Raw genomic sequence first — 55609 nt, 5'->3', positions numbered from 1 at the left:
TGTCCTGGTGAGGTATCTATGAGCCGCCAACGTCTTTTGATCCTTCTGGCCGCGGGCGGGTCTGCGGCGCTGATCCTTGGGGCCTGGGGGTTCCAGTACATCGGCGGCATGGCGCCGTGCAAACTGTGCTACTGGCAGCGCTACGGGCATTACCTTGCAATCGTGCTGGGCGGGCTGGCGCTGTGGCGGCCCTATCCGCCGGTGCTGATGCTGGGCGCGCTGGGGGCCTTCAGCTCGGCGGTGATCGGCGCCTATCACAGCGGTGTCGAGCGCAAGTGGTGGGAAGGTCCGACAACCTGCACCTCAGGCTCGATCGAGGGGCTGTCGGCGGATGATCTGATGAAGCAGATCATGGAGGCGCCGCTGGTGCGCTGCGATGAAATCCCGTGGGAGATGTTTGGCGTGTCGATGGCCAACCTGAATGTGCTGGCCTCGCTGGCCGTCGCGCTGCTGTGGGTCGCGGCGCTGCGCCGCGCCTGAGGCGGGCGATTGCCGCCCCGCGCGCGGCGTCCTATACCAAGCCATGCATGTCACCGATGGCGCCCCGCGCCTTGTTCTGATCACGGCTGGTCTGCTTGTTCTGGGCGCCTTTGGCGGCTGGCTGGCGACGCATGGCGGGTTGCCGATGCCCTGGATGCTGGGCAGCCTGCTTGCCTCGGGGGTGATGGTGACGGGGCTGCGCCCGGCCGCGTTGGACGACTACCGCTTTCCCATGCGGTTTCGCACCTTTTTCGTCGGGCTGATCGGCGTGATGATCGGATCGCAGGTCAGCAGCGATTTCCTGGCCATGGCGGCGCAACTGCCGCTGACCATGGCGATGCTTGCGCTGTTCGTGGTGCTGGCCCATGGCGGGAACATGCTGATCTTTCGCCGCGTCGGAGGCTATGACCGCCCGACGGCGTTTTATTCCGGAACCCCTGGCGGCCTGATGGAAAGCATCCTGCTGGGCGAAGCCGCCGGCGCCGATGCCCGGATCCTGACCGCGCAGCAGTTCCTGCGCATCATCTTTGTCATCACGTTGCTGCCGCTGGGGCTGTCGCTGTGGCTGGGTCATCCGGTGGGCAGTGCGGCCGGGCTGGCCCCAGGCGGCGCAAGCGCCCCGGTGACGCCGGGCGCGCTGGTCGCGATCGTGCTGACGGCGCTGGCCGGGCTGGGCCTTGCACGGGTGATCCACCTGCCGGCGGGGCAGCTGACCGGGCCGCTGTTGCTGGCGGCGGCGCTGTCGGTGGCGGGGCACCTGGACCTGCACCTGCCGTTCTGGATGATCAGCGGCGCGCAGGTGGTGATCGGGGTCAGCCTGGGGCTGCGATTCCAGGGCATGGACGGGCGGCTTTTGCGCAAATCGGCCTGGCTATGCGCGATTTCGGTGGTCTTCATGCTGCTGCTGGGCGGCATCATGGCGGCGATCCTGCACCGGGTCACCGGCCTGGCCTTTCTGCACCTGCTGATCAGCTTTGCCCCCGGCGGCGTGACGGAAATGTCGGTGATCGCGCTAAGCCTTGCGGCCAACCCGGCGCTGGTCAGCCTGCATCACGTGGCGCGCATCCTGATGACCGTGGTCGAGCTGTCGCTGGCCTCGAAGTGGTTGGGGCTGCGCGGCTGAGCACGGGGGCGGGGCAGAACCCCGCCCTGCCCCGGGTCAGCCCTGTTCGGCGCGTTCCGCCAGATCCAGCCAATCCTCTTCGGCGCGGGCCAGGGCCTCTTGTCTTTGCGCCAGCGCCTCGGTCGCCTTGCGGAACTTGACCGGCTCGCGGCTGAACAGCTCGGGGTCGGCCATCAGTTGTTCCAGCTTGCCGATCTCGGCTGTCAGCCGGTCGATCTGCGCCGGAAGCGCCTCGAGCCGGTGCTTTTCGGTATAGCTGAGCCCGGATTTGGACGGGCTTTCCTTGGACTTGGGCGCAGTCCCCGGGGCCTTGGGCTTGTCCTTGTCGGCGGGCGCGGCGGCGCTGGCGGCGGGTTTCGCGGCCTCGGCCTTTTGCGACTGGTAGTCGCTCCAGCCACCGGCATAGACCGTGGCCTGGCCGTTGCCTTCCATGGCGATGGTCTGGGTCGCGACGCGGTCCAGGAAATCGCGGTCGTGCGACACCAGCAGCACCGTGCCGTCGTAGTCGTCCAGCAGTTCCTGCAACAGGTCCAGCGTTTCGACGTCCAGATCGTTGGTCGGTTCGTCCAGCACCAAAAGGTTCGATTCGCGCGCCATGATCCGCGCCAGCAACAGCCGCGCCTTTTCACCGCCCGACAGCGCCCGCACCGGGGCGCGCACCTGACGTTCGTCGAACAGGAATTCCTTGAGATAGCCCACGACATGCTTGGGCTGGCCGCGCACCATGACCTGATCGGACTGGCCCGACACCCGCATGTCGGGATCGCTGGTCAGGTTGTCCCAAAGCGAGCCGTCCAGATCCAGCTGCGCGCGGGTCTGGTCAAAGATCGCCGGCACAAGGTTGGTGCCCAGCTTGATCGTACCCGCGTCGGGCTGGATGTCGCCCATCAGGATGCGGATCAACGTCGTCTTGCCCACCCCATTCGGCCCGACAAAGGCGACCCGGTCACCGCGTTGCACCGTCAGGGAAAAGTTGCGGATGATCGGTTTGTCACCAAACCCGTGCGACACGCCGATCGCCTCGACCACCTTCTTGCCCGACTTGGGGCCGCTGGCGAAATCCATCGCCGCCTGCCCCTGCCTGCGGATCTGGCCTGCGCGGTCGGCGCGCATGTCCTGCAGCCGCCGCACCCGGCCCTGGTTGCGCTTGCGCCTTGCGCTGATGCCCTCGACGGCCCAGCGGGCCTCGGCCTTGATCTTGCGATCCAGCTTGTGGCGCTGTGTGTCCTCTTCGTCCCAGGTCTTGTCGCGCCAGGCCTCGAACCCGGCAAAGCCGGTTTCCTGCCGCCGCACCTGGCCGCGGTCGATCCACAGCGTCGCGCGTGTCAGTTCCGTCAGGAACCGCCGGTCGTGCGAGATCAGGACAAAGGCGCGGCGGGTGGATTTCAGCTCATCCTCCAGCCACTGGATCGCCTCGATGTCCAGGTGGTTGGTCGGCTCGTCCAGCAGCATCAGGTCGGGTTCCTCGGCCATCAGCTTGGCCAGTGCCGCGCGCCGCCGTTCCCCGCCCGAAGCGGTGGCCACCGGGCGCGCCGGATCGAACTTGAGCCCTTCGCTGGCGCGCTCGACCTTGTACATCTCGGCCTCGTCCAGGCCCGAGGTGGCGAAATCGCCCAGCGTCTCGAATCCCGACAGGTCGGGTTCCTGCTCCATATAGCCGACGGAAATGCCCGGCGGCACGATGCGTTCGCCCCGGTCGGCTTCGACAAGGCCGGCCATGACCTTCATCAAGGTGGATTTGCCCGACCCGTTGCGCCCGACCAGCGCGACGCGGTCGCCCTGCTGGACGGTCATGGACAGGTTGTCGAATACCGGCTCGCCCCCGAAAGTCAGGGAAATGTCGGTCAGCTGCAGAAGAGGAATGAGTGCCATGAGCGCCAGCTAGGCAAGCGCCGCGCCAAGGTCAATCCCTGCCCGCATCGCCAGGCGTCAAATGCCGGGTTTTCCCGTCCTGAGGGCGCTGCGCGGCCAGGGCCCGCAGCAGTTTCTGCCGGGCCGGCGGGATGGCGGCGATCTCGACCCCGGTAAAGACGTGCAGCGTGTTCATCTGGCCGTCGATCACCGCATGGTCCGAAACCCAGCCGCCCAACGTCAGGTAACTGCGCAGCAGCGGCGGCATCCGCATCAGCGCCTTGCGCGCATCGGGCTTGCGCCGCAGCCTTTGGGAATAGCGGAACACCTGCGGCGCCTTGACCTGCGGCGACCACTGCGGCGGCGCAAGATGGCGCGCCCGCAGCAGCGCAAAGGCGTCGTAGTAATCGCGCGCATCTGTCCCCGCAAAGGAACTGCACCCGAACAGCAGCCGCACCCCGGCGGCATCGACACAGGCGGTGATCACCCCCCAGGCCAGCCGCAGGATGTCGGGATCGCCCTGCCCGGGCCGCAGGCAAAAGCGCCCCAGTTCCAGCATCGGGGCCTTGTAGGCGTGCAGGCAGGACAGATCGTAGAACTGCGCCGAATAACTGCCGCCGATCGCGGCGCCGTTGTCGACCGGCAGCAGCCGGAAACAGCAGACCAGCTGCCCGCTGGCGGTTTCCTCGACGATGACGTGATCGCAGGCGGCGTCAAAGGCATCGCCGTCGGGCGCGGCCCCGCCGTGAAAGGCCAGCCCGCGCAGCGCCTGCGCCCGGGCCAGATCGCCCGCATCGCGCGTCAGGCGCGCACGATACCGGCCTTTGGTCAACTGGATCATCTTACACCGCATATCGGGCAACGGGCGGCCAAGGGTCGCCTGCCCCATATCAGATGCCAAGGGCCCCGGTCGTCAAGCGCCGGGAAATCAGCCGCCCAGCCCGCTGAGGTTCAGCGCGCCGATGTTGCCGAACAGCTTGCGCACGAAACTGATGTCGCCGTCACGGGTGCGGGTGATGCGCCGGGTCAGCGGCACGACGCGCCCATCCTCAAGCCCGTAGGTGGTGATGTTCTCGACCACGCCGGCATCGGTAAAGGAAATCTCGACCACGGTGCGGTCGACGACCTCGGGGCGCTGCCAGGCGAAATGTTTCACCTGGCTCGAGATATAATAGTAGCCGCCCTCGTTGCGCACGCCCGAGGTGGTCGGCACGCCGATCAACTCCTCGACCGAGGCGCGGGTATCCACGCCCGGCACGATCTGCTGCAATTCATCCTCGGGGGGGACGAATCCGTGGTTGCGATACTGTGTCGTGCAGGCGCCTAGCCCCACCAACACCAGCACCGCGACGCCTGTTCTTGCCTTTGCCCCAATCCCGTTGCGCATGCCGCACCTCTTGCCTTGGCCGTAGCAGCCTCTTATTTCGATTACAGAAGGTTGACGCCGCATTCAAGCCAAGGAAATCCCGACCTTATGTCCAAACCCTCCCCCAAGAGCCCCCGTTTGCGCGTTTCCGAGCTGCGTACCAGTGGCGAAACCGCCTTTTTGCTGGAACCCGACGCCGCGCAAAATCGCGCCCTTGCCGCCGAAATCGGCGCCGACAGCCTGCGCAAGACCCGCTTTGAAGGCAAGGTTTCGCCCAAGGGCCGCCGCGGCTGGCTGCTGCGCGGACAGCTGGGCGCCACCGCGGTGCAGCCCTGCAGCATCACGCTGGACCCGGTGACCACGCGCATCGACACGCCGGTGGTGCGCCATTTCGTGCCGGCCGACCAGCTGGAAACCTATGACGAGGCCGGCGCCGAGACCGAGATGCCCGAGGACGACACGCTGGAGCCGCTGGGCGATGTGATCGACCTCGAGGCGGTGCTGGCCGAGGCGCTGTCGCTGGCGCTGCCCAGCTATCCGCGCAAGGAAGGCGCCGACCTTGGCGAGGCCGTCTTTACCGAAGACGGCGCCGCGCCGTTGCGTGACGAAGACGTCAAACCCTTTGCCGGTCTGGCGGCGCTGCGCGACAAATTGCAGGGAGATGGCGAATAGACCACAGAATCGGCTTGCTCTTTTGCCCTTTCTGCGTATTTTCGCGCCTTCATACGAACGAACACTTGTGCTGGCCCACAGCTTCGCCTTATGAGGCCGGACACACGACAAATCACCGGGCAACTTCGCCCCGCTACGAGATAGAGGTTGAGACATGGCCGTCCAACAGAACAAGGTGTCGAAATCGCGCCGCAACAACCGCCGCGCCCATGACGCTCTGGTCGCAGCAAACCCGAACGAATGCGACAACTGCGGTGAGCTGAAGCGCCCGCACCACGTCTGCCCGTCCTGCGGTCACTACGCCGAGCGCGAAATCGTCGCCATGACCGACGAAATCGAGCTGGACGAAGACGCGGCATAACCCTTAGCAACTCAGGCCCTCCTCAATGACCTCTTTGAAGGATCACACGCAGGCGGGTCACGGACGAGTTGTGATTTCCGTCGACGCCATGGGCGGCGACAGCGGGCCGGCAACTATTGTTGCCGGCATTTCGCTGTCTGCCAAGAAAAACCCGAACATCGACTTTTTGCTGCACGGCCCCCGGGACGAGCTGGAAAAACTTGTGGCCAAGCGCCGCGTACTGGATGGCCGTTGCGAGATTCGCGATGCCGCCGGCGTGGTCAGCATGGAAGACAAGCCCAGCCAGGTGATGCGCCACGGCAAGGACACCTCGATGTGGTCCGCGCTTGATTCGGTGCGCGATGGCGACGCCAAGGTGGCCGTATCCTGCGGCAACACCGGCGCGCTGATGGCGCTGTCGATGATCCGCCTGCGCAAGCTGCCCGGCGTCAACCGCCCCGCCATCGCGATTCTCTGGCCGTCGCGCAATCCGCAGGGGTTCAACGTGATGCTGGACGTCGGCGCAGATATCCGCGCCGATGCCCAGGACCTTTTGCAATACGCTTTGATGGGCGCCTCTTATGCGCGCAACGGGCTGGACCTGCAGCGCCCGCGCGTCGGGCTGCTGAACGTCGGCACCGAGGAACACAAGGGCCGCGCCGAGCTGAAGGAAGCCTATGAGCTGATCGACAGCCACCGCGAAAAGGGCAAGTTCGACTTTGTCGGCTTTGTCGAAGGCGGCGACATCCCGGGCGACCGTTGTGACGTGATCGTCACCGACGGCTTTACCGGCAACGTGGCGCTGAAGACCGGCGAAGGCACCGCCAAGCTGATCGGCGACCTGCTGCGCGAGGCCTTTGCCTATTCGCCGCTGTCGCGTCTTGCCTCGCTTTTGGCGCTGACCTCGCTGCGCCGCCTGAAAAAACGCATCGACCCGCGCCGCGTCAACGGCGGTGTCTTTCTGGGGCTGAACGGCACCGTGGTGAAATCGCATGGCGGCGCGGACGCCATGGGGGTATCCTCGGCCGTCAAGCTGGCGTTCGAGCTGGCCGCCTCGGGCTTTGGGGATCGGCTTGCGGCGCGGGTTGCCTCTGCCGCGATGCTTGCGCAGGATGACGCCGAGGCAGAGACAGGGCAGAAGGAAAGCGACAAGCCATGACCACACGTTCCGTTGTCATCGGTGCAGGCCACTACCTGCCCGACCGCGTCGTCGAAAACGCCGAGTTCGAAAAGACACTTGATACGACGGACGACTGGATTCGCTCGCGCTCGGGGATCGAACGCCGCCATTTCGCCGCCGAAGGCCAGACCACGTCCGATCTGGCCACCCGCGCCGCACGCGCCGCGCTGGCCGATGCCGGGATCGAGGCCGACGACGTCGATGCGATCATCCTCGCCACCTCGACCGCCGACATGACTTTCCCTTCTGCCGCGACCATGGTGCAGGCCGAACTGGGCATGACCCGCGGCTTTGCCTTTGACGTGCAGGCGGTCTGCGCCGGGTTCATCTATGCGCTGGCCAATGCCAATGCGCTGATCCTGTCCGGCCAGGCGAAACGCGTGCTGGTGATCGGGGCCGAAACCTTCAGCCGCATCATGGACTGGACCGACCGCGGCACCTGCGTGCTGTTCGGTGACGGCGCCGGCGCCATCGTGCTCGAGGCGCAGGAGGGCACCGGCACCAATGCCGATCGCGGCATCCTGTCGACCGACCTGAACAGCGACGGCCGCTTCCGCGACATTCTATATGTCGATGGAGGCGTGGCGACGCAGAACACCGGTTTCCTGCGCATGCAGGGCAAGGAAGTGTTCCGCCACGCGGTCGAAAAGCTGGCCGCCACCGCAACCACGGCGCTGGAAAAGATCGCCATGCCCGCGTCTGAAATCGACTGGATCGTGCCGCATCAGGCCAACATCCGGATCATCAAGGGCACCGCCAAAAAGCTGGATCTGCCGATGGAAAACGTCATCGTGACGGTCCAGGATCACGGCAATACCTCGGCGGCCTCGATTCCCCTGGCGCTGTCGGTCGGCAAGGCGCGCGGACAGATTCGCCAGGGCGATGTGCTGGTGACCGAGGCCATCGGCGGCGGCCTGGCCTGGGGCGCCGTGGTTCTGCGCTGGTAACCACTTTATCCCGCATCTCAAGGGCCTTCGCCAAGTCATTGATATTGACTTGGCTTTTGCCCTGCGCCTATCCTGCCCCAAACCTCGGGAGGGATGACGATGAGTGACAAGACGCTAACCCGCATGGATCTGAGCGAAGCGGTCTTCCAGGAAGTGGGACTGTCGCGCAACGAAAGCGCGGAACTTGTCGAATCCGTTCTGCAAATGATGTCCGACGCCCTGGTCGAGGGTGAGCAGGTCAAGATTTCGTCCTTTGGCACCTTTTCGGTGCGCGAAAAGGCGGCCCGCGTCGGGCGCAATCCCAAGACCGGCGAAGAGGTGCCGATCCAGCCTCGCCGCGTGCTGACCTTCCGGCCGTCGCACCTGATGAAAGAACGGGTTGCCGCCGGCAACAAACGCTGAGGGGCTGAGGCATGGCGAAATCCCGCGACGCCTTCCGGACCATTTCGGAAGTGGCGGAATGGCTGGACACGCCGGCCCATGTCCTGCGGTTCTGGGAAAGCAAGTTCACCCAGGTCAAACCCGTCAAGCGCGCTGGTGGTCGGCGCTATTACCGCCCCGCCGACATGGAGCTGCTGGGCGGCATCAAAAAGCTGCTGCATGACGATGGCATGACCATCAAAGGCGTGCAGAAAGTTCTTAGGGAACAAGGGGTTCGCCATGTTTCTTCGCTGTCCGAGCAGCATGTCGAAGGCGGCGACAACTATGGCGACCTGATCGAGGACGCGCCCTATATCGAGGTCGAGTCCGAGCCGCTGCCCGACACGGTGGTGTCGTTCAACCGCACGCCCGAACCCAATCTTTTCGACGAAACGCCCCCGGATGACCTGCCCGAGGCCGAGGAGGTCAGCGCCCCGGACGATCTCGCCCTGCCCGAAGAGGCAGAGCAGACGGCCAGGGACACCGCGCCGCAGGCCGATGCCGAGGCTGTGCAAGAGGTCGAGGCAATCTCGCCAGACGCCACACTCGCCCCCGAACCCGAGGAAGACGCCGACAACGATCCGCAGCCTGCCGCTATGCAAGACGCGCAGCCCACCTTTGCCCAGCCTTCGGCCGCGCCCGGCGATCCGGTTGAACCCGACCAGACAGAGCCGTCGGGCGACGCACCGCAAGCCTCCGACATCGATTCGGCCCGGCAGGACACGGCGCCCGAAGCGGCTCCATCAGCCGAAATGCCAGAATCGGCGGCTGAACCTGAGGCCTCTGAACCGGCAGAGCAAACGGCAGACCACGAACCGATTCCCCAAGCCGAAACGCCGGGGACGCTTTGCGAACCTGCCATCAACGACGCGGCGCAGGCGCAACCCTTTGCCGAACCCGCGCTGGCCGTTCCACAAGACGACGACGCCACCCATGACACGCCCGGCGAACCTGCGGACCAGCCGCAACCGGTCGACATGGAGGCCTTTGACGAAACCATCACGCCCGATGCTGCGGCAGAACCGATTCTGGCGGAAACGGATGACACCGGGTTTGACGACACGGCCGACCTGTCCGCCGATGAACAAGACATGGCAGACCCCGCCGAGGCCCTGCCCGAGGACACGGACACAGCGCCCGAACCGGACACCGCCGAGCCAAGCCCCGATCAGCCCGCTGCGATCAAGACACGGCCGCTGGACCTACCGGATTTCCAGCAGCGCGCCCTGCCCGATGTCCCTGACATCGCCCCGGCCCCCGCACAGGCCGGCCCGCTGAGCCATTTGGCGCAGATCGAGGCCCTGGATGACAACCAGGTACAGGCCATCCGCGCAATGCTGCCTGCCCTGCGCGCGCTGGCCGAGCGGCCCGGCCCGACGCCGTGACGAAAAAGGCGTGAAGATTTTCCAGATCGGGGGTTGCCCCTGCCCGGAAAAACAGTATGACACACTCCATTAGTCGGGCTATGGCGCAGCCTGGTAGCGCGTCCGTCTGGGGGACGGAAGGTCGCAGGTTCGAGTCCTGCTAGCCCGACCAATACAACCAGCCTTGCCAGGCTGGACACCCACCCCAAACAATCGTTTCCGATCGTCAAGGTTGCATCGACAATCTTGACCAAAGGCGCGGATTGTCGCCTGCAAAACGCCGTAACCGGCGGAAAATTCCCCCTTTTCGGCCCCTTGGCCAAAGCGTACCCAAGGACAGCGTTGACCTTGCGGTGCCGGTCTCTAGGGTGCCCGCGACCGGGATCCCCGGAACGTTGAATGTCCTTTGTGTGGAGTGCGCCATGCCTGTCGCCGTGTCTCAGTATCTTTTCGGCAATTCCCTTGTGAACTATGCCGAAGGCGGCGATCAGACCAATGTACCGCATTGGATGGACGCCTTTGCCGAAGCCGACGGGAATGGCTATGCCACCGCCGGGGCCTATGGCTTTCTGCGCGATTTTGCCGACCGGTCCGAACCGCTGTCGCAATGGGGCTTTTCCGGCGTCCCGGCCAGTATCGAGGAAAGCGAAAGTTTTTCCAAGGTGCAGATCGATTCGGTCGTGATCACCCCGGCGAATTTCATCCAGTCCGAAACGCCGGGCACGCCCTACCCCGGCGACACCCGCAGCCCGCTGGACGCGGTGCAGTCGATTGTCTCGCAAGTCGACGCTGCCCACCCCGATGCGCAGATCCTGGTCTATGAAGGCTGGGCCGACATGGCCCCTTTCCTGAACGGTGAAAGCCCCGACGCCAGCGCTCTGGCGGCTTATCACGATTACAACATGGGCGAATACCACGACTGGTTCACCGCGCTGGTCGACCAGGTCAACGCCGCGCTGCCTGGCGCGGATGTGCAGCTGCTGCCCGTCGGCTCGATCCTGTCGGACCTGCTGACGACGACGCTGTCCGACATTCCGGCCGATGCGCTTTATGTCGATGATGCGCCGCATGGCACCGAAACGATCTATTACCTGTCGGCGATGATCACCTACCAGGCCACCTATGGCACCCCGGCTCCGCTGCCCGAAACCCTGCCGGACACCGTGCACCCGTCGGTCTTTGCCAATTACGACGCCATCAACGACGTGATTTCCGCCGGTCTGGTCGAAACCGGCATTCTGGACGGCACCCCGCTGCCCCAGGACGACCTGACCGAGATCGAAGACGAAACCCCGGAGGGGTCCGAAACGGACGAAGAAACGCCCGCCGAACCCGTTGTGGAGCCTGATCCGCAGCCCGAGCCGGAACCCGAAGTTGTCGTCACGCCCGAGCCGGAACCGCAGCCCGCGCCTGAGCCTGAGCCTGAGCCTGAGCCTGAGCCTGAGCCTGAAGAGGTCGTCGTACCCGAGCCTCAGCCGCAACCCGAGCCCGAAGAAATCATCGAACCGGAGCCGCAGCCGGAGCCCGAAGAAATCGTCACGCCAGAACCGCAGCCCCAGCCCGAACCGCAGCCCGATGTCGCCGAAACCCCGCCTCAGCCGGTGGTTGACCCTGCGCCCGTGCAGACCCCCGACACCCCGGCCCCCGAAACCGATGGCCCGCAAATGGCGCCAGTCGGCACCTTTGCCGCCCGCTATTTCGAGCTGAGCGAAGAAGGCGCCGATCTGTCCCGCGTCGATTTCGACGCCGAGGCCGATGCCACCGGCACCGTCGCCACGCTGAACCACGCCGGCGAAACCGGCAGCCTGTGGGAAGGCGGCGCGACCGACAACCTGGCCGCGCAGTACCTGCAAACGCTGGACAGCCCCGATGGCGGCGTCTATCGCCTGAGCATGGCGGCGGACGATCAGGCGCAGGTTTTCGTCGACGGCAGCTTGATGCTGGACACCCGTAACGCCGGCTTCGAGGAACAGCAGACCATCACGCTTGAACTGGACCCCGGCGCGCATGAAATCGAGGTGCGCTATATCGAACAGACCGGCGAATCCATGCTGCAGGTCGACATGACGCGCATTGGCGATCTGCCCGAGGACGAGCAGGACGAAACCCCGCTTGCCCCCGCCGCCAAACCGGCCGATCTGTTCTATGCCCTGTTCGGCCATGGCAACCCGGCCCGCGCCGAGGCCGAGCTGAAGGATCTTCTGGACGACGAGGAAACCGACAACGCCGATCCCGACCTGCTGTTCTGAGGCGGCGAAAACCCGGGGCGACGGGCTTTTCCCCCTCCTATCGGCGGGCAAGGCTTGCTATGCACGGGCCAGACCGTTGAAAAAGGGGATCGCCGCATGACCGGAGTTCTGGCCAGCCAGCAGATCGAGGCGCTGATCACACGCGGCGCGCTTGGCGCCGAAGAAGGATTTGTCGAAGGTCAGGTGCAGCCGGCCAGCCTGGACCTGCGTCTGGGGCGCGTTGCCTACCGAGTGCGGGCCTCGTTCCTGGCGGGACAGGGGCGCAGCGTCGCGGCGCGTGTCGATGAATTCGAAATGCACCGGATCGACCTGTCCGATGGCGCGGTGCTGGAAAAGGGCTGTGTCTATGTCGTGCCGCTGATGGAACGGCTGGCCCTGCCCGACGATATCCAGGCCATCGCAAATGCCAAAAGCTCGACCGGGCGGCTGGACCTGCTGACCCGGGTCATCACCGATGGCGGCACCGAATTCGACCGCATCGCGCCGGGCTATTCCGGGCCGCTTTATGCCGAAATCTGCCCGCGCAGCTTTTCCGTGCTGGTGCGCCCGGGCATGCGCCTGAACCAGATTCGGTTCCGCAGCGGGCGCGCCGTGCTGAGCGATGCCGAACTGGCCGCGCTGCACGAATCCGACACGCTGGTGTCGGGCGGCCCGGCGGTGATCGGCGAAGGGCTGGGCTTTTCCGTCGATCTCAGACCGCAAAGCGGGCAATTGGTCGGCTATCGCGCGAAACCGCATACCGGGGTGATCGACCTGGACCGCATCGGGCACTATGACCCGGCCGAATTCTGGGACCCCCTGCATGCCGCCAATGGCCAGCTGGTGCTGGACCCCGGTGCCTTTTACATCCTTGTCAGTCGCGAGGCAGTGCACATCCCGCCGGGCTATGCCGCCGAAATGGCGCCCTACCTGGCCATGGTGGGCGAATTCCGGGTGCACTATGCCGGCTTTTTCGATCCCGGCTTTGGCCATGAACACGCGGGCGGCACGGGCGCGCGCGGCGTGCTCGAGGTGCGCTGCCACGAGGCGCCATTCGTGCTGGAACACGGGCAGATCGTCGGGCGTCTGGTCTATGAACGCATGTCCGAAGTCCCGCAGCAGCTTTATGGCGCGGGCATTGCCTCGAACTACCAGGGTCAGGGGCTGAAACTGTCCAAACATTTCGCCGCCCCCGCCGGCTGAGCCGTCATCGGGCCGCCTGCCCTGCGTCACTGCCGGGCTGCGCTGGCCCTGTGCCGTGCCTCGGGGACCTGCCACAATCCGCCGTCCAGAGAGGCCATGACCACGGTATCGCGGCCTGCCGCCTTGGCCTGGTACAGCGCATTGTCCGCCGCCGCGATGCAATCCTTGAGGTTGGGGTTGGCCCCCGGATCGACCAGGACCGCCCCGAATGAGGCCGTCATGAAATGCGCCCCGCCCGGCACGATTGCGATGTCATGCACCGCCTTGCGCAGCCGTTCGGCCATGTCCTGAAGGGCATTTTCGTCGTTCACGCGCACCATGATCAGGAACTCCTCGCCGCCCCAGCGGGCAAGGATATCGGTGATCCGCAATTCCTGCCGCAACCGGCGCACCAAGGCGCACAGCAGACGGTCACCCGCACTGTGACCGTGGGTGTCATTGACCGATTTGAAGTGGTCGATGTCCAGCAGAACAAGCCCGATCTTGCGGCCGCTGCGCATCTGCAAAAAGGCATCCACCGCCGCCTTGCGGGTTCCGGCGACGGTCAGCGGATCGCGGGCCAGGTCCGACAAAAGCGCGCGTTTCGTGCGGTGCTGGCGGTCGTGCAGATCAATCCAGCGATTGCCCACATACAGCATCCCCGCCAGGACAAGACCGTTTTCAAGCGTCTGCAGGAACGGATAGAAACCGCTGGCTGACGTCAATTCCATCCGCAAGGTCAGGGGCGACACCATCACAACGACCGACCAGATCAAGATCTGAAGCCGCAGGATCTGCCCGCCGGGGCTTTGACGCAGGATCGGTGCGATCAGGCGATGGCGCGAGAACCGCAGCAGGTTGGCCAGCGCCAGAGGCAGCAGGATCAAGGTGGTCGCAACCGACATTTCGCCAAAAAACTGTTCGACCCCAAGCAGATAGCCGTTGATGGCGATTGACGGCACGATCAGCGACAGGGCCGCAAAGGCCAACCCCAGATCCTTGTTCTGGCTGCGGACCAGTTGCGACATGGCCAGGCAGCACACCGCAAGCGTGGTCTTCCAGTCGGTTTCGCCCAGGTATTCGGGGCCAAAGACCCATGCGCTCAGGCTGTCCGAAACCGAAAACAGCGCGGCCGTCAGCATGGCCAGGCCCCACAGCGCCCGTTCCCCACGGCAGGCCACGCGCAGCGGCCTTTGGTGCAGCGTCGCCGCAAGACAAAAGGACAGTGAAAGGAAGGTCAGCGGGTTGGTCCGGGGCGCCAGGGGATCACCGCTGAGACGCACCAAAAACCCGGTGGCATAGTCGATCAGGACCAGGCCAAGCGCAAGAAAACCGACCCAAAGCAACCCCCGCCGCATACCGGCGGCCATCCGCAGCGAACTGCCGGCCTCTGCCTGAAACGGAGACTTGGAGGCCCCGCGCCCTTGGCGACGGGACAAAACGGAATGGATGGATTCATGTATCCTCGAACTGGCACGCACGACCCTGTTCGAACCACTGTTGTCAAAATTGGTTAACAAATATTTTCCAAATCTGACGCAACGGCGCCGCGTCCCGCGTCAATCCTCGAAAAGCTCGCTCTGGCCTTCGTCGGTTTCCTCGTCGAGGTCCAGATCGCCGTCGCCCGGTTGCGGCGCGCCCAGCGGCAGCGGGCGGCTTTCCAGCAGGCCCGCGGCGCGCAATTCGGCCAGGCCCGGCAGATCGCGTGCGGATTCAAGGCCGAAGTGATCCAGGAAATTCTGCGTGACCACAAAGGTCACGGGCCGTCCCGGCGTCATGCGGCGGCGGCCAAAGCGCACCCACTCCATTTCCAGCAGCTGATCGACCGTGCCGCGACTGACACTGACCCCGCGGATTTCCTCGATCTCGGCGCGGGTCACGGGCTGGTGATAGGCGACGATGGCCAAGGTTTCGATGGCGGCACGCGACAGTTTGCGCTGCTCGACGGTTTCGCGCTGCATCAAAAAGCCCAGGTCACCGGCCGTACGCATCGCCCAGGCATCGCCCACCTTGACCAGGTGCACGCCGCGCCCCTCGTAGCGTTTGCGCAGATGCACCAGCGCCTCGGCGGCGTCGCAGCCATGTGGCATCCGGTCGTTCAATTCGCGCACCGTCACCGGTTCGGCGGTGGCAAACAGGATCGCCTCGACCATGCGCTCCTGCTCGCCCATGGGCGGGGCTTCGAACAGGCTGTCGCGGCGGCCGGGTGCCGGGGTGGCGTCGATGTCGGATGTGTCAGTCACGCGGCCTCTCCCGTCTGCGCATCTGGATCGGGGCAAAGCTTTCCGATTGCCTCATTTCGGCGTGCCCTTCCTTGACCAGTTGCAACGAAGCCGCAAAGGTCGCCGCCGTGGCCGAGCGCCAGCGCACCGGGTCTTCGGTCCAGCCATCGGGCAGATAACTTTGGATATCCGTCCATTGTCCGGCAAAGCCGATCATGCCGCGCAGCCGGTCCAGCGCCTCTTCCATGGTAAAGACGTCTTCGCGATCCATCACAAAGGGGCGGAATTCGTCACGGGTGCGGGTGCGGGCATAGCCCTGCATCAGGTCCACCAGCGTCGCGGTGTATTCGACCTTGCGCACGCGCTCCATCTTTTCGGGAATGCCGCGGGCAAAGAAATCCTTGCCCAGCTGGTCGCGCGCCATCAGCTGCGCCGCCGCCTGTCGCATCGCCTGCAGGCGTTCCAGCTGAAACGCCAGGTGGGCGGCCAGCTCTTCGCCTGACGGGCCGTCCTCGGTCGGGTCCGGCGGCAGCAGCAGGCGCGATTTCAGAAAGGCCAGCCAGGCGGCCATGACCAGATAGTCGGCGGCCAGTTCGATCCGCAGTTCCTTGGCCTTTTCGACAAAGTTCAGGTACTGGCGCGACAAAGCGAGGATCGAGATCTTGCGCAGGTCGACCTTTTGCACCCGCGCCATGTTCAGCAACAGGTCCAGCGGCCCTTCGAACCCGTCGACGTCGACGACCAGCGCCTCGGCGGCAAGGCGCGCTTCGACGGTCTGGGGCTGGTCAAACAGGTCTTCGCTGTCAGTCATGGGTTGCGTGCTCAAGGCTCAGGGCCTCAAACTCGGCGTCCAGCTGTGCGATGTCAACCTTTGCAGGGGGTTTGCGCGCGGCAAGCGCCCGCGCGGCCCGGGCCTGCGCGGCCTCGGACATCGGGCCGATGGCCTGCATCAAATCCTGCATTTCCGCCAGATCGCCGTTGCAATGCAGCACCGCATCACAGCCCGCCGCCAGCGCCGCGACGCCGCGTTCGGGCACCGTGCCCGACAGCGCCTGCATGGAAATGTCATCGGTCATCAAGAACCCGTCAAAGCCGATCTGCCGGCGGATCAAGTCGATCATCACCGGCGAGATGGTCGAGGGACGCGGGTCGATCCCTTCAAAGACCAGATGGCAGGTCATGCCCAGCGGCATGTCGGCAAAGGCTGCGAAAGCCGCGAAATCCACACTGTCCAGTTCGGCGCGCGGGGCGTTGACGCGGGGCAGTTCAAGGTGGCTGTCCAGCGTGCCCAGCCCGTGGCCGGGCATATGCTTGATCACCGGCAGAACGCCCATGTCCAGATGCGCCTGCGCCACGGCACGGCCCAGCGTCACCACCTGGTCGACCGTGTCGCCCAACAGCCGGTTGCGCAGCACCGCATGGGTGTCGGGGCGCGCCACGTCCAGTGCCGGCGAACAATTGCCGTCAATGCCAAGCGCCAGCAGCTCGGCGCTGATGATCCGGTAGCGCAGCGCCATGGCCTGAGCGGCGGCGGCGCCAAAGCGTGTCACATCCTGCAGCGGCGGCAGCCAGTCACGGGCCAAAGGCGGGCGCATCCGCTGCACCCGGCCGCCTTCCTGATCGACAAAGATGGGCGCGTTCCAACCCACCGCGTCGCGCAAGGCACCGGTCAGCGCACGGATCTGTCCGGTGCTTTCCAGGTTGCGCGAAAACAGGATGAAGCCAAAGGGATTGACCTTTGAAAAGAAACGCTTTTCCTCGTCCGACAGATGGGTGCCTTCGCACCCTAGAATGGCCGCGCCAAAGGGCTTCACCGGGTGACCACCGGGATGCAATCGACGTTTTGCGCGACAAAGGCCGCACAGAACCGGCGGGCGTCGGACAGATCGTCAAAGCCATGGGCGCGCAGCCGGTAAAAGGTGCGCCCGCCCGAACTGGCTTTTTGGATCACGCGATCCTTGCCCTCAAGATAATCGCCAAACCGCCCTTCGAGCCGCTGCCATTCGGCGCGCGCGGTTTCGGGGCTGTCAAAGGCGCCGATCTGCACCAGCCGCGTGCCTGTCGGCAAAGCGGCCGCGTCCAGCTCGCGTGCCGAGGCCTGCGCGACGGTGGCCGCGATGGTTTCGGGGGCCAGTGCCGTCAGGGAGGCCTCTTGAATGCCTGCGGGGCGCACGCGCGGGCGCAGCGACCGGGCCAGTCCGGGCCCGGGCAATGGCGTCTCGGCGGTGGTTGTCGTGCTGCTGTCCAGCAGCGCCATGTCGGTTTCGGCCTCGTCATCGAGGGTTTCGGCTGGGGCCAGCGCACCCAGCGGCACGGCCCCGGCGGCCAGCTGATTGGCCAGGGCCTGAATCGGGTCAAGCTCGGCCTCGGGGGCGTCTTGCGCGGGCGCGCCTGCGTCGGGCACGGCCAGGTCGGGCGCGGGTTGCAGCGCCACGGCGCGCGGGGCGGCCTCGGGTTCGGGAATGGCCGCCAGCAGGCCCTGGGCCACGTCGTCTTCGCTAAGCCCGGCAGGGCGCGGAGCCAGCACAAGGCGATCGGCGGGCGGCGCGGCAATGCCGCTGCCCGCCACCTGGTTGACCGCAAGGCCCTGGTGATCGGCCAGCGTTCCGCCGGGGTTCTCGGGGGCGATGCGCATCGGGGTGGCGGTTGCCCGCACCACCGGCACGCCGGACACGTCGCGCGCGACGACCTTGTAACCCCATATGCCAACGCCAACGATCAAGGCCAAGGACGCAACCGCCCCGGCCCAATTGGTCACAGAGGCCACATTGCGCGGCGCAGGCGCCGAAGTCGCGGCACCGTGATAGGTGTAATCGGTCATTTTGCCTCGTCTCGTCCGGGCGGTACGTTGCCGCCCAGATCTGCTGCTCTGCCTAATGCCCGATGGCGGCGCCTTGTGTCAGCGCATTTCCTCCATCGGGGTCACGCCAAGAATACCCAGACCGGACGAAATGACAACCGCCGTGGCACGGGCCAGCGCGATCTTGCTCTGGGATGTTGCAGGATCGTCCTGCAAGAACCGCAAGGCGGGTTCGTCATTGCCCCGGTTCCACAGGCCATGCAGGTCGGATGCGACCTCGGACAGGTAGGTTGCGACCCGGTGCGGTTCATTGCCGCGCGCCGCGATCTCGATCAGGCGCGGCCATTCGGCCAGCTTGCGCGCCAGTTCCAGCTCGTCCTCGTGGGCCATGGTCGAAAGATCGACCCCGGCCAGGGTTTCGTCAGACACATCAATGCCTTGCTCGGCGGCCTTGCGCATGACGGAACAGACCCGCGCATGGGCATACTGGACGTAGAACACCGGGTTTTCCTTGGACTGTTCGACCACCTTGTCGAAATCGAAATCCAGCGGCGCGTCGTTCTTGCGGGTCAGCATGTGGAACCGCGCCACGTCGGGGCCGACCAGATCGACCAGATCGCGCAAGGTGACAAAGGTCCCTGCCCGCTTGGACATCTTGAACGGTTCGCCGTTCTTGAACAGCTTGACCAGCTGCACCAGCTTGATGTCCAGCGGCACGCGGCCCTCGGACAGCGCCGAAACCGCCGCCTTCATCCGTTTGACATAACCGCCATGGTCGGCGCCAAAGATGTCGATCAACAGATCGAAACCGCGCATCACCTTGTCATAGTGATAGGCGATATCGGGGGCGAAATAGGTCCACGATCCGTCCGACTTCATGATCGGGCGGTCGACGTCATCGCCATGCGCGGTGGATTTGAACAGCGTCTGTTCGCGCGGCTCCCAGTCTTCGGGGGTCTTGCCCTTGGGCGGCTCAAGCGTGCCGCGATAGATCAACCCCTTGGCGCGCAACGAGTCGATGGCCGCCTCGATCTTGCCGGTGCCATAAAGCGATTTTTCCGAAAAGAAGTGGTCCATGTGCACGCCAAGCGCCGCCAGATCTTCGCGGATCAGCGCCATCATCGCCTCGGTGGCGAATTCGCGCACCTCGTCCAGCCACTCTTCTTCGGGGGCCTCAAGCCAGATGTCGCCGACCTTGTCCTTGAGCGCCTCTCCGACCGGGATCAGGTAATCGCCGGGATAGCTGCCCTCGGGCCAGTCGACGCTGAGGTCATGCGCCTCCTGGTAACGCATATAGACCGAGCGGGCCAAAACATCGACCTGCGCGCCGCCGTCGTTGATGTAATATTCGCGCGTCACCTCGTAGCCGGCATAATCCAGCAGGCTGGCGATCGCATCGCCCACCACGGCGCCACGGGCATGGCCCACGTGCATCGGGCCGGTGGGGTTGGCGCTGACGTATTCGACGTTGACCTTTTGCCCCTTGCCCATGTCGGACCGGCCATAGCCGTTGCCCGCCTTCAGGATCGCGCCGGGCAGGTGCTGCCAGACGGTGGGCGACAGCCGCAGGTTCAGGAACCCCGGGCCGGCCACCTCGGCGCTGGCGATGCGCGGATCATCGGCCAGCTTTGCGGCCAGGGCTTCGGCGATGTCGCGCGGCTTTTTCCCGGCCGGCTTGGACAGAACCATCGCGGCATTGGTCGCCATGTCGCCATGGGCGGCGTCGCGCGGCGGTTCGACCGTCACGGGGGACAGGGTCAGCCCATCGGGCAACAGCCCTTCGGCTTGCAGTGCCTCGATCGAGGAAATCACCAGGCTGCGGATATCGTTGAACAGGTTCATGTCAGGAGGCTCCTAGGTCTTGGAGCCCCCTGTATCACGATGGCGCGCAGGGTCAAATCCGGCTTTGCGGCGCAAAGCGTCAGGCCCCGGCCTGCCCGCCTGCCCTGTCGGCGCCGTTCTGCACCTCTTTGCGAGTATCGCGCGTGGGCATCAGCGCAAGGATCTGCGCGCCCTTGCTGCCCTTGGGGCTGTCCTTTGGTCCCAGCAGGCGCAGGGTGCCATTGGGGCCAAGTTCCGCCGTGACGATCGCCTCGGGGTTCTTTTCGCGCCATTGCTCCATACCGAATTCCTCGGTCAACTGCGTGACGCGGAACTCCCAGCCCTGAGCAAGCCGCGCATTGGCCTCGAAAAACGTCTCGTCGGCGCCGATGGCACGTCCGCCCAGGGTGGACGGCAGGGCGTGGCGCGTGCTGGATTGTTTGACCCGCTTGAGCTGAAGCACGTTTTCGCGGCCGAATTCCGGCGCAAGGTCGGTCGCCACAAGGGTGTTGTAGGCGTCGTTGTCAGTGGCGCAGACCAGCTTTTCATAGGTGGCCAGCTCCAGCTTGTGTTCTGCCGCCTCGGACAGGATATCGCCGAAAAAGGTTTCGATCCCGGCCTCGCGCGCGCTGCGCAGATGGGCATGGTTGGGATCGGCGATGATCACCGGCAACTCCAGCTTTTGCAGGGCCTTGGCCAGGGCCACGGACCAGCGCGACCCGCCCAGGATCATCACCCCCGGCTTGCGACCGGCGGTCAGGCCAAGCGCATGCGCCAGCGGCGTCAAAGTAAATCCGTGCAGCACCACCGTGGCCGCGACCAAAGCAAAGGCCAGAGGCGCGATGCGGTCCGCGTCCTCGATCCCCAGCTGCACCAGCCGTTCTCCGAACAGCCCCGCCACGGCCACCAGAACCACGCCGCGCGGCCCGGTAAAGGCGACCAGCAGCCGTTCCTTCCAGGGCACGTTGGAAAAGGCCAGCGCGATCAGCACCGGCAGCGGCCGCGCGATCAGGATCACCGACAGCACAAAGGCCGCCGCGCGCCAGTCCAGCGTCATCAGCGTCTCAAGGCTCATGCCCGCCGCCAGCAGGATGAAGACCCCCGACACAAGCAGCACCGTGGCATGCTCCTTGAAGCGGCGCAGCTCGGTATAGCTGGGCAGGTCGGCGTTGGCGATCCAGATCCCCATGATGGTCACGGCCAGCAGCCCGCTTTCGTGCAAAACCGCATTGGAAAGCGCAAAAATGGCAATAAGAACAACGAACAGGACGGGGACCTTCATGTATTCCGGCACCCACGCATTGCGGAACGACCGCGCGATGCCCCAGCCCGCGCCAAGCCCCAGAATGGTGGCAAAGCCGATCCCGATCACCAGCTGCTGCACCGCATGGGCGCCGCCCGTGGCGGTTTGCAGCACGATCACGACCTCGAAGGCCAGAACAGCCGCCAGCGCGCCGACCGGATCGTTCACGATCGCCTCCCATTGCAGCAGGGCCGCGGGGCGTTTCGACAGCCGCGCCTGGCGCAGCAAGGGGGCAATCACCGTTGGGCCGGTGACGATCATGATGCCGCCAAAGACCGCCGCGCCCTCCCAGCTGAGGCCCGCCACGTAGTGCAGCGCCGCCGTCGAGGCGATCCAGCCCAGCGGCGCGCCGACAAAGACCAGCCGCCGCACCCCCACTGCCGCATCGCGCAGGGTTTCAAGGTTCAGCGTCAGACCGCCTTCGAACAGGATGATGGCCACCGCGATGGCCACCATCGGCGACAGCATGTCGCCAAATTGCAGGGCCGGATCAAGAACCCCCAGCGCAGGGCCGATCAGCAGGCCCGCCACCAGCATCAGAACGATGGCCGGCAGGCGCAGTTTCCAGGCCAGCCACTGACTGCCCACGCCCAATGCCCCGACAAGCGAAAAGGCCAAGACCGGGTCCAGCCCGCCTGCGGTTTCTGCTACTGCCATTCCAGTTCATCCTTATGTCGCGCAGGGCGCGTTTGGTCCATTTCAGCACAGCTTTACCCGGTTCGACAGCCAAGTTGAACGCCCTTGCGGCGCTATTTGTTCCTTGCCCCTACGTCTTGGGTCCCCGCGACCCGGTCAGGGGTGCCACTGCACCACCGACCCCGATTGCAGCCCCCGCGACACCGGGTGACACAGCACCAGCACGCAGTCGCCGGCAGACAGGCACTCGGACCCGGTCCAGGAACAGCCCTCGTCGCGCATCTCGATGCCCAGGAAGCGGCCCGGATCAACCTGTTGCGCAAAGTGCCGGACCAGCGCCGCATAGCCCGCCGCGCGGGTTCCACGGTTTGGCGCCGGGCGGCCGTCGCCCTGCGGATAGGCAAGAACGGCGCTGGCGCGGCCCTGCCGGATCCCCGGTGCAAAGGCCGCCGCCAGCGCCGCGCTGCGCGAAAAGACGTCGCGCGTCTGCGCCAGCGACATCGCCTCGCACAGCGGGAACAGATCGACGTAGATGTCCAGCGGCTCTTCGGCCCAGGCCTCTTGCAACAGGTGCAGCACGTCGCGTTGCCCCATGTTGATCGCCAGGGGTTCGATGCGGGCGGGGGAATGCTGGGCCAGGGCGCGCAGCTGCGCCTCGTCGGTGCCGATGGCCACGACCTTGGCGCCGAATCCCGCAAGGCGCCGCACCAGCGACGCGCCCATCGGGTGTTCGGCCCCGGCAATCACGGCCACCTTGTCCTTGAACCTGGTCACGTTGAACAACCCGCGCCCCTTTCCACCGCAAGATGTGCCACAGAAGGCCCAGGGCCAAAAGCCCTAGCTGCCGTCGTGCAGGATATCGGTGCCGGTGAACTGGGCATGTTGCTGAAGCGCATAGCGATCGGTCATCCCGGCGATGTAATCGGCGACCAGCCGGGCCCGGGTGGTATCGTCGGTGGCGGCCTGTGCCTCGGGGTGCCAGCGGCCGGGCAGCAGCGACAGGTCGGCCATGTAGATCGGGAAAAGCTCCTCGACGACCTTGGTGACCAGCGCGCGCTGGCGCATGACGCTGGGGGCGCGGTACATGTTCTTGAACAGAAAGTCGCGGATCTGCTTGAGCTCGGCCCATAGCCCGTCGGAAAAGGCGATGACCGGGCGGCCAAATTCGCGGATGTCCTGCGCCGAAGTGCAGCCCGCATCCACCAGTCGCGCCTGCGAGGTGTCGATCACATCGGCCACCATGGCGCCAAAAACCCGGCGCAGCCCTTCGTGGCGGCGCCGATAGGCATCGGTATCGGGGTACAGGCGGTCGACCTCGGCATAGGCGGGGCCGACGATGGGCAGCGCGCAGATCTCTTCTTCGGTGAACAGGCCGGCGCGCAGCCCGTCGTGCAGATCGTGGTTGTTGTAGGCCACATCGTCCGACAGCGCGGCAACCTGCGCCTCGGCGCTGGCGTGGGTGTGCAGTTCCAGATCGTGGAGGGCGTTGTATTCGGCCAGGGCATAGGGAATCGGTTCCTTGACCGGGCCATTGTGCTTGGCGATGCCTTCCAGCGTATCCCAGGTCAGGTTCAGCCCGTCGAATTCGGCGTAATGGCATTCCAGCTTGGTCACGATGCGCAGGGTCTGGGCGTTGTGGTCAAAGCCGCCATAGGGCGCCATCAGCGCGTGCAGCGCGTCCTCTCCGGTATGGCCAAAGGGGGTGTGGCCCAGATCATGCGCCAGGGCGACCGCCTCGGTCAGATCCGTGTTCAATCCCAAGGCGTTGGCGATGGTTCTTGCCACCTGCGCCACCTCGATCGAATGGGTCAGCCGGGTGCGAAAGAAATCGCCCTCGTGTTCGACGAAAACCTGGGTCTTGTGTTTCAGCCGCCGGAACGACGACGCATGGATGATGCGGTCCCGATCCCGTTGAAAACACGACCGAAAGGCGCTTTCTTCCTCTGCGACCAGCCGTCCGCGCGATTGCGCCGGGTCGCAGGCAAAACCTGCACGCATGCCTCATGTATCCTTGTCGCCTGTCCTGCGCGCCCTTATATTCCGCCCAGACACCAAGTTAAAGCACAGGACACCCCCACAATGCAGCTGCCCCCGAAAGTGACGGATCGCGCCTTTGAACGGCTGGCCGAAATCGGTGCGGGCGATGCCGGCAAGGCGCTGCGCGTCGCGGTCGAAGGCGGCGGCTGTTCGGGGTTTCAGTACGAGATCAAACTGGACGACCCGGAGGCCGAGGATATCGTGCTGGAAGGTCACGGTCAGCGCGTCGTGGTGGACCCTGTATCGCTGCCCTTCCTGTCCGGCGCGGTGATCGATTTCACCGAAGAGCTGATCGGCGCACGCTTTGTGATCGACAATCCCAACGCCACCAGTTCGTGCGGTTGCGGAACGTCCTTTTCCATGTAAAAACCGCCCCTTGTCAGGGGCAGCTAATGTGATGCGTCAGGATTTACCCTTGATTTACGCGCGCTGTGCGGCGCCTTTGGACAGGGTTTCCTCGGCCACCAGCCACAGCCCCGAGGCGATGACCAACATGACCCCCAGCACAGTGCCAAGGCTGGGCAGCTCGCCAAAGGCGAAGATGCCGATGGCCACCATCCAGACGAATTGCACATTCATCACCGGCATGGCGACATAGGCGGGCAGCAGGCGCATCGCCTCGGCCGAAACATAGCGCGCCCCGAACAGGAAGAACGCGTAGGCCACGACCCAGACGCCGTCCATCAGGCCCATCGGTTTCCAGACAAAGGGCAGCGCCACGGCCATGGTCAGCGCCAGGCCAAGGTTGGGCCAGAAGACCTGCGCCAGCGGGGCGCGCTCGACCTTGGCAATGACCCGCGCCAGCAGCATCGAGGTCGCCCCGGACAGCGCCGCCAGCAAGGCCCAGGCATGGCCGGCCTGCGCGCCGCTGATGCCGCCGGGCAGCAGGAACAGAACACCGCCCGCCCCCAGCGACAACGCCAGCCAGGCCAGCGGGCGCGGCGCTTCGCCCAGCATCGGGCCAGACAGGGACGCGGCGATCAGCGGGATCAGACCGATGAACAAAAAGACATCAGCAAAGGGCAGCAGGCGGAAGGCCTGGAAAAAGGCGACGGCCGCCACGACGGTCAGCACGCTGCGCAGCGCCATGGGGCGAACCGATTTGATCCGCAGGCTTTCGCCCTTGCTGGCCCGCGCCGCGCCCGCCGACATCAGCACCACAAGCGCTGCCGACATGGCATACAGCTGCGGCGCCTCATAGCTGCCGGACACCAGTTTGGTGATGCCGTCGGCGGCGGCGATCATGCCGGTGAACAGGACCGCCAGCCCTGCCCCCACAAGCGCCGGATTCATTGGCCACCTGCCCGGGCGAACCCTTCGAAATAGGCCTCGAAATGCTGGCTGGTGCCGGCGGCGATCTCAAGCATGTCGCGGGCCTGTTCGGACAGAGAATTGGCCATCCGGCCGCGCATGATCCCCCAGTCGCCGACCCGCGCATCGTCCAGCGCCAGCATCGCCTGGCTGATTTCGCGCAAGGCCGCCGCCTGTGTCGGGGCCTTTTCGAAACGCATCCGCTCACTACCGAAAGACTTGCGGAACACCGGGCCGCCGATCACGGCCTCGTGCCAGTTGCAGATCAGGAAATCGTGGTAGTTGTCGTTGAGCGAGACGCTCGGCCCCTCTTCGACGGTGAAGTACTGGGTTTCCTGCCGCAGCCAGGCGGTCCAGACCGGCGGAGGCACCTCGTTCAGGTAGTGCATGCAGATGCAGATCTCGGCCAAAAGGTCGGCGTTCTGATCCAGAAAGGCGGTCAGCCCGGCGAAATGCAGGCTGGTGACGACCTCATCCCCCAGATCGACCCGGCGGCTGCCGTATTCGGTCAGGTAAAAGACGATATGCGTCAACTCATAGGCCGCCTTCTTGTTGGGCAGCGCAAAGGTCGCGGTGCGGTGCATGAAGGCCATCAGGCGATCGTCCAGCCCCGGATCGCGGATCGGATCAACGCCGCGGCGGCCCATCAGACGGCGCGCCTCGGCGCGTTGCAGATCGGACATCTCGGCCTGGGCCAGCCCTTCGGAGGCGGCGAAATCGACCATCTTTTGCGCCTGGTCGCCGGGCATTCCCAGATCTTCGAGATCCAGCGCCAGCGACAACAAGAAGCGGTAGTATTGCGGGAAAAAGCGCAGGCGCTTTTCGGCCTGGGCGTAGAAATTGGCATGCACGGCCAGCGCCTGGGGATCGGTGGGCAGGCCGGTGCTTTGCAGGATGTTCAGCATCTCTGCGTTTTCTTTCAACCAGAACACGTCCTCGCCTGTGCGGCGGTGTTGTGCAAAGTTGGCCAGAAGCGCGGTGACCCGCGCCTCCAGGGGCAGAATCCGGGACGGGACGGCCAGTTCGATGACATTGCTCATGAGATGTCTCCTTCCTGTGAGGGTTCAGCAAGGCGGCCTATCCGCCCCGCCCGGGTTCAGCTGGACTCAGGCTGTGGTCGGCTTGGACCAGGACATGAAGGCCTCGACCGCATCGCCATTTTCGGTGTTGGTCGCGCGCGGGCCGGACCAGCTCATGAAGCTTTCGACCGCATCGCCGGTTTCAGCGCGGGTATCGCGCGGGCCGGACCAGGACATGAAGCTTTCGACCGCATCGCCGGTTTCGGCGCGGGTATCGCGCGGGCCGGACCAGCTCATGAAGCTTTCAACCGCATCGCCGGTTTCAGCGCGGGTGTCGCGGGGGCCGGACCAGCTCATGAAGCTTTCGACGGCGTCGCCGGTTTCAGCGCGGGTGTCGCGCGGGCCGGACCAGGACATGAAGCTTTCGACCGCATCGCCGGTTTCGGCGCGGGTGCCACGGGGACCGGACCAGGACATGAAGCTTTCGACCGCATCGCCGGTTTCGGCGCGGGTGCCACGGGGACCGGACCAGGACATGAAGCTTTCGACCGCATCGCCGGTTTCGGCGCGGGTATCGCTGGGTCCGGACCAGGACATCAGGCTCTCAACAGCGTCACCGGTTTCCATCGAGGTGCCCGCCGGGCCCGACCAGGACATGCAGCTTTCGACCGCATCACCACAAAAGGCGTTGTTTGCGCTGGTGGAGGAAAGGAATTGTTCAGCAGTGTTGTGCTTAAGTTGGGCAGTCATTTTCGTGTTCCTTGAGTGGGTTGCGTGGTATGCCCTTTCGAGTTGCAACCAAAACACGTTTGCAAAAAAGTTAATTCTTGTTAAGGTTGTTTAATACCGCAATTATTCACATCAAAATCGTATCACACTGACGCTAATCAGCCGCAAAATCCGAGTTACCCCCAGAGAAATTTTTTCTGTGGATAAAATATTTCTTTGCAACGCAACGGGACTTTGCAAAGTTGCAAACCGTCGAATCATCCCCCGAATCTGTGAGATCGCCCCGGGTAACCCGCGGCCCCTGCGCCGCCCGCAGGGCACTTTGCGCGCCATTTTGGGGGAAATCTGCCGCTTGAATCTTTGGCCGAAAGCCGGGACTTTGCCCGCCATGACAAAGGGGAGCCCGATTGTGAAAATCGCCACATTCAACATCAACGGAATCAAGGCCCGGCTGAACGCGCTGACCGACTGGCTGGACGAGGCGCAGCCCGATGTGGTGCTTTGCCAGGAGATCAAGTCGGTCGACGAAGCCTTTCCGCGCGAACCGTTCGAAGACCGCGGCTATAACGTCGAGACCCATGGGCAAAAGGGCTTTAACGGAGTGGCGATCCTGTCCAAGCGCCCGCTGGAGGACGTCACGCGCGGCCTGCCGGGCGATGACACGGACGAACAGGCACGCTGGATCGAAGCGACAGTGGTGGGCGATACCCATGCCTGCCGGCTGTGCGGGCTGTACCTGCCCAACGGCAACCCGGTGCCGGGGCCCAAGTATGACTACAAGCTGGACTGGATGAAGCGCCTTGAGGCGCGGGCGCGCGATCTGCTGGCCGACGAGATGCCGGCGCTGATGGGCGGCGATTACAACATCATCCCGCAAGCCGAGGACGCCGCAAAGCCCGAGGCCTGGGTCGAGGACGCCCTGTTCCGCCCCGAAAGCCGCGCTGCCTATCGGCGGATCCTGAACCTGGGCTTTACCGAAGCCTTTCGCGCGCAGACCGAGGGGCCGGGGCATTACAGTTTCTGGGACTATCAGGCCGGAGCCTGGCAGCGCGACAACGGCATCCGGATCGACCATTTCCTGCTGACGCCGCAGGCCGCCGACCTGATGGTGTCCTGCACCATCGACAAGCAGGTGCGCGGGCGCGAAAAACCGTCGGATCATGTGCCGGTGGTGTTGGAGATCGCGCTTTGAAGGCTGGCGTTTGCGCGGATATCGAAGGGCGACCGGGGCGCTGCCCCGGACCCCGGGATATTTGCGGCACAAAGAAACAGGGACGCTTTGCGCAATTGCCGCGGATGGCGCTTGAAACGCGGTTGGCGCGGGCCTATATTCGGTTTGTCCCCTTGGGGACTATGGGCATAAACGCGCATGGAATAAACGGATCGGACCCGGGGGCGGTACCCGGCGTCTCCACCAAAATCCTTCGTTTGAGGATCATGGGGACGAAATAGGATCGACGAACGCGTAAAGATGTAGCTTTGTCCCGGTGAGATACCACCGTTATCGGTTCACAAAGTACAATTGCAAACGACAATCGTGCTCCGGTTGCTCTGGCTGCGTAAGCAGTTCGAGGAATCGAAAATTAAGTCCTTGCGCCTAGCAGCGTAAGGCGGGGTTCGCAGGCACCTGGCAACAGAAGCCTGCACTTTCCCTATTTGCGTGATCATGGTGGCCCGTTTGGCGGGCGCATGCCCCGCTTGCCCTGTTGGTTGGTTGATCTTGACGCTGGGCTTGGCGGGCAGCACTGTGCCGCCATGCTGCGCGGTCTTGCCTTTGCCCTTTTCATGCCCCTGCCCGCCTGGGCCTGCGAGACGGCCTTGATCCTGGCGATGGACGTGTCGAATTCGGTGGATGCGGGGGAATACAGCCTTCAGATCGAGGGGCTTGCCCTGGCCCTGCAGGACCCCGAGATCATCGAGATCCTGGTCAGGGACAAGGTTGCGCTGAGCGTGACCCAGTGGTCCGGGGTGGACCGTCAGCGCGTGATGATCGACTGGCGCCAGATGCACAGCGCATCCGAGGTGGCGGGCTTTGCCGCCGCCGTGCGCGGGCTTGAGCGCGCCTTTGTGCTGTCGGGCACCGCTCCGGCCGAGGCGCTGGCCCATGCCTTGCGGCATTTCCAGACCGCCCCGACTTGCGCGCGCCGGGTTGTCGACATGTCAGGCGATGGGACACCCAACGCAGGCGGCGAGATCGGGCACATGCGCCAGCGGGCCGAGCGCGCCGGGGTCACCGTCAACGGGCTGGCCATCGAAGGGCTGGGCCGGGCGCTGACCAATTTCTATGCCCGGCAGGTCATCACCCGCGACGGATTTGTCGAGACCGCGCGCGGGCATCGCGACTATGCCCGCGCGATCCGCAAGAAGCTGTTGCGCGAAATCAGCCGGATCATGGGGTGATGGTTCAGACCCCTGCCCCTTCGCTTTCCCCCGCCTCTGCCCCTGTCACGATGCGCCAGTTGGTGCGCAGTTTCGGGAAGATCGGGCTTTTGTCCTTTGGCGGACCGGCGGCGCAGATCGCGCTGATGCATGATGAACTGGTCGAACGCCGCACCTGGCTGAGCGAACAGCAGTTCCTGCGCAGCCTGAGCTTTTGCATGTTGCTGCCCGGCCCCGAGGCAATGCAGCTGGCGACCTATGTCGGCTGGCGTCTGCGCGGCATCGCGGGCGGCGTCATCGCGGGCAGCCTGTTCGTGCTGCCCGGTGCGCTGGTGATCGCGGTTCTGGCGTTGCTGTATGCCCGCTATGGCGCGGCGCCCCAGGCGCAGGCCATGCTGCTGGGGGTCAAGGCCTGCGTCGTGGTGATCGTCGCAAGGGCCCTGCTGCAGATGTCGAAAAAGGCCCTGCGCGGCTGGGAAGACCGGGCGCTGGCGCTGGCCGGGTTCCTGGCGCTTTATGCCGCCGACCTGCCGTTTCCGCTGGTGATCGGGCTGGCCATGCTGTGGGGCGCCCTGCGCAGCCGCCCCGCGGCCGAGGCCTCCGCGCCCCCGCCTGCCGCCCGCGTCACGCCCTGGCCGGTGCTTTTGGGCTGGGCGGGGCTGTGGTTGTTGCCGCTGCCGGTGCTGTACCTGATGGGCCAGAGCCTGCTGTTCGATCTGGCGATGTTCTTTGCGCGGCTGGCGGTGGTCACCTTTGGCGGCGCCTATGCGGTTCTGGCCTACATGGCGCAAGAGGTGGTCGAGGCCCGCGCCTGGCTTGCGCCGGCGCAGATGGTCGATGCGCTGGGGCTGGCGGAAACCACGCCGGGGCCTCTGATCCTCGTGACGCAGTTCGTCGGGATGCTGGTCGGCCACACCGCGGGCGGCGTTGGGCTGGCCCTGATCGCGGGGGCGCTGACGCTGTGGATGACCTTTGTGCCCTGCTTCTTGTGGATCTTTGCCGGTGCCCCCTATGTCGAAACCCTGCTGGCCCGGCCAAGGCTGCAATCGGCGCTGGCGGCGGTCACCGCCGCGGTGGTCGGGGTGATCGCCAACCTGTCGCTGTGGTTCGCGCTGCACCTGCTGTTCGACAAGGTGATCGACACGGGCCTGGGGCCGATGCCCGCCCTGTCCAGCCTGAACCCCGCGCCCCTGCCGCTGATCGCGGTGGCGGGATTTGTCCTGCTTTCCAGGCAAGGCTCGGTTCCCATTGCGCTGGCGCTTTGCGCGGGGCTGGGCTGGTTGGGAAGCCTGGTGTGAATCTCCCTCTTTTCCTCGGCGTCGTTTTCAATATGCTGAGGGCGACTAGGGGAAGGCATCAAGATGTCCGAAGGCATTGACTACGGTAGGCTCATGCATCGCGCCATGCGCGGGCTCATTCAGGAAGTTCTGGAAGGGGTGCGCGACAACGGGCTGCCGGGCGATCACCATTTCTTCATCACCTTCGACACCGGGCATCCGGATGCCGAACTGGCCGATTGGCTGTCGGACCGCTATCCTGGTGAAATGACCGTTGTCATGCAGCATTGGTACGACAACCTCGAAGTCACCGACGAAGGCTTTACCGTGACGCTGAATTTCGGCGATGCGCCGGAACGGCTTTACATCCCCTATGATGCCATCAAGACCTTTGTGGATCCTTCGGTCGAATTCGGCCTGCGCTTTGAAAGCCAGGACGCCGAAGAGGACGAGGCGCGCGAGGACGACGATACGCCCCCCGACGGCCCCGGCGGCAAGATGCCTGCCCCGAAACCGGAAAAGCGCGACGCCGAAGTCGTCAGTCTGGACCGCTTTCGCAAGTAAACCCGCCTGCCTGCGGCGATTTTCCCCGGCCTGTTAACGGTATCCCACGGTATGCCGACTTGTCTTTCTGCGCGCGTCCGGTAAGAGGGTCGCACCCTGAAGCGAGGAGGATGATCCCGTGACCGCAACCCGTACCGAGACCGACAGCTTTGGCCCCCTTGAGGTGCCTACCGACAAGTATTGGGGCGCGCAGACGCAGCGCTCGATCATGAACTTTCCCATTGGCTGGGAAAAACAGCCCGTCGCCATCGTGCGCGCGCTGGGCGTGATCAAAAAGGCCTGTGCGCAGGCCAACATGGCCTCGGGTGATCTGGATGCCACGCTGGGCAAGGCCATCGTTCAGGCCGCGGGTGAAGTCATCGACGGCAAGTTCGACGACAACTTTCCGCTGGTGGTCTGGCAGACCGGGTCGGGCACCCAGTCGAACATGAACTCGAACGAGGTGATCGCCAACCGCGCCATCGAGATCCTCGGCGGCGTGATCGGATCGAAGGACCCGGTGCACCCGAACGATCATTGCAACATGGGGCAGTCGTCCAACGACACCTTCCCGACCGCCATGCATATCGCCACCGCGATGATGGTGCGCGACGTGCTGATGCCGGGGCTGGAAAAGCTGGCCGCCGGGCTGGAACAGAAGTCCGAGGAATTCAAGGACATCATCAAGATCGGCCGCACCCATACGCAGGATGCGACGCCGCTGACGCTGGGCCAGGAATTCGGCGGCTATGCCTGCCAGATCCGCAACGGCATCAAGCGGGTCGAACTGGCCCTGCCCGGCATTTACGAGCTGGCCCAGGGCGGCACCGCCGTCGGCACCGGGCTGAACACGAAAAAGGGTTGGGGCGAAACCGTTGCCGCCAACATGGCCGAAATCACCGGCCTGCCCTTTGTCACCGCGCCCAACAAGTTCGAATCGCTGGCCGCGCATGACGCCATGGTCTTCATGTCCGGCGCCCTGGCCACCGTTGCGGGCGCCATGTACAAGATCGCCAACGACATCCGTTTCCTTGGGTCTGGCCCCCGTTCCGGTCTGGGCGAGCTGATCCTGCCCGAGAACGAGCCGGGATCGTCGATCATGCCGGGCAAGGTCAACCCGACCCAGGCCGAGGCGATGACCCAGGTCGCCGCCCATGTCATGGGCAACGACGCCGCGATCAAGTTCGCCGGCTCGCAAGGGCATTTCGAGCTGAACGTCTATAATCCGATGATGGCCTACAACCTGCTGCAATCGCTGCAGCTTTTGGGTGATGTGGCGGATTCGTTCACCGAGCGCATGCTGCTGGGAATCGAGGCGAACCGCCCGCGCATCCAGAAGCTGATGCAGGAATCGCTGATGCTGGTGACGGCGCTGGCGCCGACCATCGGCTATGACAACGCCACCAAGGTCGCCAAGACCGCCCACAAGAACGGCACGACCCTCAAGGAAGAGGCGATCGCGCTGGGCTTTGTGGACGCGGAGACCTTTGACCGCGTGGTGCGTCCCGAGGACATGATCGGACCGAAGGGCTGAGTTTTCCGGGATCGGGTGCGAGGGACGCTGCCCCTCGCGCTCCCCGGAGTATTTTGACCAAGAAGAAGATGGGAGGGTGTCTTGGACGGCCTCCCTTTTTGCATGTAGGATGGGGGAATGTCCAAGGTCGTCAATCTGAACAAGGTCCGCAAGAGCCGTGCGCGCGATGAAAAGCGCCGCGAAGGCGATGCCAATGCCGCCCGCCATGGGTTGAGCAAGGCGCAGAAGGATCTGGCCAAGGCGCGGGCCGAGAAGGCCAGGCGTGATCTGGATGGGCACGAGGTCGAATGAGCGGCCGTCCCGTCAAGCATTCGCTGTCCCTGTCGGGGCATCGGACCTCGGTTTCGCTGGAGGCGGAGTTCTGGCAGGCGTTTCGCGCATTGGCGCGAGAAAAGGGATTGGCGATCAATGCTTTGGCGGCGCAAATTGATGCAGCGCGTGACCCCGAGGTGGGATTGGCGTCCTCGATCCGGGTTTATGTCCTGAAGCAGCTTCAGGAAGAACGTGAGAAAATGCGCTCAGCCCTTTGATCTTACTGGGAAAACAAAGCATCGGTCGCGCCGAACGCTAAGCCACATCGGGGTGCCTGGCTTGGGCAGGAAGACGTTCGGCACCGTGGCCTTGAGCACCTCTCCATCGTGGTCCATGCGGAATTCCACCAGGCTTTCCGATCCCATGAAGCGGGCGCGTTCGACAAGGCCGCGCGCCGGGGTGCCTGCGCGCACCGTGGGGTGCGGCCCCTTGCCGTCGCGGTCAAAGTCGATGCTGACGTGCTGCGGGCGAAAGACGATTTCCACCTGGGCCCCGTCGGGCACGCCGGGGGCCAGGAAATGACCAAAGGGCGTGGCCGTCAAGGCGCCCTGAACCTTGCCGCGCAACACGTTGATATCACTGAAAAAGGCGACTGCCTCGCGGTCGACGGGGGCGTTGTAGATGTTGTAGGGCGCGCCCTGCTGGACGATCTTGCCACCGCGCATCAGGGCGATTTCATCGGCCATGCGCATGGCCTCTTCGGGTTCGTGCGTGACCAGCAGGACCGAGGCGCCCTCTTCCTTGAGCAGGTCAAGGGTTTCGTCGCGGATGCCGTCGCGCAGCCGGTTGTCGAGGCCGGAGAAAGGCTCGTCCATCAGCATGACGCGCGGTTTCGGGGCCAGGGCGCGGGCCAGGGCCACGCGCTGCTGTTCTCCCCCCGACAATTGGTGGGGGAATTCGTCGATGAAATGCGCCAGCCCGACCCGGTCCAGCAAGGTCTTGGCCCGGCTGCGTTTTTCGCTGCCCGGACCGGACAGGCCAAAGGCCACGTTCTGGCCGACCGACAGGTGCGGAAACAGCGCGAAGTCCTGGAACATCAGGCCGATCGAGCGGCGTTCGGGGGGGACGCGAAAGACGGTGTCGCAGATCAGGTTGCCATCGACGTGGATGGTGCCGCTGTCCTGCATTTCGACCCCGGCGATCATTCGCAGCGTCGTGGATTTGCCGCAGCCCGAAGGCCCCAGCAGGCAGGTCACATGCCCCGGCCGGATCGAAAGCGAGACATCGTCCACCACTGCCTTGCCGTCGAAACGGCGCACCAGATTGCGGATTTCCAACCTCGGGGGGGTGTTGCGCGCGTCCAAGGCCTTCCTCGCTGGCTATCCGACTGAAATCATCGGGTTTACGGCCGCAACTGGTATCAGCCGCCGCGCTGCGCTGCAACCCTTCGGGAGCCGGCAAAGGCTGCGGCAAAGCCGACCAACAGCACGGTGACGCAGATCACCAGCAGCTGTTCGTATTTGTGGCCTTGGGGAAGGATCGCGGCAACCGCTGCGGCGTCGCGGGCGAAATAGGCCGCCGCCCCCAGCACCGCCGCGCCCCAGGACAGCAGGTAGGCCCAGGGCAAAAGCTGCCGGCCCATCACCAGACCGACCACCAGAACCGGGGTCAGGAACAGGCTGGCGGTGCCGCTGACCGCCACCGCGTCGAACAGCGTCTGGTTGCCCCACAACGTCAGCCCCATGCCCGCCAGCGCAAAGCCCGCCATTGCCATGCGCCCGCCCGCCAGGCTGCGCGGCGCCAGGTGCAGTTCCTCGACCACAAGGCGCGCCGCCGAGGACAGGGCCGAATCCAGTGTCGAGAGCGCCGAGACCAGCAGCGACAGCATCAGCGCCGCAAAGACCCAGCCGGGGAACATCTGGCCCCATGTGCCGATCAGCTCGCCTTGGATGGGAGCGCCGCGCAGGCTGGCTTCGATGCCGAACAGGCCAAAGCCAAAGATGCACAGCGACGAGATCCAGAAGGCATGCAGAAACGAGCGCCGCGTGGTGCGCGCATCGGCCAGAAAGCCGCGGTCCATCATCACCGGGTCATGCGCCGGGTAGGAAAACACCTGCAGGCCCGCCACCGCCAGAAGCACCCAGCCGTTATGGCCGCCCGCGACGCCCGGCGCCCCAAGCGCCGCCGTCAGCGAAAACGAAGGCCCCATAAGCAAGGCGATCAGCGCCGCGCCAAAGATCACAAGGAACAGCAGCATCTGCATCACATCGGTGCGCAGCGAGGCCGAAAGCCCGCCCCAGGCCGAATAGCCAAAGGCCAGCAGGCCGACGCCCACGATCGCCGCCGTGGCGCCGCCTTGATGAAACGCACCAAAGACCAGGCCCACCACGGCCAGGTTGGCAAAGACCTCGGACAGCAGCCGCAGGGCGATCACCGCGTTATAGGTGCCCTGCCCCATGCGTCCGAAGCGCGCGCCCAGCCAGTCCTGCACGCTGCCCGCGCCAGCGCTGCGCAGCCGGTCGACGATGAAGCCGCCGGTCAGGAACGACAGGTAATAGGCCGTATAGGCCAGCACGCCCGCAACACCGTAGTAATAGCCCAGGATCGCGGAATTCATCAGCGACCGGGCAAAGATCCAGGTGGTGACCTGGCTAAGCACAAGCGTCCAGAGCCCCGGCGCTCCGCCATCGACCCGTTGGCCGGAAAAGAACCCCTCGACACTGGCGCGGCGCGGCGCGATGGCCAGGCTGGCAATCAGGATCAAGGCGAAAAGAACAAGGATGACGGGCATTTGCTTGGGACTCCGCATGTGGTGCAGATCTGCGATAGCAGGGCCCCAGTGCGGTGGACAGGGCTGTTACAACCGCCCCGCGCGAACGTGAATTTCCGTCAGGACAGGGCCTTGGCCAGGCGCGGCAGGCGCGCCTTTTTCAGCAGAGGCCGCATTTGCCAGTCTTCGCCGGACAGGCGGCGGGCCTCGGCCAGGACGGCGGCGCCGACATGGGCCAGAGCCTCGGGGTTGGCCTGCCAGAGGCCGAACAGAAAACTGTCAGGATCGGCGCGCGACAGGCCCTCTTCGGCCAGCACGTTGCGCGGAAAATCCTTGGCGTTCAGGGTGATGATCAGATCAGCGTTTCCGGCCACGGCGGCAGCCAGAACATGGGTATCCGCCGGATCGGGCAGCCACAGCCGCGATTCCAGCGAGGGCGCCCAAGTCACCTGCGCCCCTGGCCATTGCGACGACAGCAGGGCAATCTCGCCGCGCGCCTGCGGCTCGCCTTCGGGGACCAGCTTGCGCGCGGCGCGGGCCCATTCCTCGAGGATGCGCGCCGACCACAGCGGGGTGAACAGCCCCTGCCCGGCGGCCCCCAGCAGCATTTCGCGCATGACCGTCGGATAGATCACGCAGGTGTCCAGCAGGGCCTTCACAGCCGGAAGAACAGCGCCTTGAGATAACCGCTTTCGGCCAGTTGCGGCAGCAGCGGATGGTCGGGACCAGCCTGACCGGTGTGGATCAGCTGCGCCCGGCGCCCGGCCCGGCCGATGCCGCGCAGGCACGCCCCGGTAAAGGCGGTCAGATCAGCCGCATGCGAGCACGAGCACAGCACCAGATAGCCGCCTTCGTCCACCAGCCCGGCCGACAGCCGCGCCACCCGTTCATAAGCGCGCAGGCCCTTTTCCAGCGCCGGCTTGTTGGGCGCAAAGGCGGGCGGGTCACAGACCACCACGTCAAAACGCGCGCCTTCCTCGGCCAGCGCGGTCATGGTGTCAAAGGCATCGCCCTGACGGATGGCAAAACGATCGGCGGCGCCCATCTGGCGCGCGCCTTCTTCGGCCAGCGCCAGCGCCGGGGCCGATCCATCGACCGCCAGCGCGTTGGCCGCGCCGCCCGCCAATGCGGCCAGCGCAAAGCCGCCAACATGGGAAAACACGTCCAGCACCCGTGTGCCGGATGCCAGCCGCGCGGCAAAACCGTGGTTTTCGCGCTGGTCAAAGAACAGCCCGGTCTTCTGCCCGCCGGTCAGGTCGGCCATGTAGGTGGCACCGTTCATCTGCACCGGCAGCGCGGCCTCGGGGGCGGCGCCCTTCAGGACCATGTCGACATCGTCCAGACCTTCCAGCGCGCGGCCGCGCCCGCCCGCGTTCTTGAGGATGTTGGTCACGCCTGTGACCTCGGCCAGCGCCGCGGTCAGATCGTCCAGCAACACCTCGGCCCAGGCGGCGTTGGGCTGGATCACGGCGGTATCGCCAAAGCGGTCGATGATCACGCCCGGCAGCCCGTCCGCCTCGGCGTGGATCAGCCGGTAGAAAGGCGCGTCATAGAGCCGCGCGCGCAGCTCCAGCGCCTTGGTCAGCTTGGCCGCCAGCCAGGCCTTGTCGATCTGCGCCGTCTCGTCCCGGTCCAGCATCCGCCCGACGATCTTCGAGGCAGTGTTCACCGCCACGATGCCCAGCGGCGAATGGTCGTTTTCCTCAAGCCGCGCAAGGCTGCCCGCAGGCAATTTGCGGCTGCGCCGGTCCATGACCAGTTCGTTGTCATAGATCCAGGGCGCCCCGCGCCGGATGGCGCGCGCGTTGGCTTTGGGCAAAAGGCGAAGGACGGGGAGTTCGGGCGTTTGTGTCATGCGCTTCGCTTAGCCTGCTTTGCGCCACTTGAAAAGCGGCAAACAGGCCCGCCCCGCCGCGCGGGCCATGCATTCTGCGGGGTTTACTGTTAGCGCTAACTACGCTAAGGGAGGATGCAACGCCCGAACCACGGCGATCACCTTGCCAAACGGAGCCCCCAATGCCCCTGAACGATACCATCGCCCGCGTCACCAAACGCATCGAAGACCGCTCCGCCCAGATGCGCAGCACCTACCTGGACCGGATGCGCCGCGCCGCCGAGGAAGGCCCGCGCCGCGCCCACCTGACCTGTGGCAACCAGGCCCATGCCTATGCCGCGATGGGCGCCGATCAGGACGCGCTGGCCACCGGGCGCGCGCCCAACCTTGGCATCGTGACCGCCTACAACGACATGCTGTCGGCGCACCAGCCGTTTGAACGCTATCCCGAACTGATCCGTCAGGCGGCCCGCGCCGCAGGCGGCACCGCACAGGTGGCGGGCGGCGTTCCGGCCATGTGTGACGGCGTCACCCAGGGCCAGGTCGGGATGGAGCTGTCGCTGTTCTCGCGCGATGTGATCGCCTTGGCGACCGGCGTCGCCCTGTCGCACAACGTCTTTGACGCCGCCCTTTACCTGGGTGTCTGCGACAAGATCGTGCCGGGCTTGGTGATCGGCGCCGCGACCTTTGGCTATATCCCCGGCATCTTCGTGCCTGCCGGGCCGATGCCCTCGGGCCTGCCGAACGATGAAAAGGCCAAGGTGCGCCAGCAATTCGCCACCGGCGAAGTCGGCCGCGAGGAACTGATGAAGGCCGAGATGGCCTCGTACCACTCGCCCGGCACCTGCACCTTCTACGGCACCGCGAACTCGAACCAGATGCTGATGGAATTCATGGGCCTGCACCTGCCCGGCAGCTCTTTCGTGAACCCGAACACGCCGCTGCGCGACGCGCTGACGGTGGCGGGCACCGAACGGGCGCTGGAAATCACCGCGCTTGGCAATGCCTATACGCCGGTCTGCGACGTGCTGGACGCCAAGGCCTTTGTCAACGGCATGGTCGGGCTGATGGCCACGGGCGGCTCGACCAACCTGGTGCTGCACTTGCCGGCCATGGCGCGCGCCGCCGGCATCGCGCTCGAACTCGAGGATTTCGACGAAATCTCCCAGGCCACGCCGTTGATGGCCAAGGTCTATCCCAACGGCCTGGCGGACGTGAACCATTTCCACGCCGCGGGCGGTCTGCAATTCATGATGGGCGATCTGCTGGACGCAGGGCTGCTGCATGACGACGTGATGACCGTCGCGGGCCAGGGCCTGTCGCATTACCGCAAAGAGCCGCGCCTTGACGGCGCCCGCGCCACCTGGGTCGACGGCCCGCGCAAATCCGAAAACGAAAAGATCCTGCGCCCCGCCGCCGATCCTTTCCAGCCGACCGGCGGGCTCAAGCAACTGGACGGCAACCTGGGCCACGGCATGATGAAAGTCTCGGCCGTCGCCCCCGAACGCCAGGTGATCGAGGCCAAGGCCCGCGTCTTTCACGACCAGGACAGCGTCAAGGCCGCCTTCAAGAAAGGCGAATTCACCGAAGACACCATCGTCGTCGTGCGTTTCCAGGGCCCCTCGTCCAACGGCATGCCGGAACTGCACGGCCTGACCCCGACGCTGGCGGTGCTGCAGGACCGCGGGCTCAAGGTCGCGTTGGTCACCGATGGCCGCATGTCCGGCGCCTCGGGCAAGGTACCCGCCGCCATCCACGTCAGCCCCGAAGCGGCCAATGGCGGCCCGCTGGCGCGGGTGCGCGACGGCGACATGATCCGCGTCGATGCGGTTGCTGGCACGATCGAATGCCTTGCACCCGATTTCGACACGCGTGATAACGCTACCGCGGACCTGTCCGGCAACGGCCACGGCGTTGGCCGGGAACTGTTCCGGGCGTTCCGCGAAAACGTCGGCCTTGCCTCGAATGGCGCGGCGGTGGTCGTCTGACCCCGCCTGCCGCTTCTTCTTGGTACAAATACTCATATTCCACATCCGCCACCCAAAGGACCGCTCGACATGATCACTCCGCAGGAGGCCAGCCTCCGCTCCGAAAAACTCTGCCGCCTTGCCCCGGTCATCCCGGTTCTGGTGATCGATGACGCCAGCAAGGCGCGCGACCTGGCGCAGGCGCTGATCACCGGTGGCCTGCCGGTGCTCGAAGTCACCCTGCGCACCCCCGCCGCGCTGGACGCGATACGCGAAATGGCCAAGGTCGAAGGCGGCGTCGTGGGCGCCGGAACACTGCTGACCCCGGCCGACGTCAAGGCCGCCATCGCAGCGGGCGCGAAATTCGGCGTTTCCCCCGGATCGACCGACACCATCCTGTCCGCCTGCGAAGAGGCCGACCTGCCGCTGCTGCCCGGGACCGCCACCGCCTCCGAGGCGATGCGCCTTCTGGAACGCGGCTACACGGTGCAAAAGTTCTTTCCGGCCGAAGCCAATGGCGGCGTGCCCGCGCTCAAGGCCATCGGCGCGCCGATCCCGCAGGTCAAATTCTGCCCTACCGGCGGCGTCAGCCTGACCAATGCGCCCGAATACCTGGGCCTGTCCAACACGCTTTGCGTCGGCGGCAGCTGGGTCGCGCCCAAGGACCTGGTGGCCAAGGGCGACTGGAAAGCCATCGAGGAGCTGGCACGCGAAGCAGCCAGCCTGCCGCGCAGCTGACCTTGCCGTAGGATGGGTCTTGACCCATCCTGCCCCATCCCGCCGCTAGTCGCGCGGTCGCGACTTGTATCCGCCCCGCCGTTTCGGCGTGCCCATCCGGTCAAGCCCTTCGCGCAGCACCTGCGTCATCGGATGATCGGCCGGCTCGGCCTCGCCGTAGCGCGCCAGAAGCGCCCCGATAAGGGCCGCCGTGTCCACATCGGCCGGCACCGACAAGGCCCAGTCCAGAAAGATCGACCGGCATTCCGAGGCCTGAATGCCTTCGATGTTATAGGCCTCCATGATCAGCCCCTTGGGGTCCAGATGATCGCCTTTCATGCCTTGTCCTCCACCTTCGGCAAAATCGCCGCGATCTGCGTCGCGGCCGCCTGCACGGTTGCCTCGAACTCTGCGCGCAGGCTTTCCATGTCGGGCATGCCCGTCAGACGGGTCAGAAAGGCACAGCCGCCCGCGCCAAGCGTCTCGGGGTCCAGAGCCTCGTCACTGACCAGCCGCGCGCCGATCTGAAGCGCCCAGGACATGGCATAGGCCCGGCGCAGTGCCTCGCGGCCCTCGGGCGGCATCCAGTCGGCCTGTGCGATCGCGCGCGGCACCTGCCGCACCGGTTTGCCCGCGATCAGCGAAGCCGCCTGCGCGATCAATTCGATATCCTGCATCTTGCCGGGGCCCAGCTTGGCCTCCCACGGGCCGCCCTGCCCCTTGGCGGCCGCGATCCGGGCGCGCATGGTCGCCACCTCGCCCAGTATGGTGCCCGCCTCGCGCGGGGTGCCCAGCAATTCGGCGCGGAAGGATTCGACATCGGCGGCCAGCGCCGGCGGCCCGGCCACCACCCGCGCCCGGGTCAGCGCCAGGTGTTCCCAGACCCAGGCTTCGGTGCGCTGGTATTCGGTAAAGGCGGTCAGCGAGGTCGCGACCGGCCCCTGGTTGCCCGAGGGCCGCAGCCGCATGTCGACTTCGTACAGCTTGCCTTCGGCCATCGGGGCGGTCATCGCGGTGATCAGCGCCTGCGCCAGGCGGGCATAATAGGTGCGCGACGGCAAGGGCCGCCGCCCTTCCGAGTTTTCGACGCCGTCCGGATCGTAGATCACGATCACGTCCAGGTCCGACCGCGCATGCAGCCGCCCCGAGCCAAGGCTGCCCATCCCCAGCACCACGGCCCCGCGCCCCGGCGCCGCGCCGTGTTTGCGTGCGAATTCTTCCTGCACCACCGGGAACAGCGCCGAAAGCGTCGCCTCGGCCAGGTGGCCATAGGCTTGGCCCGCCTCTTCGGGGTCCATCAAGCCGCGCAGCAGGTGCACGCCGACGCGGAAATGCCATTCCTTGCCCCAGCGCCGGGTCAGATCCAGCCGCCGCTCGTAATCTCCTTCTTCGGCCAGGCGCGTCGCCAGTTCCAGGCGCAGCGCATCGCGGCCCGGCCAGGGCGAAAAGAAATCGCCGCCGATCACCGCGTCAAAGACGCTGGAGTTGCGCGACAGATAGCGCGCCAGATCCGGCGAGGTGCTGACGATGTCGATCAAAAGGTCGATCAGCTGCGGATTGGCCTCGAACAGCGAAAACAGCTGGACCCCGGCGGGCAGCCCGGCCAGGAACCCGTCAAAGGCCACCAGCGCCTCGTCCGGTTTGGCCGCCTGTGCCAGCCTGCGCAGGATTTCGGGGCGCAGGCGGCGGAAAATCTCGACCGCGCGCTCGGACCGCAGCGCCGGATAGGTCGGCCAGCGCGTCACGATCTCGTTTTGCGCAAGATCCGGCAGGTCCTGGTCGGACGCGCCGCCATCGGGGGCGAAAAAGCTTTCGGTGACATCGTGCACTTCGGTCAGGCGCGCGGTCAGGTCGGCCTTCAGTTCGGCCACATCGACGCCCATCAGGCAGGCCAGCCGCTCGAATCCTTCGGGGTTTTGCGGCAGGTCGTGGGTCTGGGCGTCGTTGACCATCTGCACCCGGTGCTCGACCTCACGGTGATACCGGTAATGGCGGGTCAGCACCTCTGCCGCCTCTTGCGGGACCCAGCCTTTTTCCGCCAGCATCCGCAGCCCCGGCACCGTGCCGCGCAGCCGCAGGTCGGGATCGCGGCCACCGGCGATCAGCTGGCGGGTCTGGGTAAAGAACTCGATCTCGCGGATGCCGCCGCGCCCCAGTTTCATGTTGTGCCCGGGCAAGGTGATCGGCCCGCCCAACCCCTTGTGTTCGCGGATGCGCAGCCGCATGTCGTGAGCGTCCTGAATGGCGGCGAAGTCCAGATGCTTGCGCCAGACAAAGGGTTTCAGCGTCTCGAGGAATCGCGCCCCGGCCTGCAGATCGCCCGCCGAAGGCCGCGCCTTGATATAGGCGGCGCGTTCCCAGGTGCGGCCCAGGCTTTCGTAATAACGCTCGGCCGCCTCCATCGCCATGCAGACCGGCGTGACCGACGGATCGGGCCGCAGCCGCAGATCGGTGCGAAAGACATAGCCTTCGCCGGTCAGATCGTTCAGTGTCTGCGCCATGGTACGCGTGGCGCGCACAAGGCTGGCGCGGGCGTCGTGGTAATCGTCCGGGTCGTAACGGGTTTCGTCGAACAGGCAGATCAGGTCGATGTCCGAGCTGTAGTTCAGCTCTCCGGCCCCCATCTTGCCCATGGCCAGCGCCACCATGCCGCCGGCGGTTTCGATATCGTCCTCGCTGGCGCCGGGCAGCTTGCCGCGCTTGATCTCGTGGGCGATGGCGGCGCGCAGGGCCATCTGCACCGCGTGGTCGGCGAAATCGGTCAAAGTGCCGGTCACCTGCTCCAGTTCCCAGACGCCGGACAGATCGCACAGCGCGATCAGCAGCGCCACGCGCCGCTTGGCCTGCCGCAGGGCCGGGCCGATCTGGTCAAAGGGCACCGCTTCAAGGTTCGCCCTGACTTGGGCAAAGCCGCCGTCGACATCGTCAAGCGCCTGTTCCAGCCAGTCGCTTTCCTTTTCGATCAACCCCTTGAGATAGGGAGAAGAGCCGCCAACCCCGTCGATCAGATCGGCAACCTCGCCCGTGGCCCAGCCGCAGGCGGCGCGGGCTTCTTGCCCCCGGTCGGGTTCAAAGGGACGTGGCAGGCGGGTGATGCGGGATTCCAGTGTCATGTTCGCAGATGGCCATGCATTTGAACAAAGGGCAACACCCCTTGCTGCCGCGCCCGCCCGCGTGCACCCTGCCCAAAAATCAGGAGCCCGCCATGAGCAAGAGCCTTGCCCGCGTACGCCAAGCCATCCAGGACGCCGGACTGACCCCGGACATCCGCGAGGTCGGCCAGGCCCGCACCGCCCAGGAGGCCGCCGACAGCGTCGGGGTGGTGCTGGACCAGATCGTCAAATCCATCATCTTTCGCGCCGAGACCACCAGCCAGGCGGTCCTGTTCCTGACCGCCGGGGGCAACAAGGTCTGCGCCGACAAGGCCACCGCCCTGGCGGGCGAGCCTTTGGGCAAGGCCGACGCGGCGCTGATCCGCAGTCAGACCGGATTTGCCATCGGCGGCGTGGCGCCGCTGGGCCATCTGTCCCCGATCCGCGCCTGGCTGGACCCGCGCCTGATGGATTTCGCCCAGGTCTGGGCCGCCGCCGGAACGCCGCGCCATGTCTTTGCCCTGGACCCGCGCCAATTGCCGCCGCTGACCGGCGCACACCTGGCCGATTTCACGGTTTCGGGCGCTTCTGAGGCCTGAAGCCGGGCCACTGCCACTGGAAAAGCGGCGAAAGAACGCCCCGCAAGTCATTGATTCAAAATAATTCCAAAAGTAAATGTAAAAAACATTCACATAAATCCTTGAAAGCGCCCCGGCCAATCCCGATCTGTCATAATGTGAAAGACATTCACATCACGGAAAAAACGGAGAGAGACATGACCACCGCCACCTATACCGCCAATCTGCCCGCCCAATCCGGCTGGTTTTCGCGGGCCGAGGCATGGCTTGATCAGCGCGGTAAAGGCGCGTGGATCGCAGCCATGGTTCTTGGGTTCATCTTCTTCTGGCCCGTCGGCCTTGCCCTTCTTGCCTACATGATCTGGAGCAAACGCATGTTCAACAAATCCTGCCGCACCGGCCACCGCAGCCACCGTCACGCCGCCTTTTCGGCGATGAAGCCCAGCGGCAATACCGCCTTTGACGCCTACAAGGCCGAAACCCTGCAGCGCCTTCAGGACGAACAGGAAGCCTTTGAAGCCTTCCTTCAGCGCCTGCGCGATGCCAAGGACAAGACCGAGTTCGACCAGTTCATGGACGATCGTCAAAAGCGCGCCGAAGCCGATCAGCGCGAAACCGAAGACGCCTGAGCGGACCAGTAAAACCCAAGGCGGCCCCTTTCCTGGGGCCGCCCGACCTGTCACAAAGGGACATCATGTACAGCGACAGCTATAGCCACCTGCCCGACCCCCAGCGCCAATACGCCTTTTACGAAGGCGTGACGGTGAAACGCGGCCTGGCATGGGTGATCGACTTCATCATCGTCAGCGCGATGCTGATCCCGATCCTGATCTTCACGGCCTTTTTGGCGGCCTTCTTCATTCCGCTGCTGTTCGCGGTGGTCAGCTTCATCTATCGCGTGCTGACCATCGGATCGGGGTCGGCGACCTGGGGCATGCGGATGATGGCGATAGAATTTCGCAATGCCGAAGGCCACCGCTTTGACCTGAGCCAGGCCTTCCTGCACACGCTGGGCTATACGATTTCGCTGTCGGTCTTTCCGCTGCAGATCATTTCGGTGGTGCTGATGTTCATGTCCGAACGCGGCCAGGGCCTGACCGACATGGTGCTGGGCACCGTCGCGCTGAACCGCCGCGCCTGAGGCGCCGGGCCGGCACGGTTAACCGTAGTTTAAGAAAACCCCTGCTTGCGCGGGGGTTTGACCCGGCCGGGGGTTGGCGCAGAAAATTTTAATTGTTACCTTCCGAGTCACTTATCGAGTCTCTGGAACCCCATGCGCCACTCTCTTCCCATCGCACCGCAGTTTTACGTGACCGCCCCCCAGCCTTGCCCCTATCTGCCGGGCCGGATGGAGCGCAAGCTGTTCACCGCATTGCAAGGCGACGGCGCGCAAAAGCTGAACGACAGCCTGTCGCGGCAAGGGTTCCGCCGGTCGCAGAACGTGCTGTACCGCCCGTCCTGCAGCGATTGCGCCGCCTGCCTGTCGGCGCGCATCGACGTGCGCCGCTTTACCGCCTCGCGCAGCCAGCGCCGCACCCTGAAAAAGAACGCCCATCTGACCCGCCGCGCCACCAGCCCCTGGGCGACCGAGGACCAGTACGACCTGTTCCGGCGCTACCTGGATGCGCGCCACGCCGATGGCGGCATGGCGGACATGGATGTGTTTGAATTCGCCGCGATGGTCGAGGAAACCCCGATCCGCAGCCGGGTGATCGAATATGTCGACAGCACCACGGACCTGCTCAGCGCTGTCTGCCTGACCGACATGCTCGAAGACGGGCTGTCGATGGTCTATTCCTTCTATGAACCGGGCTTGCAGAAATCCTCGCTTGGGACATGGATGATCCTCGATCACATCGAAATCGCCCGCGAGGCCGGCCTGCCCTATGTCTATCTGGGCTATTGGGTGCCGGGATCGGACAAGATGGGCTACAAGGCCCAGTTCGACGCGGTCGAGATCTATCGCGGCGGCCAGTGGCAACCGCTGGATGTGACCGATGATTTCGAAGCGGAAAGCCACCCGCTGTCGACCGATCCGATCGCCGAGCAGGTGGCCAATATTTCCTTTCCCGACACGCGGGCGTGAGCCTTCAAGAGAGAGCGTCTGCGCGCCGCTTGGCTAGCTGATCAGCGCCGGCAAGGCCGGGTTCAGCACCAGAACCGCTGCGATCAGAAACACGCACCGCATGAGGTGGCCGTGTCCAAAGGGGCTGCGCGGTTTGTTTGTCCGGGTCGGGCGATCAATACCGCCAGTGTTTGCCTGAAAGAGAACCATTTCGTTTACCTGTATCTACCAATTGATTGTTTCCGGCTGTTCAACCGGTAGCTTCAAAAATGGCGATTGTTTTTGGCGTGGAAAAGTTGACCTTGGGGCAATTTCGCGTCTTTTTGGTTAATAAAACCTTGACGAAAAAGGCCGCCCCGGATGGGACGGCCTTTGTTTTCAGTCGCTTGCGCCGGATCAGTTCGGCATCAGGTCCGGCACGATGGTCACGATCCCCGGGAAGTACCACAGGATCGCCAGACCCAGCACCTGGATCAGCACGAAGGGAATGACACCGCGATAGATATGCGCTGTCGTCACCTCCTTGGGGGCCACGCCGCGCAGGTAGAACAGCGCAAAGCCGAAGGGCGGCGTCAGGAACGAGGTCTGAAGGTTGACCGCGATCATGATGGTCACCCACTTGGGGTCGAAGGACCCGCCATAGATCACCGGCCCCACGATCGGCACCACGATGTAGATGATTTCAAGGAAATCGAGCACGAACCCCAGCACGAACAGCACCAGCATCACGATCAGGAAAACCTTGATCTCGCTGTCAAAGCTTTTCAGGAAGTCCTGGATGTAATGTTCGCCCCCAAAGGAAATCACCACAAGGTTCAGCAGCTGCGAGGCGATCAGGATGGTAAAGACCATGCTTGTCACCTTGGCGGTTTCGCGCACCGCAGGGGTCAGGACCCCCGACCGGTACAGAACCCAGCAGCTGAACAGCAGACCGAACAGCGCGTACAGATAGGCGGCATAGGCAAAGAAGAAGGCCACCCAGGTTTCAAAGCTGACATTGTCGGCATTGATGCGCAGGTCAAAGTTCACGCCCAGCAGGATCATGATCAGCACGGCCAGCGTCGACCAGATGATCACCTTGGGGCTGCGGTCCTCGTCCTTCAGCTTGCGATAGGCTGCAAGCATGATGGCCCCTGCCGCCCCCAGCGCCGCAGCGGGCGTCGGGTTGGTGATGCCGCCCAGGATCGACCCCAGAACGGCGACGATAAGCACAAGCGGCGGAAAGACCACGCGCAGCAGGTCGTGCTTGGACAGGCGGATCATCGCATGATAGCAGCCGTACAGCGACAGCGCCCATGGGATCGCCATCAGGATCACCGTGACCCCGGGCGAGGTCAGCGGCTTGATCGCGACGATGTCCACCAGCAGCCCCAGAACGATCCCCAGTCCGCCAACGATCAGCGGCATCGGGTCCGAGCTGGGCGAAATCCCGCGGGCAAAGACCAGGATCACCCCCATCATCACCGCAAGGATGGCAATGCCGGTGCCGATGGGCGCAGCTGCGGCCACCTTGTCGGCGCGCGCCTGTTCGATCTGTTCGGGTGTCAGGCGTTCACTTTGTGTCGCGCCCCCCGCAGCGTCGATGGCCTGCTGTTCGGCAACTGCCGTGTCCCAGGCCTCCTGGCCGTGCAGGTCGATCATCGCGGCCTTGCAGGTCGCGTCGACATTGGTGCGCAGGCTTGCCGCCTCGCCGATATCCGAGAAGCTGGAGACACGGGTGTCCTGACTGCCCACGATATTGACCTGCGACAGCAGCATCACGCCAACGATCAGCGCCACCGGCGCGCCCAGCAGCCAGGTAAAGGCTTCGGAGCGGGTGACCGGTTCGTTGGTGCTTTCGCCCATGGCCACGGCCGGGGCCTTGGACGGGTTCAGCATCGCAAAGCCAAAGGCATAGACCGCATAAAGCAGCGCCAGCAGGATACCGGGCAGCAGCGCCGCCTGGAACAAGGTGCCCACCGAAACCACGGCCGGCTCGCCCAGGTAGGTCAACGCGTCGGTACAGCCTGCCTCGACGGCGCGGGTTTCCTGCGCGGCCGAATACAGATCGCCCGCAAGCGTGCCCAGAAGCACGATCACGATCGAGGGCGGAATGATCTGCCCCAGCGTCCCCGAGGCCGCGATGACACCCGTCGCCAGTTCCGGCGAATAGTTGTTGCGCAGCATGGTCGGCAGGGCCAGCAGACCCATGGTGACCACGGTGGCCCCGACGATCCCGGTCGACGCCGCCAGAAAGGCCCCAACGACGACGATCGACACGGCCAGACCGCCGGGCAGCGGGCCAAAGACGCGCGCCATGGTGGTCAGCAGGTCATTCGCGATCTTCGACCGTTCCAGGACGATCCCCATCAGGACGAACATCAGAACCGCCAGCAGCGTTTCGATGGACTGGCCCGCGATGACGCGTTCGTTGATCCGGTTGACGATGAAGGACACGTTGCGGTCCATCGCGACTTCCCAGCCCTGCGGGAAGACCGGAACCCCGATCCTTGGCAGGTCCGGGTTTCGGAAGATCGATATGACTTCCTGGTTGGCCCCCGAGGCGATCAGCGCCGCATATTCCGCGCTGTCCTTGTCGATGGCCTGGTGGATCAGCAATCCCGCGCTGTCGAGCGCGGCGATGATGCCGAAGGAAATGACCCCCGCGCCCCCGATGGCAAAGGCCACCGGGAAACCCGAAAGGATCGCTGCAAAGAGCGTGAGAAAGACGATGATCAGGCCGATCTCGACGCCATCTAGTCCGAATAGCATTTGTCTGTCTCCGCCTCAGAATTCTGCGTGGTCATAGGGCTCTTCGCCCTCTTCAAGGATATCGCGGTCCAGGTACTTGCCCTCGGATTCCTCGCCCTCTTTCCATTCCAGGAAGGACCGGAAGAAGAAGGCCCAGGCGTGGATGAAGATCATCCCGACCAATGCGACCATGAGGATCTTGAACAGGAAGTAGCCGGTAAAGCCGTTCGGGCTGAACCCGATGGTTTCCACGTTCCAGCGCATGGCGCGCGCCTTGTTCAGCAGGCGGTCCAGCTGGTCCGAGGCCGAGGGGTTCGGCACGATCAGGTGACGCCACAGGAAGAACCAGGAATACAGCCAGATCATCGTCGCCATGGGGATCATGAAGAACAGCGATCCGAACATGTCGATCACCCGCTTGGTACGGTAGCTGACGGCGGAATAGACCAGGTCGACGCGCACGTGGCCGCCCTGCACAAAGGTATAGGTCAGGCACAGGGCCACGACCATGGCGTTGTACAGTTTCAGTTCCTCGGCGAACCAGGAAATGTCGAACTGCAGCGGGATGCCAAAGCCGAACGAAATGTCGGGCCGGGTGAAAATCCGCTGCATGAAGACGATGATGACCTGTTGCAGCACCATCAAAAGGCCCGCCCAGGCGGCAAAACGGCCAACGACGTTGGCAAAGCCTTCAAGCACCCGAACGGTGCCCCAAAGGAACGAATTGCGCCACAGACCAATGCCGAAAATCACCAGGAACACCACGATCGCCACGAAGAACAGCTCGGTCGAGCCGCCGTAGTAGACCAGGCGCATCACCGATTCCTTGTCTTCGGTGGTGCCGTTCCAGCTCAGGAAGTCCAGCCAAAGACCCGGATGGGTGATCGCATATACCAGATTGTAGAACGCCATCAGGATGGACTGGACGACCCAGACGATCCCATCGGCCAAGGCTGGCAAAAAGCCGCCCGTGCCCTCTTGTTCCATGAGTTCCCCCTCATCGGCCGGTGCGCCGGCCTGTCTTGGAAATCTTCAGGCCCCGCGCGGGGCCATGTGCGAAAAGGCCCCCGACATGCGGGGGCCTTTCCTTATTCGAAAGGGCTGGATCAGCCGCCCAGCACGCGAACGCGCTGCTCGACGTAGTAGCCGTCCGACTTCTGGATCCAGGCCGCCGAGTTGGCCAGCGAGGCTTCGAAGGACGCGCGGATCTTGGCGAACAGCTCGTCGCCCATGTTCTCGTCCATGACCTCTGCCGAGGCCTTGCCGAAGGCATCCCAGACGTCGTCCGAGAACTGCAGCGTCTTGACGCCCTGCGCCTGCAGACGGGCCAGTGCGGCGCCGTTGTTGGCAAGGGTTTCGGCCAGCTGGAACTGGGTCACGGCCATCGAGCCATAGCGCAGGATCGACTTGTGCTGGTCCGACAGCTCGTTCCAGACGTCCAGGTTGACGTTGGCGGCCAGCGCCGAGCCCGGCTCGTGGAAACCGGCGGTGTAGTAGACCTTCGCCACTTCCTGGAAGCCGGCGCGTTCGTCGGCCATCGGGCCAACCCACTCCAGACCGTCCAGCGCACCCGAGGACAGCGCCTGGTACAGTTCGCCGCCGGGGATGTTCTGGACCGATGCGCCCAGCTTGCCCAGCACCTTGCCGCCAAGGCCCGGCATGCGGAACTTGAGACCGTTGAAATCGTCAGCCGAGTTGATTTCGTTGCGGAACCAGCCACCGGACTGCGAGCCCGAGTTGCCGGCCAGCAGGCCCTTCATGTTGAAGATCGAGCCCAGCTCGTCGTGCAGCTCTTCGCCGCCGCCGTGGTAGTACCAGTTGCTGACTTCCTGCGCGGTGCCGCCAAAGGGAACCGCGGTGAAATAGGCGTAACCCGGGTGCTGACCGATGAAATAGTAGTCGGCCGAGTGATACATGTCAGCCTGGCCCGAGGACACGGCGTCAAACACTTCCAGCGCGCCCACCAGTTCGCCCGGGGCTTTCTTGTCGATGGTCAGGGTGCCATCGGACATCTCGCCGACGAATTTTTCCAGGTAGGAAGCCGCGTCATCAAGAACGGCAAAGCCGCGCGGCCACGAGGTGACCATGGTCAGGGTCCGCTTGCCCTGGGCGTATGCCGGGGCTGCCAGCGTCGACGCGGCGGCCGCAGCGCCTGCACCAACGGTCGAGGTGCGAAGGAAAGAACGACGATCCATTTAGAATCCTCCCATAAGGTTTTTTTGCGCACGTGGCTCCCCACCGCGTGCGATCGGTTAGAGTGGGCACACCCTAGGCGCGCGAATTTGCGAAGGGAATACCCAGTGCTACGGAGGTGGTGCACAAAAGGGACCAATTTCGCCCCTTACCGGCCGTGAATTCCCGTCATGCGTGCGTTGCTGGCTGCGTTTCGCCGGATGCGCATGTGGACAGCCATTCAAAGACCGCCCGGACCGCCGGATTCTTGAGGTTCTCGCGCGGGGTCAGCGCGTGATAGCCCTGCGGCGTGCGCAGCGCCCCGTCATGCGCCTGGACCAACCGGCCGCTGGCCAATTCGCGCGCCACCATGAAGCGGTTGGCCAGCGCCACCCCCTGCCCGGCCATCGCCGCGTCCAGCGCCAGTGAAATGGTGCTGAAGCGCGGGCCCGACAGGCGTTTGGGCCGCGCCATGCCCAGCACCTGTTCGATATAATCGGGCCACAGGTCGGTGGAATCATGCAAAAGGCTTAGCCCGGTCAGGTCCACCGCCTGTTCCAACAGCCGGGGCGAGCAGACGGGAATCACCCCTTCGCGGAACAATTGCCGGTCCTCCAGCGCCGCACCAAAGGGCGGCACACCATACCGCACCACGATATCGACCCCGTCCGCCTGAAAGCGCGACAACGTTTCGGTCGCCATGACGCGCAGGTCAACCGTGGGATGGGCGGCGGCGAAATCGGCCATGTTGGGGATCAGCCACTTGGCCGCGAAACTGGGCGTGACCGAAATCGTCACCCGCTGCGGGCCGGGGCGCAAATCATGCGTCGCCTCGGTCAGGATGCGAAAGGCGCGTTCCAGTTGCGCGTGATAGCGCCGCCCGGCCTCGGTCAGGGTCAGCCCGCGCGGATGACGTTCGAACAGCGGCAGCTCCAGCCGCGCCTCAAGCGCGCGCACATGCTGGGCCACCGCGCCCTGGGTCACGCCCAGTTCCCCGGCGGCGGCGCGAAAGGTCAGGTGGCGCCCGGCGGCCGCAAAGGCGCGCAGGGCGTTCAGCGGCGGCAGGTCGTCCGTCTTTGACATCAGCTTTCCTACACCCTCATGGCAGCGCTTCTGGCCTGTGCAGGCCGCCGCGCGCCTTTTATCCTGCACCAAAGCAAGGCATCAAACCACCAGGAGTTGCAACATGACCCTAGAAAAAGTGGCCATCGTCACCGCCGGCGGCAGCGGCATGGGCGCCGACGCGGCGCGCCGTCTGGCTGCGGACGGTTTCCGACTGGCGATCCTGTCGTCCTCGGGCAAGGGCGAAGCGCTGGCCAAAGAGCTGGGCGGCTTTGGCGTGACCGGGTCGAACCTGGACCCAGAGGCGTTGAAAACCCTGGTCGATGGCGCGGTGCAGCGCTGGGGCCGCGTCGATGTTCTGGTCAATTCCGCCGGGCATGGCCCCAAGGGCCCGGTGCTGGAGATCCCCGACGAGGACTGGCACCGCGGCATGGAGGTCTATTTGATGAACGTGATCCGCCCGACGCGGCTGGTCACGCCGATCATGCAGGCGCAGGGCGGCGGCAGCATCATCAACATCTCCACCTTTGCCACCTTTGAGCCCGATCCGCTGTTCCCCACCTCGGGGGTATTCCGCGCCGGTCTGGCCGCCTTTGCCAAGCTGTTTGCCGACAAATACGCCGCCGAAGGGCTGCGCATGAACAATGTCTGCCCCGGCTTCATCGACAGCCTGCCCGAAACCGAAGACCGCCGCGCGCGCATTCCCATGGGCCGCTATGGCACCACCGCCGAGGTGTCTGGCCTGATCTCGCTGCTGGCCTCGGACGAGGGCGGCTATATCACCGGGCAGAACCTGCGCATCGACGGAGGGCTGACCCGTGCCGTCTGATGCCGCCCTGCCCCGGGCCGCGCCCGGCCGTCTTGTCGATGTGGTCAAATGGGGCGCCTCGGTCGCGCAGATCGGTGGCTATGCCGCCACCGGACTGAACTGGACGCCCTGGAACCTGCCACTGTTCGTGATCGGCATCCTGGGCTGGCTGGCCGTCGGCATCCTGTGGCGCGACCGGGCGCTGGTGCTGGTGCATCTGGTCGCCTTTGCCGCCCTGACCATCGGCTATGTGACGCAGTAGCCCCTTTCACCGCGCCCGCTTTCCTGCTTTGCTGAGCGCATGCAGGGCAAAAGGGGCATATGGCGGCTGAGTTACGGGCAGAAGGTCTTTCTTCTGGCCTCTGTCCCGATGATCCTTGCGGTGACGGCCATCGCCCTTCTGGTGGCCGCCCAGTCCCGCGCCCTGGCCGAACGCGAGATCCGCAGCCTGGAAACCCGGCTGATCGAGGCGAAAAAGCGCGAGCTGCAGAACTATGTCACGCAGGCGCGCAACGGCTTTTACTTCATCTACGGCTCGGCCGCCCCCGATGACGAGGCAGCGCGCCAGCAGGTCATGCAGATCCTTGCGGCGATGATCTATGGCGACGAAGGCTTTTTCTTTGTCTACGACTACGACGGCAACAACCTTGTCTCGCCGCGCCAGACCGACCTGATCAACCAGAACTGGTGGGATCTGACCGACAGCGAAGGCACCCAGGTCGTCCAGCAATTCATCTATACCGCCCGCGCTGGCGCCGGCTATGTCGAACATCTGTGGCCCAAGCCCAGCACCGGGCAAGAAGCGCGGATGATCACCTATGTCACCTCGTTTCCGTCGTGGCGGTGGGCGGTGGGCACCGGGGTCTTCATCGACGACATCGTGGCCAGCGTCGCCGCCAGCCGCGCCGAGGTCGAAGCCCGCGTCCAGCGCACCTTTGTCTATATCGGGGTCATCACGCTGGGGGCGCTGCTGCTGGTGTTTTCCTCGGGGATTTTCCTGAACATCCGCGAACGCCGGCTGGCCGATGCCAAGCTCAAGGAACTGACGCAGCGGGTGTTTGACGCCCAGGAGGAAGAGCGCGGGCGCGTCGCGCGCGAACTGCATGACGGCATCAGCCAGATCCTTGTCGGGGTGAAATACGCGCTGGACATCACCCGCCGCCGCATCCTGCAGGGCGACGGGCGCGCCGAGGAGACGCTGCAAAAGGGCATCGACAACCTGTCCGAGGCGATCCACGAGGTCCGCCGCATCAGCCGCGACCTGCGCCCCGGCGTGCTGGACGATCTGGGCCTTGGCCCCGCGCTGAAGGCGCTGACCGACGATTTCCGCACCCGCACCGGCATCACGACCCGCTTTGAAACCGTGGTCTTTCGCAACCGGCTGGACCAGGACAGCAAGATCGCGTTGTATCGCATCGCCCAGGAGGCGCTGACCAATGTCGAACGCCATTCCGCCGCCACCGAGGTGGTGATCGACCTGCGCGGCCACCGCGACGGCGCGACCATGCGCATTTCCGACAACGGCATCGGTCTTGGCGATGCGCCGCGCGCGCCGCGTCAGGGCATCGGTCTGCGCAACATGCAGGAACGGATGGACCAGCTGGGCGGGGTGCTGCGTGTCTTGTCCTCGAAAACCGGGACGGTTATCGAGGCGCAGGTCCCGCTGAGCCATCTTCTGCAACCCGAGGACGGCAAGCCGCGAAAAACAAAGGTGCAGGCATGAACGCTGTAACCCGCGTCGTCGTTGTCGACGATCACCCCATGGTCGCCGAAGGCATCGAGGCCATCCTCGAAAGCTATGACGACATCGAGGTCGTGGCCACGCTTTGCGATGGTCAGCAGATGATCGACCGGCTGGACGAATTGTCGCCCGACGTCATCCTGATGGATCTGAACATGCCCGGCCTTGGCGGGCTGTCCGCGACGGAAATGATCCTGGAACGCCGCCCCGACACCCGTATCCTTGTGCTGTCGATGCATGACACGCCGGAATATGTCTCGACCGCGCTCAGCCATGGCGCGCGCGGTTACGTTTTGAAGGACGTGCCCACCGACGAGATCAAGCAGGCGATCGACGCGGTCATGGCCGGTCAGCGTTACCTGTGTACCGGCGCCGAGGGCGCGCTGACCCCGGTCGAGGGCGCGCGCGAACAGCTGACCAACCGCGAACAGACCGTGCTGCTGCAACTGGCGCAGGGCAAATCCAACAAGGAAGTGGCGCAGGCGCTGGATATCTCGGTGCGCACGGTGGAAACCCACCGCAAGAACATCAAGCGCAAGCTGGGCATTTCCAGCACCGCCGGCCTGACGCGCTATGCCCTTGAACACGGGGTTCTGCAGGGCACCGGCGTCAAGATGTGACCGCTACAGGGTGATCCCGGCGCAGGCTTGGGCGCAGGCGGCATCCTCGATCACGGCGGCGGGCAGGATACGCTCGGGGGTGGATTGCTGCCGGGCGGCGCTGTCGGTCATCGGGTGCGGCACCTCGCCCATCAGGCAGGCAAGCGCGATCAACGCGGCCAGGCAGGCGGCCTTGAGGCCGTTGAAATCGCGATGAAAAATGTTCCTGGTCATCTCCGGCTCCTGGTTGCGGGACAGGCTGGAAACAGCTTGCCGCAAAGCGCCGGTCGCTTCAAATCACGTCTGCGCGCGCGGATGTTGCATTCCGCCTGCCGCGCTCAGGCCGCGCGCGAGGATTGCGCGCGGCTGGTGACCACCTCGGTGCGAAAGGTCTGGACCTGCAGGCTGTCGCTCCAGTGATCGGGGGCCAGCCCGGCCTTGCGCTTGAGCGCCGCCAG

The 55609-nt window shown here is 65.0% G+C and carries 56 protein-coding genes, 1 tRNA gene and 1 other RNA gene (2 of these 58 cut by a window edge); 31 read left to right on the top strand and 27 right to left on the bottom strand.

What is annotated here, in order from left to right; all coding sequences use genetic code 11:
• The 3 genes in view from QF118_RS12545 to QF118_RS12535 are tightly spaced (at most 43 nt apart) and all read left to right on the top strand, a layout consistent with a single transcriptional unit that may run on beyond the window.
• On the top strand, positions 1–22 hold the 3' portion of the coding sequence (locus QF118_RS12545; protein WP_282299396.1) for a YqaA family protein. The gene continues 557 nt to the left of window position 1, outside the view; the window shows 22 of its 579 coding nt (coding positions 558–579); its start codon lies beyond the left edge, outside the window; the stop codon is at positions 20–22.
• A complete protein-coding gene (locus QF118_RS12540; RefSeq protein ID WP_282299395.1) occupies positions 19–480 on the top strand; it encodes a disulfide bond formation protein B in 462 nt (153 codons plus the stop codon). The genes QF118_RS12545 and QF118_RS12540 overlap by 4 nt, the downstream gene beginning before the upstream one ends.
• Before the next feature lie 43 nt (positions 481–523).
• On the top strand, positions 524–1603 hold the full coding sequence (locus tag QF118_RS12535) for an AbrB family transcriptional regulator (RefSeq protein ID WP_282299394.1): 1080 nt from the start codon (positions 524–526) through the stop codon (positions 1601–1603).
• Between the two features lie 36 nt (positions 1604–1639).
• Here QF118_RS12535 and QF118_RS12530 read toward each other — a convergent pair whose 3' ends face one another.
• From QF118_RS12530 to QF118_RS12520, 3 genes are all read right to left on the bottom strand, one after another.
• Positions 1640–3475, bottom strand: coding sequence for an ABC-F family ATP-binding cassette domain-containing protein (locus QF118_RS12530; protein ID WP_282299393.1), 1836 nt, complete (start codon positions 3473–3475; stop codon positions 1640–1642).
• A 31-nt stretch (positions 3476–3506) separates the two neighbouring features.
• Positions 3507–4295, bottom strand: a complete 789-nt coding sequence (locus tag QF118_RS12525; protein WP_282299392.1) for a GNAT family N-acetyltransferase — start codon at positions 4293–4295, stop codon at positions 3507–3509.
• Between the two features lie 87 nt (positions 4296–4382).
• Positions 4383–4841, bottom strand: a complete 459-nt coding sequence (locus QF118_RS12520) for an outer membrane protein assembly factor BamE (RefSeq protein ID WP_282299391.1) — start codon at positions 4839–4841, stop codon at positions 4383–4385.
• A gap of 87 nt (positions 4842–4928) precedes the next feature.
• Here QF118_RS12520 and QF118_RS12515 point away from each other — a divergent pair, with 87 nt between their 5' ends.
• The 9 genes from QF118_RS12515 (at position 4929) to QF118_RS12475 (ending at position 13174) form a co-directional block, all read left to right on the top strand.
• Positions 4929–5492, top strand: a complete 564-nt coding sequence (locus tag QF118_RS12515) for a YceD family protein (RefSeq protein ID WP_282299390.1) — start codon at positions 4929–4931, stop codon at positions 5490–5492.
• Positions 5493–5646: 154 nt separating this feature from the next.
• Entirely contained in the window at positions 5647–5853 is a 207-nt protein-coding gene (rpmF, locus tag QF118_RS12510) for a 50S ribosomal protein L32 (RefSeq protein WP_282299389.1), read from the top strand.
• Positions 5854–5878: 25 nt separating this feature from the next.
• Complete coding sequence (gene plsX / locus QF118_RS12505) at positions 5879–6991, top strand: phosphate acyltransferase PlsX (RefSeq protein ID WP_282299388.1); 1113 nt, start codon at positions 5879–5881, stop codon at positions 6989–6991.
• On the top strand, positions 6988–7959 hold the full coding sequence (locus QF118_RS12500; RefSeq protein ID WP_282299387.1) for a beta-ketoacyl-ACP synthase III: 972 nt from the start codon (positions 6988–6990) through the stop codon (positions 7957–7959). Before plsX ends, QF118_RS12500 begins: the two co-directional genes overlap by 4 nt.
• Positions 7960–8058: 99 nt before the next feature.
• Positions 8059–8361: an integration host factor subunit alpha gene (gene ihfA / locus QF118_RS12495; RefSeq protein WP_282299386.1), complete on the top strand. Its 303-nt coding sequence runs from the start codon at positions 8059–8061 to the stop codon at positions 8359–8361.
• Between the two features lie 11 nt (positions 8362–8372).
• Positions 8373–9764 carry a MerR family transcriptional regulator gene (locus QF118_RS12490; RefSeq protein WP_282299385.1) on the top strand — a complete coding sequence of 464 codons (1392 nt, stop codon included), beginning with the start codon at positions 8373–8375 and terminating at the stop codon, positions 9762–9764.
• A gap of 74 nt (positions 9765–9838) precedes the next feature.
• A tRNA-Pro gene (locus QF118_RS12485) sits at positions 9839–9915 on the top strand.
• 262 nt (positions 9916–10177) lie between these two features.
• On the top strand, positions 10178–11992 hold the full coding sequence (locus QF118_RS12480; protein WP_282299384.1) for a PA14 domain-containing protein: 1815 nt from the start codon (positions 10178–10180) through the stop codon (positions 11990–11992).
• A gap of 96 nt (positions 11993–12088) precedes the next feature.
• Positions 12089–13174, top strand: a complete 1086-nt coding sequence (locus tag QF118_RS12475) for a 2'-deoxycytidine 5'-triphosphate deaminase (protein ID WP_282299383.1) — start codon at positions 12089–12091, stop codon at positions 13172–13174.
• Between the two features lie 26 nt (positions 13175–13200).
• Here the strand turns inward: QF118_RS12475 and QF118_RS12470 are convergent, their stop codons facing one another.
• The 9 genes from QF118_RS12470 to QF118_RS12430 form a co-directional block, all read right to left on the bottom strand.
• The gene (locus QF118_RS12470) at positions 13201–14511 is read right to left on the bottom strand and encodes a GGDEF domain-containing protein (RefSeq protein ID WP_282299382.1); all 1311 of its coding nucleotides are present in this window, start codon (positions 14509–14511) and stop codon (positions 13201–13203) included.
• A gap of 201 nt (positions 14512–14712) precedes the next feature.
• On the bottom strand, positions 14713–15324 hold the full coding sequence (scpB, locus tag QF118_RS12465; RefSeq protein ID WP_282302475.1) for an SMC-Scp complex subunit ScpB: 612 nt from the start codon (positions 15322–15324) through the stop codon (positions 14713–14715).
• A 64-nt stretch (positions 15325–15388) separates the two neighbouring features.
• A complete protein-coding gene (locus tag QF118_RS12460) occupies positions 15389–16186 on the bottom strand; it encodes a segregation and condensation protein A (RefSeq protein ID WP_282299381.1) in 798 nt (265 codons plus the stop codon).
• Positions 16179–17189, bottom strand: a complete 1011-nt coding sequence (locus QF118_RS12455) for a glycoside hydrolase family 3 N-terminal domain-containing protein (protein WP_282299380.1) — start codon at positions 17187–17189, stop codon at positions 16179–16181. The genes QF118_RS12460 and QF118_RS12455 overlap by 8 nt, the downstream gene beginning before the upstream one ends.
• The gene (locus tag QF118_RS12450; RefSeq protein WP_282299379.1) at positions 17186–18196 is read right to left on the bottom strand and encodes an SPOR domain-containing protein; all 1011 of its coding nucleotides are present in this window, start codon (positions 18194–18196) and stop codon (positions 17186–17188) included. The genes QF118_RS12455 and QF118_RS12450 overlap by 4 nt, the downstream gene beginning before the upstream one ends.
• Positions 18197–18274: 78 nt before the next feature.
• Positions 18275–20017 (bottom strand): arginine--tRNA ligase, encoded by a 1743-nt coding sequence (gene argS, locus QF118_RS12445; protein ID WP_282299378.1) that lies wholly within the window; start codon positions 20015–20017, stop codon positions 18275–18277.
• Positions 20018–20096: 79 nt separating this feature from the next.
• On the bottom strand, positions 20097–21956 hold the full coding sequence (locus QF118_RS12440) for a cation:proton antiporter (protein WP_282299377.1): 1860 nt from the start codon (positions 21954–21956) through the stop codon (positions 20097–20099).
• 135 nt (positions 21957–22091) lie between these two features.
• Positions 22092–22709: an SDR family oxidoreductase gene (locus QF118_RS12435; protein WP_282299376.1), complete on the bottom strand. Its 618-nt coding sequence runs from the start codon at positions 22707–22709 to the stop codon at positions 22092–22094.
• Positions 22710–22772: 63 nt separating this feature from the next.
• On the bottom strand, positions 22773–23933 hold the full coding sequence (locus QF118_RS12430; RefSeq protein WP_282299375.1) for a deoxyguanosinetriphosphate triphosphohydrolase: 1161 nt from the start codon (positions 23931–23933) through the stop codon (positions 22773–22775).
• An 81-nt stretch (positions 23934–24014) separates the two neighbouring features.
• Between QF118_RS12430 and QF118_RS12425 the strand changes: the two genes are divergently transcribed.
• The gene (locus QF118_RS12425) at positions 24015–24338 is read left to right on the top strand and encodes a HesB/IscA family protein (RefSeq protein ID WP_282299374.1); all 324 of its coding nucleotides are present in this window, start codon (positions 24015–24017) and stop codon (positions 24336–24338) included.
• 54 nt (positions 24339–24392) lie between these two features.
• Here the strand turns inward: QF118_RS12425 and QF118_RS12420 are convergent, their stop codons facing one another.
• The 3 genes from QF118_RS12420 to QF118_RS12410 all read right to left on the bottom strand — a co-directional run bounded on the left by QF118_RS12420 (position 24393) and on the right by QF118_RS12410 (position 27052).
• A complete protein-coding gene (locus QF118_RS12420) occupies positions 24393–25265 on the bottom strand; it encodes a DMT family transporter (protein ID WP_282299373.1) in 873 nt (290 codons plus the stop codon).
• A complete protein-coding gene (locus tag QF118_RS12415; RefSeq protein ID WP_282299372.1) occupies positions 25262–26323 on the bottom strand; it encodes a DUF6902 family protein in 1062 nt (353 codons plus the stop codon). Before QF118_RS12415 ends, QF118_RS12420 begins: the two co-directional genes overlap by 4 nt.
• A 66-nt stretch (positions 26324–26389) precedes the next feature.
• Complete coding sequence (locus QF118_RS12410) at positions 26390–27052, bottom strand: DUF6749 domain-containing protein (RefSeq protein ID WP_282299371.1); 663 nt, start codon at positions 27050–27052, stop codon at positions 26390–26392.
• Positions 27053–27440: 388 nt separating this feature from the next.
• Between QF118_RS12410 and xth the strand changes: the two genes are divergently transcribed.
• The 8 genes from xth to QF118_RS12370 all read left to right on the top strand — a co-directional run bounded on the left by xth (position 27441) and on the right by QF118_RS12370 (position 33294).
• A complete protein-coding gene (gene xth, locus QF118_RS12405; protein ID WP_282299370.1) occupies positions 27441–28223 on the top strand; it encodes an exodeoxyribonuclease III in 783 nt (260 codons plus the stop codon).
• Between the two features lie 107 nt (positions 28224–28330).
• Positions 28331–28679, top strand: a transfer-messenger RNA (tmRNA) gene (gene ssrA, locus QF118_RS12400).
• A gap of 107 nt (positions 28680–28786) precedes the next feature.
• The gene (locus QF118_RS12395) at positions 28787–29431 is read left to right on the top strand and encodes a DUF1194 domain-containing protein (protein ID WP_282299369.1); all 645 of its coding nucleotides are present in this window, start codon (positions 28787–28789) and stop codon (positions 29429–29431) included.
• Positions 29432–29481: 50 nt separating this feature from the next.
• Positions 29482–30708 carry a chromate efflux transporter gene (gene chrA / locus QF118_RS12390; protein ID WP_282299368.1) on the top strand — a complete coding sequence of 409 codons (1227 nt, stop codon included), beginning with the start codon at positions 29482–29484 and terminating at the stop codon, positions 30706–30708.
• Between the two features lie 63 nt (positions 30709–30771).
• On the top strand, positions 30772–31251 hold the full coding sequence (locus QF118_RS12385) for an SspB family protein (RefSeq protein WP_282299367.1): 480 nt from the start codon (positions 30772–30774) through the stop codon (positions 31249–31251).
• A 118-nt stretch (positions 31252–31369) separates the two neighbouring features.
• On the top strand, positions 31370–32764 hold the full coding sequence (gene fumC / locus QF118_RS12380) for a class II fumarate hydratase (protein ID WP_282299366.1): 1395 nt from the start codon (positions 31370–31372) through the stop codon (positions 32762–32764).
• A 117-nt stretch (positions 32765–32881) separates the two neighbouring features.
• Entirely contained in the window at positions 32882–33055 is a 174-nt protein-coding gene (locus QF118_RS12375; protein WP_282299365.1) for a DUF4169 family protein, read from the top strand.
• Positions 33052–33294 (top strand): ribbon-helix-helix domain-containing protein, encoded by a 243-nt coding sequence (locus QF118_RS12370; RefSeq protein WP_282299364.1) that lies wholly within the window; start codon positions 33052–33054, stop codon positions 33292–33294. Before QF118_RS12375 ends, QF118_RS12370 begins: the two co-directional genes overlap by 4 nt.
• On the opposite strand, the gene QF118_RS12365 is transcribed toward QF118_RS12370, so the two are convergent.
• The 4 genes from QF118_RS12365 to QF118_RS12350 all read right to left on the bottom strand — a co-directional run bounded on the left by QF118_RS12365 (position 33283) and on the right by QF118_RS12350 (position 37641).
• Entirely contained in the window at positions 33283–34380 is a 1098-nt protein-coding gene (locus QF118_RS12365) for an ABC transporter ATP-binding protein (RefSeq protein WP_282299363.1), read from the bottom strand. The two genes, QF118_RS12370 and QF118_RS12365, sit on opposite strands and share 12 nt — an antisense overlap.
• Before the next feature lie 56 nt (positions 34381–34436).
• On the bottom strand, positions 34437–35807 hold the full coding sequence (locus QF118_RS12360) for an SLC5/6 family protein (protein ID WP_282299362.1): 1371 nt from the start codon (positions 35805–35807) through the stop codon (positions 34437–34439).
• Between the two features lie 98 nt (positions 35808–35905).
• The gene (locus QF118_RS12355) at positions 35906–36445 is read right to left on the bottom strand and encodes an RSP_2648 family PIN domain-containing protein (RefSeq protein ID WP_282299361.1); all 540 of its coding nucleotides are present in this window, start codon (positions 36443–36445) and stop codon (positions 35906–35908) included.
• Positions 36442–37641, bottom strand: coding sequence for an RSP_2647 family RNA methyltransferase (locus QF118_RS12350; protein WP_282299360.1), 1200 nt, complete (start codon positions 37639–37641; stop codon positions 36442–36444). Before QF118_RS12350 ends, QF118_RS12355 begins: the two co-directional genes overlap by 4 nt.
• Positions 37642–37802: 161 nt before the next feature.
• Here QF118_RS12350 and edd point away from each other — a divergent pair, with 161 nt between their 5' ends.
• Positions 37803–39608 (top strand): phosphogluconate dehydratase, encoded by a 1806-nt coding sequence (gene edd / locus QF118_RS12345; RefSeq protein ID WP_282299359.1) that lies wholly within the window; start codon positions 37803–37805, stop codon positions 39606–39608.
• A gap of 69 nt (positions 39609–39677) precedes the next feature.
• Positions 39678–40325: a bifunctional 4-hydroxy-2-oxoglutarate aldolase/2-dehydro-3-deoxy-phosphogluconate aldolase gene (locus QF118_RS12340; RefSeq protein ID WP_282299358.1), complete on the top strand. Its 648-nt coding sequence runs from the start codon at positions 39678–39680 to the stop codon at positions 40323–40325.
• A gap of 45 nt (positions 40326–40370) precedes the next feature.
• Here QF118_RS12340 and QF118_RS12335 read toward each other — a convergent pair whose 3' ends face one another.
• Positions 40371–40643, bottom strand: a complete 273-nt coding sequence (locus tag QF118_RS12335; protein ID WP_282299357.1) for a hypothetical protein — start codon at positions 40641–40643, stop codon at positions 40371–40373.
• The gene (locus QF118_RS12330) at positions 40640–43417 is read right to left on the bottom strand and encodes a bifunctional [glutamate--ammonia ligase]-adenylyl-L-tyrosine phosphorylase/[glutamate--ammonia-ligase] adenylyltransferase (RefSeq protein WP_282299356.1); all 2778 of its coding nucleotides are present in this window, start codon (positions 43415–43417) and stop codon (positions 40640–40642) included. The genes QF118_RS12335 and QF118_RS12330 overlap by 4 nt, the downstream gene beginning before the upstream one ends.
• 92 nt (positions 43418–43509) lie before the next feature.
• On the opposite strand from QF118_RS12330, the gene QF118_RS12325 reads away from it, so the two are divergent.
• The 4 genes from QF118_RS12325 (at position 43510) to QF118_RS12310 (ending at position 46060) form a co-directional block, all read left to right on the top strand.
• Positions 43510–43995 carry a YbaK/EbsC family protein gene (locus QF118_RS12325; RefSeq protein ID WP_282299355.1) on the top strand — a complete coding sequence of 162 codons (486 nt, stop codon included), beginning with the start codon at positions 43510–43512 and terminating at the stop codon, positions 43993–43995.
• 176 nt (positions 43996–44171) lie between these two features.
• Positions 44172–44603, top strand: a complete 432-nt coding sequence (locus QF118_RS12320) for a DUF2852 domain-containing protein (protein ID WP_282299354.1) — start codon at positions 44172–44174, stop codon at positions 44601–44603.
• Between the two features lie 65 nt (positions 44604–44668).
• The gene (locus tag QF118_RS12315) at positions 44669–45115 is read left to right on the top strand and encodes an RDD family protein (protein WP_282299353.1); all 447 of its coding nucleotides are present in this window, start codon (positions 44669–44671) and stop codon (positions 45113–45115) included.
• A 132-nt stretch (positions 45116–45247) separates the two neighbouring features.
• Positions 45248–46060: an arginyltransferase gene (locus QF118_RS12310; protein ID WP_282299352.1), complete on the top strand. Its 813-nt coding sequence runs from the start codon at positions 45248–45250 to the stop codon at positions 46058–46060.
• 375 nt (positions 46061–46435) lie between these two features.
• On the opposite strand, the gene QF118_RS12305 is transcribed toward QF118_RS12310, so the two are convergent.
• From QF118_RS12305 to QF118_RS12290, 4 genes are all read right to left on the bottom strand, one after another.
• Complete coding sequence (locus QF118_RS12305) at positions 46436–48790, bottom strand: TRAP transporter large permease (protein ID WP_282299351.1); 2355 nt, start codon at positions 48788–48790, stop codon at positions 46436–46438.
• 15 nt (positions 48791–48805) lie between these two features.
• Positions 48806–49756: a TRAP transporter small permease subunit gene (locus tag QF118_RS12300; RefSeq protein WP_282299350.1), complete on the bottom strand. Its 951-nt coding sequence runs from the start codon at positions 49754–49756 to the stop codon at positions 48806–48808.
• Between the two features lie 119 nt (positions 49757–49875).
• Positions 49876–50964 (bottom strand): TRAP transporter substrate-binding protein, encoded by a 1089-nt coding sequence (locus tag QF118_RS12295; RefSeq protein ID WP_282299349.1) that lies wholly within the window; start codon positions 50962–50964, stop codon positions 49876–49878.
• A gap of 166 nt (positions 50965–51130) precedes the next feature.
• On the bottom strand, positions 51131–52024 hold the full coding sequence (locus QF118_RS12290; protein WP_282299348.1) for a LysR substrate-binding domain-containing protein: 894 nt from the start codon (positions 52022–52024) through the stop codon (positions 51131–51133).
• A gap of 103 nt (positions 52025–52127) precedes the next feature.
• On the opposite strand from QF118_RS12290, the gene QF118_RS12285 reads away from it, so the two are divergent.
• The 4 genes from QF118_RS12285 to QF118_RS12270 are packed head-to-tail and all read left to right on the top strand — an operon-like array spanning position 52128 to position 55172.
• Positions 52128–52832 carry an SDR family oxidoreductase gene (locus tag QF118_RS12285; RefSeq protein WP_282299347.1) on the top strand — a complete coding sequence of 235 codons (705 nt, stop codon included), beginning with the start codon at positions 52128–52130 and terminating at the stop codon, positions 52830–52832.
• Positions 52822–53073: a DUF6552 family protein gene (locus QF118_RS12280; RefSeq protein ID WP_282299346.1), complete on the top strand. Its 252-nt coding sequence runs from the start codon at positions 52822–52824 to the stop codon at positions 53071–53073. Before QF118_RS12285 ends, QF118_RS12280 begins: the two co-directional genes overlap by 11 nt.
• 39 nt (positions 53074–53112) lie before the next feature.
• A complete protein-coding gene (locus tag QF118_RS12275; protein ID WP_282299345.1) occupies positions 53113–54534 on the top strand; it encodes a cache domain-containing protein in 1422 nt (473 codons plus the stop codon).
• Entirely contained in the window at positions 54531–55172 is a 642-nt protein-coding gene (locus QF118_RS12270) for a response regulator transcription factor (RefSeq protein ID WP_282299344.1), read from the top strand. The genes QF118_RS12275 and QF118_RS12270 overlap by 4 nt, the downstream gene beginning before the upstream one ends.
• A gap of 3 nt (positions 55173–55175) precedes the next feature.
• Here the strand turns inward: QF118_RS12270 and QF118_RS12265 are convergent, their stop codons facing one another.
• Together QF118_RS12265 and amrA are read right to left on the bottom strand one after the other, a co-directional pair.
• Complete coding sequence (locus QF118_RS12265) at positions 55176–55385, bottom strand: hypothetical protein (RefSeq protein WP_282299343.1); 210 nt, start codon at positions 55383–55385, stop codon at positions 55176–55178.
• A gap of 104 nt (positions 55386–55489) precedes the next feature.
• Positions 55490–55609 carry the end of an AmmeMemoRadiSam system protein A gene (gene amrA, locus QF118_RS12260; RefSeq protein ID WP_282299342.1) on the bottom strand. The gene runs 1269 nt beyond the window's last position, so 120 of the gene's 1389 nt are visible here — the last part of the coding sequence; its start codon lies off the right edge, out of view; the stop codon is at positions 55490–55492.

Origin of the sequence: Tropicibacter oceani (assembly GCF_029958925.1) — a bacterium.
GTDB lineage: Bacteria > Pseudomonadota > Alphaproteobacteria > Rhodobacterales > Rhodobacteraceae > Pacificoceanicola > Pacificoceanicola oceani.
Note: the sequence above shows the minus strand (reverse complement) of the source record. Positions and strands in the feature narration are given on the sequence as shown.

What these genes read in the sequence shown, in the direction of transcription:
- QF118_RS12540 (WP_282299395.1), top strand. Translation starts at nt 19, where the DNA reads ATGAGCCGCCAACGTCTTTTGATCCTTCTGGCCGCGGGCGGGTCTGCG.
- QF118_RS12535 (WP_282299394.1), top strand. Translation starts at nt 524, where the DNA reads ATGCATGTCACCGATGGCGCCCCGCGCCTTGTTCTGATCACGGCTGGT.
- QF118_RS12530 (WP_282299393.1), bottom strand. Translation starts at nt 3,475, where the DNA reads ATGGCACTCATTCCTCTTCTGCAGCTGACCGACATTTCCCTGACTTTC.
- QF118_RS12525 (WP_282299392.1), bottom strand. Translation starts at nt 4,295, where the DNA reads ATGATCCAGTTGACCAAAGGCCGGTATCGTGCGCGCCTGACGCGCGAT.
- QF118_RS12520 (WP_282299391.1), bottom strand. Translation starts at nt 4,841, where the DNA reads ATGCGCAACGGGATTGGGGCAAAGGCAAGAACAGGCGTCGCGGTGCTG.
- QF118_RS12515 (WP_282299390.1), top strand. Translation starts at nt 4,929, where the DNA reads ATGTCCAAACCCTCCCCCAAGAGCCCCCGTTTGCGCGTTTCCGAGCTG.
- rpmF (WP_282299389.1), top strand. Translation starts at nt 5,647, where the DNA reads ATGGCCGTCCAACAGAACAAGGTGTCGAAATCGCGCCGCAACAACCGC.
- plsX (WP_282299388.1), top strand. Translation starts at nt 5,879, where the DNA reads ATGACCTCTTTGAAGGATCACACGCAGGCGGGTCACGGACGAGTTGTG.
- QF118_RS12500 (WP_282299387.1), top strand. Translation starts at nt 6,988, where the DNA reads ATGACCACACGTTCCGTTGTCATCGGTGCAGGCCACTACCTGCCCGAC.
- ihfA (WP_282299386.1), top strand. Translation starts at nt 8,059, where the DNA reads ATGAGTGACAAGACGCTAACCCGCATGGATCTGAGCGAAGCGGTCTTC.
- QF118_RS12490 (WP_282299385.1), top strand. Translation starts at nt 8,373, where the DNA reads ATGGCGAAATCCCGCGACGCCTTCCGGACCATTTCGGAAGTGGCGGAA.
- QF118_RS12475 (WP_282299383.1), top strand. Translation starts at nt 12,089, where the DNA reads ATGACCGGAGTTCTGGCCAGCCAGCAGATCGAGGCGCTGATCACACGC.
- QF118_RS12470 (WP_282299382.1), bottom strand. Translation starts at nt 14,511, where the DNA reads ATGCGGCGGGGGTTGCTTTGGGTCGGTTTTCTTGCGCTTGGCCTGGTC.
- scpB (WP_282302475.1), bottom strand. Translation starts at nt 15,324, where the DNA reads ATGGGCGAGCAGGAGCGCATGGTCGAGGCGATCCTGTTTGCCACCGCC.
- QF118_RS12460 (WP_282299381.1), bottom strand. Translation starts at nt 16,186, where the DNA reads ATGACTGACAGCGAAGACCTGTTTGACCAGCCCCAGACCGTCGAAGCG.
- QF118_RS12450 (WP_282299379.1), bottom strand. Translation starts at nt 18,196, where the DNA reads ATGACCGATTACACCTATCACGGTGCCGCGACTTCGGCGCCTGCGCCG.
- argS (WP_282299378.1), bottom strand. Translation starts at nt 20,017, where the DNA reads ATGAACCTGTTCAACGATATCCGCAGCCTGGTGATTTCCTCGATCGAG.
- QF118_RS12440 (WP_282299377.1), bottom strand. Translation starts at nt 21,956, where the DNA reads ATGGCAGTAGCAGAAACCGCAGGCGGGCTGGACCCGGTCTTGGCCTTT.
- QF118_RS12430 (WP_282299375.1), bottom strand. Translation starts at nt 23,933, where the DNA reads ATGCGTGCAGGTTTTGCCTGCGACCCGGCGCAATCGCGCGGACGGCTG.
- QF118_RS12425 (WP_282299374.1), top strand. Translation starts at nt 24,015, where the DNA reads ATGCAGCTGCCCCCGAAAGTGACGGATCGCGCCTTTGAACGGCTGGCC.
- QF118_RS12420 (WP_282299373.1), bottom strand. Translation starts at nt 25,265, where the DNA reads ATGAATCCGGCGCTTGTGGGGGCAGGGCTGGCGGTCCTGTTCACCGGC.
- QF118_RS12415 (WP_282299372.1), bottom strand. Translation starts at nt 26,323, where the DNA reads ATGAGCAATGTCATCGAACTGGCCGTCCCGTCCCGGATTCTGCCCCTG.
- QF118_RS12410 (WP_282299371.1), bottom strand. Translation starts at nt 27,052, where the DNA reads ATGACTGCCCAACTTAAGCACAACACTGCTGAACAATTCCTTTCCTCC.
- QF118_RS12395 (WP_282299369.1), top strand. Translation starts at nt 28,787, where the DNA reads ATGCTGCGCGGTCTTGCCTTTGCCCTTTTCATGCCCCTGCCCGCCTGG.
- chrA (WP_282299368.1), top strand. Translation starts at nt 29,482, where the DNA reads ATGCGCCAGTTGGTGCGCAGTTTCGGGAAGATCGGGCTTTTGTCCTTT.
- QF118_RS12385 (WP_282299367.1), top strand. Translation starts at nt 30,772, where the DNA reads ATGTCCGAAGGCATTGACTACGGTAGGCTCATGCATCGCGCCATGCGC.
- QF118_RS12375 (WP_282299365.1), top strand. Translation starts at nt 32,882, where the DNA reads ATGTCCAAGGTCGTCAATCTGAACAAGGTCCGCAAGAGCCGTGCGCGC.
- QF118_RS12370 (WP_282299364.1), top strand. Translation starts at nt 33,052, where the DNA reads ATGAGCGGCCGTCCCGTCAAGCATTCGCTGTCCCTGTCGGGGCATCGG.
- QF118_RS12360 (WP_282299362.1), bottom strand. Translation starts at nt 35,807, where the DNA reads ATGCCCGTCATCCTTGTTCTTTTCGCCTTGATCCTGATTGCCAGCCTG.
- QF118_RS12350 (WP_282299360.1), bottom strand. Translation starts at nt 37,641, where the DNA reads ATGACACAAACGCCCGAACTCCCCGTCCTTCGCCTTTTGCCCAAAGCC.
- edd (WP_282299359.1), top strand. Translation starts at nt 37,803, where the DNA reads ATGCCCCTGAACGATACCATCGCCCGCGTCACCAAACGCATCGAAGAC.
- QF118_RS12340 (WP_282299358.1), top strand. Translation starts at nt 39,678, where the DNA reads ATGATCACTCCGCAGGAGGCCAGCCTCCGCTCCGAAAAACTCTGCCGC.
- QF118_RS12335 (WP_282299357.1), bottom strand. Translation starts at nt 40,643, where the DNA reads ATGAAAGGCGATCATCTGGACCCCAAGGGGCTGATCATGGAGGCCTAT.
- QF118_RS12330 (WP_282299356.1), bottom strand. Translation starts at nt 43,417, where the DNA reads ATGACACTGGAATCCCGCATCACCCGCCTGCCACGTCCCTTTGAACCC.
- QF118_RS12325 (WP_282299355.1), top strand. Translation starts at nt 43,510, where the DNA reads ATGAGCAAGAGCCTTGCCCGCGTACGCCAAGCCATCCAGGACGCCGGA.
- QF118_RS12320 (WP_282299354.1), top strand. Translation starts at nt 44,172, where the DNA reads ATGACCACCGCCACCTATACCGCCAATCTGCCCGCCCAATCCGGCTGG.
- QF118_RS12315 (WP_282299353.1), top strand. Translation starts at nt 44,669, where the DNA reads ATGTACAGCGACAGCTATAGCCACCTGCCCGACCCCCAGCGCCAATAC.
- QF118_RS12310 (WP_282299352.1), top strand. Translation starts at nt 45,248, where the DNA reads ATGCGCCACTCTCTTCCCATCGCACCGCAGTTTTACGTGACCGCCCCC.
- QF118_RS12305 (WP_282299351.1), bottom strand. Translation starts at nt 48,790, where the DNA reads ATGCTATTCGGACTAGATGGCGTCGAGATCGGCCTGATCATCGTCTTT.
- QF118_RS12300 (WP_282299350.1), bottom strand. Translation starts at nt 49,756, where the DNA reads ATGGAACAAGAGGGCACGGGCGGCTTTTTGCCAGCCTTGGCCGATGGG.
- QF118_RS12295 (WP_282299349.1), bottom strand. Translation starts at nt 50,964, where the DNA reads ATGGATCGTCGTTCTTTCCTTCGCACCTCGACCGTTGGTGCAGGCGCT.
- QF118_RS12290 (WP_282299348.1), bottom strand. Translation starts at nt 52,024, where the DNA reads ATGTCAAAGACGGACGACCTGCCGCCGCTGAACGCCCTGCGCGCCTTT.
- QF118_RS12285 (WP_282299347.1), top strand. Translation starts at nt 52,128, where the DNA reads ATGACCCTAGAAAAAGTGGCCATCGTCACCGCCGGCGGCAGCGGCATG.
- QF118_RS12275 (WP_282299345.1), top strand. Translation starts at nt 53,113, where the DNA reads ATGCAGGGCAAAAGGGGCATATGGCGGCTGAGTTACGGGCAGAAGGTC.
- QF118_RS12270 (WP_282299344.1), top strand. Translation starts at nt 54,531, where the DNA reads ATGAACGCTGTAACCCGCGTCGTCGTTGTCGACGATCACCCCATGGTC.
- QF118_RS12265 (WP_282299343.1), bottom strand. Translation starts at nt 55,385, where the DNA reads ATGACCAGGAACATTTTTCATCGCGATTTCAACGGCCTCAAGGCCGCC.